59 protein-coding genes and 1 pseudogene (1 of these 60 only partly in view) are annotated in these 55,294 nt (G+C 75.5%); 32 read left to right on the top strand and 28 right to left on the bottom strand.

Annotated features, from left to right (window positions below; translation table 11 throughout):
- The first annotated feature begins 55 nt into the window (after nt 1–55).
- Genes G9H72_RS13165 through G9H72_RS13145 form a run of 5 tightly spaced genes read left to right on the top strand, consistent with a single transcriptional unit; the run spans nt 56 to nt 3,811 of the window.
- Nucleotides 56–649: a DUF5998 family protein gene (locus tag G9H72_RS13165; protein WP_407939588.1), complete on the top strand. Its 594-nt coding sequence runs from the start codon at nt 56–58 to the stop codon at nt 647–649.
- Between the two features lie 8 nt (nt 650–657).
- Nucleotides 658–1,836, top strand: a complete 1,179-nt coding sequence (locus G9H72_RS13160) for an alkaline phosphatase family protein (RefSeq protein ID WP_166171715.1) — start codon at nt 658–660, stop codon at nt 1,834–1,836.
- 6 nt (nt 1,837–1,842) lie between these two features.
- Nucleotides 1,843–2,526 (top strand): thymidine kinase, encoded by a 684-nt coding sequence (locus G9H72_RS13155; RefSeq protein WP_166171713.1) that lies wholly within the window; start codon nt 1,843–1,845, stop codon nt 2,524–2,526.
- Nucleotides 2,523–3,104, top strand: a complete 582-nt coding sequence (gene sigK / locus G9H72_RS13150; RefSeq protein ID WP_166171711.1) for an ECF RNA polymerase sigma factor SigK — start codon at nt 2,523–2,525, stop codon at nt 3,102–3,104. Before G9H72_RS13155 ends, sigK begins: the two co-directional genes overlap by 4 nt.
- Nucleotides 3,105–3,106: 2 nt before the next feature.
- Nucleotides 3,107–3,811: an anti-sigma factor gene (locus tag G9H72_RS13145; protein WP_166171709.1), complete on the top strand. Its 705-nt coding sequence runs from the start codon at nt 3,107–3,109 to the stop codon at nt 3,809–3,811.
- A 176-nt stretch (nt 3,812–3,987) separates the two neighbouring features.
- Here the strand turns inward: G9H72_RS13145 and G9H72_RS13140 are convergent, their stop codons facing one another.
- The 6 genes from G9H72_RS13140 to G9H72_RS13115 all read right to left on the bottom strand — a co-directional run bounded on the left by G9H72_RS13140 (nt 3,988) and on the right by G9H72_RS13115 (nt 11,227).
- Nucleotides 3,988–5,547: a methyl-accepting chemotaxis protein gene (locus G9H72_RS13140; RefSeq protein ID WP_166171707.1), complete on the bottom strand. Its 1,560-nt coding sequence runs from the start codon at nt 5,545–5,547 to the stop codon at nt 3,988–3,990.
- A gap of 359 nt (nt 5,548–5,906) precedes the next feature.
- Nucleotides 5,907–8,510, bottom strand: coding sequence for a CHAT domain-containing protein (locus G9H72_RS13135; protein WP_166171705.1), 2,604 nt, complete (start codon nt 8,508–8,510; stop codon nt 5,907–5,909).
- A 12-nt stretch (nt 8,511–8,522) separates the two neighbouring features.
- Complete coding sequence (locus G9H72_RS13130; RefSeq protein WP_166171703.1) at nt 8,523–8,987, bottom strand: hypothetical protein; 465 nt, start codon at nt 8,985–8,987, stop codon at nt 8,523–8,525.
- 2 nt (nt 8,988–8,989) lie between these two features.
- On the bottom strand, nt 8,990–9,562 hold the full coding sequence (locus G9H72_RS13125; protein ID WP_166171701.1) for an RNA polymerase sigma factor: 573 nt from the start codon (nt 9,560–9,562) through the stop codon (nt 8,990–8,992).
- Between the two features lie 107 nt (nt 9,563–9,669).
- On the bottom strand, nt 9,670–10,821 hold the full coding sequence (locus G9H72_RS13120; protein ID WP_166171699.1) for a S8 family peptidase: 1,152 nt from the start codon (nt 10,819–10,821) through the stop codon (nt 9,670–9,672).
- 217 nt (nt 10,822–11,038) lie between these two features.
- On the bottom strand, nt 11,039–11,227 hold the full coding sequence (locus G9H72_RS13115; protein WP_166171697.1) for a hypothetical protein: 189 nt from the start codon (nt 11,225–11,227) through the stop codon (nt 11,039–11,041).
- A 144-nt stretch (nt 11,228–11,371) separates the two neighbouring features.
- Here G9H72_RS13115 and G9H72_RS13110 point away from each other — a divergent pair, with 144 nt between their 5' ends.
- A complete protein-coding gene (locus tag G9H72_RS13110) occupies nt 11,372–11,671 on the top strand; it encodes a hypothetical protein (RefSeq protein ID WP_166171254.1) in 300 nt (99 codons plus the stop codon).
- A 16-nt stretch (nt 11,672–11,687) separates the two neighbouring features.
- On the opposite strand, the gene sepH is transcribed toward G9H72_RS13110, so the two are convergent.
- The 3 genes from sepH to G9H72_RS13095 all read right to left on the bottom strand — a co-directional run bounded on the left by sepH (nt 11,688) and on the right by G9H72_RS13095 (nt 15,482).
- On the bottom strand, nt 11,688–12,641 hold the full coding sequence (gene sepH, locus G9H72_RS13105) for a septation protein SepH (RefSeq protein WP_166171695.1): 954 nt from the start codon (nt 12,639–12,641) through the stop codon (nt 11,688–11,690).
- A 119-nt stretch (nt 12,642–12,760) separates the two neighbouring features.
- A complete protein-coding gene (gene murD, locus G9H72_RS13100) occupies nt 12,761–14,128 on the bottom strand; it encodes a UDP-N-acetylmuramoyl-L-alanine--D-glutamate ligase (RefSeq protein ID WP_166171693.1) in 1,368 nt (455 codons plus the stop codon).
- Nucleotides 14,118–15,482 (bottom strand): endonuclease domain-containing protein, encoded by a 1,365-nt coding sequence (locus tag G9H72_RS13095; protein WP_166171691.1) that lies wholly within the window; start codon nt 15,480–15,482, stop codon nt 14,118–14,120. Before G9H72_RS13095 ends, murD begins: the two co-directional genes overlap by 11 nt.
- A gap of 68 nt (nt 15,483–15,550) precedes the next feature.
- Between G9H72_RS13095 and pgeF the strand changes: the two genes are divergently transcribed.
- A complete protein-coding gene (pgeF, locus tag G9H72_RS13090) occupies nt 15,551–16,390 on the top strand; it encodes a peptidoglycan editing factor PgeF (RefSeq protein ID WP_166171689.1) in 840 nt (279 codons plus the stop codon).
- Nucleotides 16,391–16,431: 41 nt separating this feature from the next.
- Here pgeF and G9H72_RS13085 read toward each other — a convergent pair whose 3' ends face one another.
- Nucleotides 16,432–17,682 carry an MFS transporter gene (locus tag G9H72_RS13085; protein ID WP_166171687.1) on the bottom strand — a complete coding sequence of 417 codons (1,251 nt, stop codon included), beginning with the start codon at nt 17,680–17,682 and terminating at the stop codon, nt 16,432–16,434.
- A gap of 107 nt (nt 17,683–17,789) precedes the next feature.
- On the opposite strand from G9H72_RS13085, the gene G9H72_RS13080 reads away from it, so the two are divergent.
- Both G9H72_RS13080 and G9H72_RS13075 read left to right on the top strand, forming a co-directional pair.
- Nucleotides 17,790–18,863 carry a ferrochelatase gene (locus G9H72_RS13080; RefSeq protein WP_331272272.1) on the top strand — a complete coding sequence of 358 codons (1,074 nt, stop codon included), beginning with the start codon at nt 17,790–17,792 and terminating at the stop codon, nt 18,861–18,863.
- 4 nt (nt 18,864–18,867) lie between these two features.
- A complete protein-coding gene (locus G9H72_RS13075; RefSeq protein ID WP_331272271.1) occupies nt 18,868–19,695 on the top strand; it encodes an inositol monophosphatase family protein in 828 nt (275 codons plus the stop codon).
- 10 nt (nt 19,696–19,705) lie between these two features.
- Here G9H72_RS13075 and G9H72_RS13070 read toward each other — a convergent pair whose 3' ends face one another.
- Complete coding sequence (locus tag G9H72_RS13070) at nt 19,706–20,233, bottom strand: gamma carbonic anhydrase family protein (RefSeq protein ID WP_166171685.1); 528 nt, start codon at nt 20,231–20,233, stop codon at nt 19,706–19,708.
- A 295-nt stretch (nt 20,234–20,528) separates the two neighbouring features.
- On the opposite strand from G9H72_RS13070, the gene G9H72_RS23025 reads away from it, so the two are divergent.
- Together G9H72_RS23025 and G9H72_RS13060 are read left to right on the top strand one after the other, a co-directional pair.
- Nucleotides 20,529–20,828 carry a DUF4193 domain-containing protein gene (locus tag G9H72_RS23025; protein ID WP_166171683.1) on the top strand — a complete coding sequence of 100 codons (300 nt, stop codon included), beginning with the start codon at nt 20,529–20,531 and terminating at the stop codon, nt 20,826–20,828.
- The gene (locus G9H72_RS13060) at nt 20,816–21,628 is read left to right on the top strand and encodes a hypothetical protein (RefSeq protein ID WP_166171681.1); all 813 of its coding nucleotides are present in this window, start codon (nt 20,816–20,818) and stop codon (nt 21,626–21,628) included. The genes G9H72_RS23025 and G9H72_RS13060 overlap by 13 nt, the downstream gene beginning before the upstream one ends.
- 51 nt (nt 21,629–21,679) lie before the next feature.
- On the opposite strand, the gene G9H72_RS13055 is transcribed toward G9H72_RS13060, so the two are convergent.
- Nucleotides 21,680–22,135 carry a DUF3093 domain-containing protein gene (locus G9H72_RS13055; RefSeq protein WP_166171679.1) on the bottom strand — a complete coding sequence of 152 codons (456 nt, stop codon included), beginning with the start codon at nt 22,133–22,135 and terminating at the stop codon, nt 21,680–21,682.
- A gap of 89 nt (nt 22,136–22,224) precedes the next feature.
- Here G9H72_RS13055 and G9H72_RS13050 point away from each other — a divergent pair, with 89 nt between their 5' ends.
- The 6 genes from G9H72_RS13050 to G9H72_RS23020 all read left to right on the top strand — a co-directional run bounded on the left by G9H72_RS13050 (nt 22,225) and on the right by G9H72_RS23020 (nt 27,422).
- Nucleotides 22,225–23,886, top strand: coding sequence for a DUF885 domain-containing protein (locus G9H72_RS13050; RefSeq protein ID WP_166171677.1), 1,662 nt, complete (start codon nt 22,225–22,227; stop codon nt 23,884–23,886).
- Between the two features lie 36 nt (nt 23,887–23,922).
- Nucleotides 23,923–24,447, top strand: coding sequence for a dUTP diphosphatase (gene dut, locus G9H72_RS13045; protein ID WP_166171675.1), 525 nt, complete (start codon nt 23,923–23,925; stop codon nt 24,445–24,447).
- Nucleotides 24,448–24,452: 5 nt separating this feature from the next.
- Nucleotides 24,453–25,274 (top strand): DUF3710 domain-containing protein, encoded by an 822-nt coding sequence (locus tag G9H72_RS13040; RefSeq protein ID WP_166171673.1) that lies wholly within the window; start codon nt 24,453–24,455, stop codon nt 25,272–25,274.
- 53 nt (nt 25,275–25,327) lie between these two features.
- The gene (locus G9H72_RS13035; RefSeq protein WP_166171671.1) at nt 25,328–25,714 is read left to right on the top strand and encodes an OB-fold nucleic acid binding domain-containing protein; all 387 of its coding nucleotides are present in this window, start codon (nt 25,328–25,330) and stop codon (nt 25,712–25,714) included.
- Nucleotides 25,711–26,478 (top strand): DUF3159 domain-containing protein, encoded by a 768-nt coding sequence (locus G9H72_RS13030; RefSeq protein ID WP_166171669.1) that lies wholly within the window; start codon nt 25,711–25,713, stop codon nt 26,476–26,478. Before G9H72_RS13035 ends, G9H72_RS13030 begins: the two co-directional genes overlap by 4 nt.
- Nucleotides 26,479–26,621: 143 nt before the next feature.
- Entirely contained in the window at nt 26,622–27,422 is an 801-nt protein-coding gene (locus G9H72_RS23020) for an RDD family protein (RefSeq protein ID WP_166171667.1), read from the top strand.
- A gap of 226 nt (nt 27,423–27,648) precedes the next feature.
- Here G9H72_RS23020 and G9H72_RS22440 read toward each other — a convergent pair whose 3' ends face one another.
- From G9H72_RS22440 to G9H72_RS13010, 3 genes are all read right to left on the bottom strand, one after another.
- Nucleotides 27,649–27,981, bottom strand: coding sequence for a YnfA family protein (locus G9H72_RS22440; protein ID WP_166171665.1), 333 nt, complete (start codon nt 27,979–27,981; stop codon nt 27,649–27,651).
- Nucleotides 27,982–28,641: 660 nt separating this feature from the next.
- A complete protein-coding gene (locus G9H72_RS23015; RefSeq protein WP_166171663.1) occupies nt 28,642–29,313 on the bottom strand; it encodes a potassium channel family protein in 672 nt (223 codons plus the stop codon).
- Between the two features lie 3 nt (nt 29,314–29,316).
- Nucleotides 29,317–29,982, bottom strand: coding sequence for a potassium channel family protein (locus G9H72_RS13010; RefSeq protein WP_166171661.1), 666 nt, complete (start codon nt 29,980–29,982; stop codon nt 29,317–29,319).
- Nucleotides 29,983–30,107: 125 nt separating this feature from the next.
- On the opposite strand from G9H72_RS13010, the gene G9H72_RS13005 reads away from it, so the two are divergent.
- From G9H72_RS13005 to G9H72_RS12995, 3 genes are all read left to right on the top strand, one after another.
- A complete protein-coding gene (locus G9H72_RS13005; protein WP_166171659.1) occupies nt 30,108–32,156 on the top strand; it encodes an APC family permease in 2,049 nt (682 codons plus the stop codon).
- A complete protein-coding gene (locus tag G9H72_RS23010) occupies nt 32,153–33,472 on the top strand; it encodes a class I SAM-dependent RNA methyltransferase (protein ID WP_331272270.1) in 1,320 nt (439 codons plus the stop codon). The genes G9H72_RS13005 and G9H72_RS23010 overlap by 4 nt, the downstream gene beginning before the upstream one ends.
- A gap of 123 nt (nt 33,473–33,595) precedes the next feature.
- Nucleotides 33,596–34,342: a class I SAM-dependent methyltransferase gene (locus G9H72_RS12995; RefSeq protein WP_166171657.1), complete on the top strand. Its 747-nt coding sequence runs from the start codon at nt 33,596–33,598 to the stop codon at nt 34,340–34,342.
- 165 nt (nt 34,343–34,507) lie between these two features.
- On the opposite strand, the gene G9H72_RS12990 is transcribed toward G9H72_RS12995, so the two are convergent.
- A complete protein-coding gene (locus G9H72_RS12990; protein WP_166171655.1) occupies nt 34,508–34,714 on the bottom strand; it encodes a hypothetical protein in 207 nt (68 codons plus the stop codon).
- Between the two features lie 129 nt (nt 34,715–34,843).
- Here G9H72_RS12990 and G9H72_RS21635 point away from each other — a divergent pair, with 129 nt between their 5' ends.
- Nucleotides 34,844–35,662 carry an FkbM family methyltransferase gene (locus G9H72_RS21635; RefSeq protein ID WP_166171653.1) on the top strand — a complete coding sequence of 273 codons (819 nt, stop codon included), beginning with the start codon at nt 34,844–34,846 and terminating at the stop codon, nt 35,660–35,662.
- 24 nt (nt 35,663–35,686) lie between these two features.
- On the opposite strand, the gene G9H72_RS12980 is transcribed toward G9H72_RS21635, so the two are convergent.
- Nucleotides 35,687–36,496, bottom strand: a complete 810-nt coding sequence (locus G9H72_RS12980; protein ID WP_166171651.1) for an ABC transporter permease — start codon at nt 36,494–36,496, stop codon at nt 35,687–35,689.
- Nucleotides 36,493–37,458 (bottom strand): ATP-binding cassette domain-containing protein, encoded by a 966-nt coding sequence (locus G9H72_RS12975; protein WP_166171649.1) that lies wholly within the window; start codon nt 37,456–37,458, stop codon nt 36,493–36,495. The genes G9H72_RS12980 and G9H72_RS12975 overlap by 4 nt, the downstream gene beginning before the upstream one ends.
- Nucleotides 37,459–37,536: 78 nt before the next feature.
- Between G9H72_RS12975 and G9H72_RS12970 the strand changes: the two genes are divergently transcribed.
- Nucleotides 37,537–38,301 carry a TetR/AcrR family transcriptional regulator gene (locus G9H72_RS12970; RefSeq protein WP_166171647.1) on the top strand — a complete coding sequence of 255 codons (765 nt, stop codon included), beginning with the start codon at nt 37,537–37,539 and terminating at the stop codon, nt 38,299–38,301.
- Between the two features lie 101 nt (nt 38,302–38,402).
- Nucleotides 38,403–39,089, top strand: coding sequence for a cyclase family protein (locus G9H72_RS12965; protein WP_331272268.1), 687 nt, complete (start codon nt 38,403–38,405; stop codon nt 39,087–39,089).
- A gap of 10 nt (nt 39,090–39,099) precedes the next feature.
- On the opposite strand, the gene G9H72_RS23005 is transcribed toward G9H72_RS12965, so the two are convergent.
- Complete coding sequence (locus G9H72_RS23005; protein ID WP_166171645.1) at nt 39,100–39,543, bottom strand: winged helix-turn-helix transcriptional regulator; 444 nt, start codon at nt 39,541–39,543, stop codon at nt 39,100–39,102.
- 127 nt (nt 39,544–39,670) lie between these two features.
- Here G9H72_RS23005 and G9H72_RS12955 point away from each other — a divergent pair, with 127 nt between their 5' ends.
- Nucleotides 39,671–40,543, top strand: a complete 873-nt coding sequence (locus G9H72_RS12955) for an oxidoreductase (RefSeq protein WP_166171643.1) — start codon at nt 39,671–39,673, stop codon at nt 40,541–40,543.
- Here the strand turns inward: G9H72_RS12955 and G9H72_RS12950 are convergent.
- On the bottom strand, nt 40,540–41,697 hold the full coding sequence (locus G9H72_RS12950) for a glycoside hydrolase family 3 N-terminal domain-containing protein (protein ID WP_331272267.1): 1,158 nt from the start codon (nt 41,695–41,697) through the stop codon (nt 40,540–40,542). The two genes, G9H72_RS12955 and G9H72_RS12950, sit on opposite strands and share 4 nt — an antisense overlap.
- 94 nt (nt 41,698–41,791) lie before the next feature.
- On the opposite strand from G9H72_RS12950, the gene cobF reads away from it, so the two are divergent.
- From cobF to G9H72_RS12930, 4 genes are read left to right on the top strand one after another with little or no spacing between them, the layout of a single operon-like run.
- Complete coding sequence (cobF, locus tag G9H72_RS12945) at nt 41,792–42,544, top strand: precorrin-6A synthase (deacetylating) (protein WP_331272265.1); 753 nt, start codon at nt 41,792–41,794, stop codon at nt 42,542–42,544.
- An 8-nt stretch (nt 42,545–42,552) separates the two neighbouring features.
- The gene (locus G9H72_RS12940) at nt 42,553–43,299 is read left to right on the top strand and encodes a cobalt-precorrin-6A reductase (RefSeq protein WP_166171828.1); all 747 of its coding nucleotides are present in this window, start codon (nt 42,553–42,555) and stop codon (nt 43,297–43,299) included.
- 24 nt (nt 43,300–43,323) lie between these two features.
- Nucleotides 43,324–43,656: an ArsR/SmtB family transcription factor gene (locus tag G9H72_RS12935; protein WP_166171637.1), complete on the top strand. Its 333-nt coding sequence runs from the start codon at nt 43,324–43,326 to the stop codon at nt 43,654–43,656.
- Nucleotides 43,653–44,162 carry an SRPBCC family protein gene (locus tag G9H72_RS12930; RefSeq protein ID WP_166171635.1) on the top strand — a complete coding sequence of 170 codons (510 nt, stop codon included), beginning with the start codon at nt 43,653–43,655 and terminating at the stop codon, nt 44,160–44,162. The genes G9H72_RS12935 and G9H72_RS12930 overlap by 4 nt, the downstream gene beginning before the upstream one ends.
- Nucleotides 44,163–44,169: 7 nt before the next feature.
- On the opposite strand, the gene G9H72_RS12925 is transcribed toward G9H72_RS12930, so the two are convergent.
- Together G9H72_RS12925 and G9H72_RS12920 are read right to left on the bottom strand one after the other, a co-directional pair.
- Nucleotides 44,170–44,940 carry an SDR family NAD(P)-dependent oxidoreductase gene (locus tag G9H72_RS12925; protein ID WP_166171633.1) on the bottom strand — a complete coding sequence of 257 codons (771 nt, stop codon included), beginning with the start codon at nt 44,938–44,940 and terminating at the stop codon, nt 44,170–44,172.
- Nucleotides 44,941–45,038: 98 nt separating this feature from the next.
- Nucleotides 45,039–45,332, bottom strand: coding sequence for a hypothetical protein (locus G9H72_RS12920; RefSeq protein ID WP_166171631.1), 294 nt, complete (start codon nt 45,330–45,332; stop codon nt 45,039–45,041).
- A gap of 246 nt (nt 45,333–45,578) precedes the next feature.
- Between G9H72_RS12920 and G9H72_RS12915 the strand changes: the two genes are divergently transcribed.
- Entirely contained in the window at nt 45,579–46,433 is an 855-nt protein-coding gene (locus tag G9H72_RS12915) for an FRG domain-containing protein (protein WP_166171629.1), read from the top strand.
- 101 nt (nt 46,434–46,534) lie between these two features.
- Here G9H72_RS12915 and G9H72_RS12910 read toward each other — a convergent pair whose 3' ends face one another.
- The 5 genes from G9H72_RS12910 to G9H72_RS12890 form a co-directional block, all read right to left on the bottom strand.
- On the bottom strand, nt 46,535–47,488 hold the full coding sequence (locus G9H72_RS12910) for a VWA domain-containing protein (RefSeq protein ID WP_166171627.1): 954 nt from the start codon (nt 47,486–47,488) through the stop codon (nt 46,535–46,537).
- A complete protein-coding gene (locus tag G9H72_RS12905; protein WP_231126906.1) occupies nt 47,488–48,354 on the bottom strand; it encodes a DUF58 domain-containing protein in 867 nt (288 codons plus the stop codon). Before G9H72_RS12905 ends, G9H72_RS12910 begins: the two co-directional genes overlap by 1 nt.
- 53 nt (nt 48,355–48,407) lie before the next feature.
- Nucleotides 48,408–49,421, bottom strand: coding sequence for an AAA family ATPase (locus G9H72_RS12900; protein WP_166171623.1), 1,014 nt, complete (start codon nt 49,419–49,421; stop codon nt 48,408–48,410).
- A gap of 47 nt (nt 49,422–49,468) precedes the next feature.
- Nucleotides 49,469–50,443, bottom strand: a complete 975-nt coding sequence (locus G9H72_RS22435) for a VWA domain-containing protein (protein WP_166171621.1) — start codon at nt 50,441–50,443, stop codon at nt 49,469–49,471.
- Nucleotides 50,444–50,507: 64 nt separating this feature from the next.
- Nucleotides 50,508–52,091, bottom strand: coding sequence for an MFS transporter (locus G9H72_RS12890; protein ID WP_269205212.1), 1,584 nt, complete (start codon nt 52,089–52,091; stop codon nt 50,508–50,510).
- A 49-nt stretch (nt 52,092–52,140) separates the two neighbouring features.
- Here G9H72_RS12890 and G9H72_RS12885 point away from each other — a divergent pair, with 49 nt between their 5' ends.
- Entirely contained in the window at nt 52,141–52,713 is a 573-nt protein-coding gene (locus G9H72_RS12885; RefSeq protein ID WP_166171617.1) for a TetR/AcrR family transcriptional regulator, read from the top strand.
- Between the two features lie 437 nt (nt 52,714–53,150).
- Here G9H72_RS12885 and G9H72_RS12880 read toward each other — a convergent pair.
- Nucleotides 53,151–54,254 (bottom strand): annotated as a pseudogene (locus tag G9H72_RS12880) (NAD(P)/FAD-dependent oxidoreductase); the annotation flags it as partial.
- A 10-nt stretch (nt 54,255–54,264) separates the two neighbouring features.
- Here G9H72_RS12880 and G9H72_RS12875 point away from each other — a divergent pair.
- Entirely contained in the window at nt 54,265–55,017 is a 753-nt protein-coding gene (locus G9H72_RS12875; protein ID WP_166171826.1) for an SDR family oxidoreductase, read from the top strand.
- Nucleotides 55,014–55,294, top strand: partial view of an RNA polymerase sigma factor SigJ gene (gene sigJ, locus G9H72_RS12870; protein WP_331272261.1) — the 5' portion only. The gene runs 616 nt beyond the window's last position; 281 of the gene's 897 nt are visible here — the first part of the coding sequence; the start codon lies at nt 55,014–55,016; its stop codon lies beyond the right edge, outside the window. The genes G9H72_RS12875 and sigJ overlap by 4 nt, the downstream gene beginning before the upstream one ends.

Here is a 55,294-nt window from a genome sequence, read left to right as displayed (position 1 = left end):
CGGACGGGGGCCCGCGACCGGGCTGTGCAGGACGCGCGGGCGGGGCGGTGCGAGGATGAGCGTCATGGCGGACACCCGGTCCCTGGAGGGCCTGCGCGAGCGCATCGAGCGCGCCGGCTACTACCCCGACCTCGTGGCCGAGGCGGTCGAGACGTCGCTCGCGGGCGAGCCGATCGAGAGCTACCTCGTGCACCAGGAGACGACGTTCGACGGCGAGGAGGTACGCCGCCACGTCACGGTCCTCGTGCTCACCCCGACCCGGCTGCTCGTGGGCCACACCGACGACGCCACCGAGCCCGGCGGCGGCGCCCCCGTCGCCACGACGTCCACCGAGGCCGTGCCCGTCTCCTCCGTGCGCAGCGTCGTGGTCACCCGCGTCGTGCCCGACCCGGCCCGGCACGTGCCCGGCACCCCTCCCCAGGAGGTCACGCTGACCGTCGGGTGGGGCGCGGTGAGCCGGATCGACCTCGAGCCCGCGTCCTGCTCGGACCCGGACTGCGAGGCCGACCACGGCTACACCGGCACCTCGACCGCCGACGACCTGCCGCTGCGGGTGAGCGGCACGGCCGACGGCCCCGACGCCGTCGCCCAGGCGCTCGAGTTCGCCCGCGCGCTGTCGGCCGCGACCGCGGCCGCGGTGCGGCGCTGACGCCCGCGGTGACGTCCTCCGGGCCGGCCGGGGCACCGGCCCCCGGCCCCGGCTTCCCGCCTGCCCCGCCGTACGGCGCCGGCACGCTGTCCGACGTCCTGCCGTCGGTGCTCGCGGGGCTGGGCGTCCCCGGTGAGCACGACGCGCTCGGCCTCGGGCCGGTGCAGCGCGCCTGCGTGCTCCTCGTGGACGGGCTGGGCGACGAGCTGCTGGCCGGGGCATCCCGTCACGCGCCGTTCCTCAGCGCGCTGCGCGAGCAGGGCCGCACCCTGCACGCCGGGTTCCCCTCGACGACCGCGACGAGCGTCTCGTCGCTGGGGACCGGGCTGCCGCCCGGCGGCCACGGCCTGGTGGGCCTGCACGTCGCGATCCCCGACGCCGCGCGCGCGGGCGGCCGGCGGCTGCTCAGCCTGCTGCGCTGGCGCGACGAGGCCGACCCGCGGGCCTGGCAGCCGTCGCCGACGGCGTTCGAGCGCGCCGCCCGGAACGGGGTCGAGTGCTCGGTCGTGGTGTCCCGTACCTTCGCGGGCACCGGGCTGACGGAGGCCGCGCTGCGCGGGGCCCGGCTGCGCGCGGCGGAGACGGCGGGGGAGCGGGTCGTGGCGGCGGCAGCGGCGCTGGGGGCGGGCGAGCGCTCGCTGGTGTACGCGTACTACGGGGACCTCGACGCGACCGGGCACGCGGCCGGGGCGGCCTCCGAGGCCTGGCGGCTGCAGCTCGAGCACGTCGACCGCTTCGCCGAGCAGCTCGCGCAGCGGCTCCCGGCGGGCACCACCCTGCTCGTCACGGCCGACCACGGGATGGTGGACGTCGACCGCTCGCGCAGCGTCGACGTCGACGCGACGCCCGAGCTGCGGGACGGGGTCGCGCTGCTCGGGGGCGAGGCACGCGCCCGCCACGTCTACACCGAGCCCGGGGCGGCGTCGGACGTGTGCGCCGCCTGGTCCGAGCTCCTCGGGGACTCCGCCTGGGTGCTGACCGGCGAGGAGGCGGTCGCCCGTGGCTGGTTCGGCACGGTCGAGCCGCGGGTCCGCCCGCTCATCGGCGACGTGATCGCAGCAGCGAAGGGATCTTCGGCGATTCTGGCTTCGCAGCAGGATCCGATCGAGGCCCGGCTGGTCGGCCTGCACGGGTCGCTCACGCCCGCGGAGCAGAGCGTGCCCCTCCTCACCGTGCAGGGCGGGTGACCGGCAGTGCCAGAGCTCGTCTTCTTCACCGGCACGATGGACTGCGGCAAGTCCACCCTGGCCATGCAGATCGACCACAACCACCGGGCCCGTGGGCGGGCCGGGCGGGTGTTCACCTCCCACGACCGGGCGGGCGAGGGCAAGCTGTCCAGCCGGCTCGGGCTCAGCGTCGAGGCGACCGAGGTGACGCCTGACCTGGACTTCAGACGCCTGCTGGTGCAGGAGCTGTCCGGCGGCGCCCGCATCGACTACCTCATCTGCGACGAGGCCATGTTCTACTCCGGCGAGCAGGTCGAGCAGCTCGCCCGGGTCGTCGACGACCTCGCCCTCGACGTCTTCGCCTTCGGGCTCATGACCGACTTCCGGACGCGGCTCTTCCCGGGCTCCCAGCGGCTGCTCGAGCTCGCCGACCGGGTCGAGACCCTGCAGGTCGAGGCGCTCTGCTGGTGCGGCCGACGGGCGACGCACAATGCACGAACCGTGGGTGGGGTGATGGTCGTCGAGGGCGAGCAGGTCGTCGTGGGGGACACCGCGGTCCCCCCGACCGAGGCGGTGCCGGTCGTCGGCTACGAGGTGCTCTGCCGCCGCCACCACCTGCGCGGCATCACCGCGGCACGCGGCGGCGCGGCCGTGCTCTCGCCCGAGCCCCTCCCGTTCGCGTCCGCCCAGCCGGCGGGCAGGCAGGGATGACCGCCGACGGCCCCGGCGCGCTGGCCGAGACCCCGCTGACCCTCGAGGAGATCATCGACCGGGTCGCGCTCGGTGACGAGGCGGCGTTCGCCCGGCTGTACGACGCGGTCGCCCCCCGGGTCCTGGCCGTGACGACGCGCGTGCTGCGGGACGCGGCGCAGGCCGAGGAGATCGCGCAGGAGGCCCTGCTCGACGTCTGGCGCCACGCCCCGCGATACGACGCCACCCGCGGCGGGGTGCTCTCCTGGGTGCTCACCATCGCCCACCGCCGCGCCGTCGACCGGGTCCGCAGCGAGCAGGCGGCCGGCGAGCGCGAGGAGCGCGCCGGCGTACGCGACGCGATGACCCCGCACGACGAGGTCGCCGAGCAGGTCGAGACCCGGCTCGAGCACGCCGCGGTCCGCGACTGCCTCGGCTCGCTCACCGAGCTGCAGAACGAGGCCATCCAGCTGGCCTACTGGAAGGGCTACACCTACCGCCAGGTGGCCGAGGTCCTCGCGGCCCCGCTGGGAACGATCAAAGCCCGAATGAGGGACGGACTGATCCGGTTGCGCGACTGCCTCGAATCCAAGGTGTGACCGTGGCCGAAGACCAGCACAGCCTCGTCGGCGCCGCCGCGCTCGACGCGCTCGAGCCCGGCGAGCGCGCCGCGTTCGAAGCACATCTGCGCACGTGCGACGACTGCCGCCGCGAGCTGGCGTCACTGCAGGCGACGCTCGGGCAGCTCGCGCTGACGGCCGGCTCCGTGCCGCCGCCCGGCCGGCTGCGCGACGAGGTGCTCGCCCGCGTCGCCCGCACGCGGCAGCAGCCACCGGTCGTCACCCCGCTGCGGCGCAGCCGCCGAGCCGTGCAGTGGCTCGCGGCTGCGGCGGCGGCGGTGGTCTTCGTCGCGCTCGGCACCACGGTCGTGGTGCAACAGCAGCGGATCTCCGACCGGGACCAGCAGATCTCCGCGCAGGAGCGGCGGGCCGAGCAGGCCGCCGCCCTGCTGCGCGCCACCCCCGAGGTGGTCGCGCTGCCCGCCGGGGGAGAGCTCGCGTACGCCACCGCGGCCGGGGCCGCGCTCGTGGAGATCCGCGATACCGCCTCGCCCGGCGCGGGGCGCCAGTGGGAGCTCTGGGTCGTGCCCGACGGCGGCGTGCCCCGCCCGTCCGGGCTGGTCGAGGGGACCGACGGCCGCTTCGTCCTGACCGACATCGAGGACGCGGTCGCCATCGCGGTGTCCAACGAGCCGGCCGGCGGGTCGCAGCAGCCGACGACGACGCCGTTCGTGGTGGAGCTGTAGCGGCCGCTGGCCGACACCTACTGGCGGGCCGCGCTAGCCCGCCCCGGGAACGGGGCTCCGGGCCGGCCGCCCCCGTCCGCCGCCACGAGGCCCCGGCGGAGCCAGCGCTGGCCCGCCCTCCGTGGGGCGGGCCAGCGCGACCGCTGAGCACCGGCCGGGGCGCATCGGCCTCCTCGTCAGTAGCGGAAGCGCGCGACCAGCGTCGCCAGCTCCTCGGACATCCGGCCGAGCTGCGCGACCGCCTCCCGGGCCTCGACGACGCCCTCGGTCGTGACCTGCGCCGCCGCCGCCACCCCCGCGATGTTGCGCGCGATCTCGTCAGCGCCACCGCTGGCCTCGGAGACGCTGCGGTTCATCTCCCCGGTCGTGGCCGTCTGCTCCTCCACCGCGGAGGCGATCGTCGTCTGGAAGCTGTTGATCGAGCCGATGACGGCGCTGATCTCCCGGATCGCGGACACGGCGCCGGCGGTGTCGGCCTGGATCGCCTCCACCCGGCGGGCGATGTCCTCCGTCGCCCGCGCGGTCTCCTGGGCGAGCTCCTTGACCTCGCCCGCGACCACCGCGAACCCCTTGCCGGCCTCACCCGCGCGAGCCGCCTCGATCGTCGCGTTCAGCGCGAGCAGGTTCGTCTGCTCGGCGATGCCGGTAATCACCTTGATCACCGCTCCGACCTCCTGCGATGACGCCCCCAGCCGCGCCACCGTCCCACTGGTCGCCTCGGCGGTCCCGACCGCCTGCGCAGCGACGTGCGCGGCCGCGTTGGCGCTCTGGGCGATCTCGCCGATGGAGGCGCCCATCTCCTCCGAGCCGGTCGCGACGGAGCGGATGTTCTGCGACACCTGCTCGGACGCGGCGGCGACCTGGCCGGCCTGGGTGGCCGACTCGTCGGCCGACGCAGCGATGCGAGCCGCAGTGCCCGCGATGCCCTCGGCCGCCCGCGACAGGGTCTGGGCGCGCTCGGCGACGGTCGAGATCGTCGACGCCATCTGCGCGACGAAGGTGTTGAACCAGCGGGCGGACGAGGCGATCTCGTCCCCGCCGCTGTCGTCGAGCCGCGCTGTGAGGTCGCCGTCGCCCTCGGCGATGTCGCGGAGCCGGCCCTCGAGCGCCCGGAGCGGGCGGGTGATGGACCGGGAGATGGCGAACGCCGCGGCCAGCAGGACGACCAGCCCGAGCAGCGAGGCGAGCAACGTGCCCCGGCGGATGCCGGTCACGGCCGACGTCAGCTCGCCGTTGTCGCGCTGCACCTGCTGCTCGAGCGCGGCGGCGGCCTGCTCCAGCGCCGCGTCACTGGCGTCGTTAGCGGCCTCCAGCTCGCCGTAGTCCGCTCCCGACGAGGCCGCCGAGGTCACGAACGCGTCGAGCCGCTGAGCGTAGTCACGAGCAGCGGCCTGCACCGCACGGGCTTGCTCGCCCGCCGCGCCGCTGAGGCGCAGCGCCACGAGCTGCCCGGCCAGCTGCGCGGCGAGGTCCGCGTCCTCCTGCAGGTCCGCCCGGGCGTCGGCCGGGTCGTCGAGCAGCGTGGCCTTGTAGGCGTCGACCTTCATCTCGCTGGCGCGCGTGTCGAGCCGGAGGGCGAGCTCCCGCGCGACGGTCGTCGCATGCAGCCGCTCCTTGGCGTCCTGCACCTGGGCGGAGCCGGCCAGAGCGACGGCGCCCACGGCGGCCGTGGCGGTGAGGCCGGCTGTCGCGAGCAGGGTCAGCCGCCGGGCGACGGTGAACGTGGGACGTGGCATGTCGGTCCTTCCTCAACGGTGCTGGGACGAGGACGGAACTCGTCCCGCGCGGGAAGGGGAATCGACGGTTCGCCAGATCAACTAATCCCTCGGCGGGCAGTTCACCCGCTCGGCGCAGCGCGGGCCGTCCCCGCCCGGGAAGGCCGGACCGTCGGCGGCTCCACCCTCGGGGGCTTGCCGCCGGCCGGGCTGGACGGAGCCTCGGTTCCCGGCCGTCCCGCCTGCCCGGCCCGGCCCGGTGATCACGGGCAGCTCGGTGGCCCCCCTGCGTGTCGCGCTGATTTGCCCATGATCACCTCGCGCGCCAGGGAGGCAGGCAGGCAGGCAGCTGGCGGGCCATGGGCGCGCTCTCGGGCGGGTCAGCCCAGCCCGAAGCAGACGAACCCGTCGACCCCGGTGGCGGACGTGGCGTCCGCAAGCGCGCGGGCGGGGGAGTCGCCGGCGCAGAGCCGCTCGTGGAAGAACTCCATGAGCTTGCGCGTGCCCTCGTCGTCGACCAGGCAGGTCGCGGCGACGAGGGTCTGCGTGCCGAGCGCGAGGACCGCGCTGGCCAGGCCCATGAGCTCGTCCCCGGCGCGTACGTCCGCCAGGGCCGAGTCGCACGCGGACAGCACGAGCCGGCGTGGCGCCCGTCCCAGCCCCTCGAGGTCGTAGACGGTCAGCGGCCCGTCGGCCAGCTCGAGGCAGGAGAAGAGCGGGTTGTCCAGCCGGAACCGGCCGTGAGCCACGACGTGCGCGACATCGGCGCCGTCCATGCCCTGCAGCACCGCGTCCGCCGTCGCGTCCCGCCCGAGCAGGACGCGCGCGGACGGGTAGCCCGAGTGCAGCGCGTGCACCTCGTCGGCCGCGTGCTCCAGCCGCGGCCCGGCGGCCAGCAGGACCTGGGCGGGCGAGTCCGGGGGCGGGGCGGCAGTGGCGGCGCTGAGCCAGACCCGGGCGGACGGCGCGACGGTCACCGGGCGGTGCGCGCAGCTCGGCAGCACTGCCCAGGGCAGCGCGTGCAGCATGCCGGTGGGGACGACGACCAGCTCGCGGTCGCCGACCTGCTCGCGCAGCGGCTCCAGCAGCAGCGCCTCGAGCACGTCCGCCGCGTAGCGCCGGGTGTCGGCTGCGGTCTCCAGCAGGATCGGGGAGCCGGTGCCGCGGGCGAGCCGGTTGAGCGCGAAGCGCAGGGACTCCAGCTCCCTGGTCGTATCGACGTAGTGCCCCAGCCGGTGCAGCCGCGCCTCTCCGTCCACCAGCGAGACGGCCAGCAGGTCGTCGCCGTCGCGGAGGTACTCGACCAGCGCGCGCTCGCCGAGCGCCGCGGTCAGCTCGTGCAGGTCGAAGGGGGGCGGGGCGGCGTACGAGCCGCGGGCGTGCCGGCTGCGGTCGCGCACGGCCCGCTCCAGGCGCTCCCGCTCGGCGAAGAGCTCCTCGGTGTCCTGGTCGGCGAGGCCGAGGTCGTGGATCTCGCCGACGACCCGGCGCAGCGCGGCGAGGTCGGCGGCCAGCTCCTCGTCGCTGGGCGGGCGGACCGGCCGCTGGCGCAGCGCCCCGGCGCGCCAGGACTCCGACCACTCCAGGACGCCCTCGGCGGACCCGTCCTCGGCGCAGAGCTGGACGCCGAGCCGCGCGAGCTCGGTGCCGCGGGTGGCGGCCGAGGCCCGCAGGTCGGTCGCGCCGTACGCCGCGATGTCCTCCGAGAGCGCGTTCAGCCCCTCACGGAGCGCCTCGAACGTGCCTTCCCGGTCGCCGCGCATGTGCCGGCGGAACGCCTCGGCGTGCCAGCCGTTCACCCGGATCGTCGCGGCGCCCTTGTCGCGGCGGGCCGCCACCTGGGCAAGGGTCTCGTCGGCCTCGTCGAGGCGGCCCAGCGCCAGGCCGACCCGGCCCGCCACCAGCCGCGCCTCCGTGGCGGCGACGTGCCAGCCGGACTCGACCGCCGCGTCGCCCGCGGCCCGCGCCGACTCCATGAGCTCGCGCGTCCGCTCGCCCGCCTCCCAGCGCGAGCGCACCTCCATGACCTGGGCCAGCCGCGACCAGGGCTTGCGGCCCTGCTCGTCGAACTCCTGCCACGCCTCGGTCGCGTGCCGGCGCGCGCCCTCGGCGTCCCCGGCGACCAGCAGCGCTCGCGCGAGCATGAGCCGGGCCTCGGGCACGTCCACGCTGAACCCGCGGGCGAGGATGTCGGTGAGCGCCTCGCGCGCGGCGGCGACGGCCTCCTCGGAGAGCCCGGCGAGCAGCAGGGCGTCGGCCCGGTCGAGCTCCTCGCCCGCGCTCGCCAGCCCGAAGCGGTCGCGGATGGTGGAGGACTCGTCGTACAGCTGCAGCGCGCGGGGCAGGTCGCCGGCGCGCATGGCGGCGAAGCCGAGGTTCTGCAGGGAGCCCTGCAGCTGCATGAAGAGCCCGTGGCGGCGAGCGAGCGTGATCGAGCGCTCGAGGTCGGCGCGGGCCTCGTCGAAGCGGCCGTGGTAGGCGAAGAGGGCGCCTCGGTTGCCCAGCATCCGGGCCTCCCAGACGACGTCACCGGCGGCCCGGATCGCCGGCAGGGCACGCGCGTACGCCTCCAGGGCCTCGGTGCTGCGCCCGGCCCGCTGCAGGACCAGGCCACGCTGAGCCTCCAGCCGGCTCGCGTCGATCCCGTCCAGGTGCTGGGCGGCGGCATCCGCCTCGGCCAACGCGCCCTCGAGGCTGCCGACCTCCGCGAGCAGCACGACCAGGCTCATGCGCGCCTCGGCGGCCCGTCGAGCGGCCCCCAGCTCGACGGCGAGGGCGACCGCGCCGCGCAGCGTGTCCAGCGCGCTCGTCAGGTCCCCGACGGCGCGCAGGGCGAGCGCGCGCACGCGCAGCGCGACCGGCGCGGCCTCGTCGTCGCGCCGCTCGGCCACGAGCTCATCCGCCGCTGCCAGCGCACCTCGCGGGTCCGCCATGACGTCGGTGAGCAGTCGCTCCGCCCGGGAGAGGCGATCGGCGGCATGCACCGAGTCAGACTGTCAGACGGTCACCCAGCTCGTCACGAGGTCACGCGACTCTTCCGCGAATCGGCAGAGCAGGCTGAGCCTCCCGGCCGGCACGCTGTCGATCGCGAAGCGCCCCTGGGCGTCGGCCTGGACGTCGGTCCGACCGCCGACGTGCCGGACCTCGACCTGCGCCGCGCGAGGCAGGACGATCTGGCCGGTCAGGCGCCGCGAGCCGTTGCGCGGCTCGACCTCGACCACGACCGTCGCGACCGGGGACTCGAAGACGAGCGAGCGCGGCCCGCTGCTGCGTACGCTCGCCGTGGTCAGCGCGCTGTCCTCGATGAGCTCGGCGAGCTCGGCGTCGACGGTCCGCCAGGTGAAGCTCGCCTTGGCCGCCGCGAGGACGTTCGCCGGGACCGGGTCGTGCTCCTCGATGGCCGCGCGGACCTGCGCGAGCAGCGCGAGGTCGTCCAACGAGACCTTGTCTTTGTCAGCCATGGTCAGTCCTCGAGAAGGGCACCGGTCGGGGCGAGCTCCCGGCGCAGATGCTGGAGACAACGGCCCCGGGTGGGGCCGATGCTGCCGATGGGCATGTCGAGTGCAGCGGCGATCTCGGTGTAGCTGGCGTCCGGCGACGTCGCCAGTGCCCGCAGCAGGGTGCGGCAGCGCAGCGACAGGCGGTTGAGCGCCTCCCAGACGATCGCGCGGCGCTCGGCGCCCACGACCGTCGCCTCGGGCCCCGGGCCGGTGTCGGGCCGCTCGGGCCCGGTGCCCCCGGTGAGATCCTCGTCGGGCAGCTCGCGCCCCGAGGCGCGCAGCGTGCGCAGGCACTCGTGGCGGGTCGTGGTCGCGATCCAGCCGGCGAGCGCCTCCGGCTCGCGCAGCCGGCCGAGGTGCTCGACCAGGCGGAGCCAGACCGTCTGGGAGACGTCCGAGGCGTCGGCCGGGCTGAGCCGGTGCGAGCGGGCGACCCCCCACACCAGTCCCGTGAAGCGCTCGACGATCTCGTCCCACGCCGCCTGGTCCCCGTCTGCGGCGGCCCGGACGAGCTCGGCGACGGCACGTGCAGCCACGTCCGACCCTCCTTGTCGCTCGGCGCTCCGCAGCGGCCTGCGGCGGAGCTTCGGCCCCGAGCATCCTCCCGTCAGCGTAGTGCCGCCGACCTCCGGCGCCACCGCGCTCACGGCTGCGGCTCGCCGAACCGTGCGAGGGCCTCGGCCCGCGCCTGGGCGGGGGAGCGGCCGGCCTGCCGAGCCACCGCGATGTGCGCGGCCACGTGCGGCGCGGCGAACGACGTGCCGCTCCACTCGACGTAGCCGTCCAGGCACTTCTCGTCGATGTCGAGGCGCGGCAGCTCGCTGTCGTCGCGTCGGGTGACGAAGGTGGTGGGGACCCGCGTCCCCGGAGCCCAGGCGTCCACCCAGGGGCCGGAGTTGGAGAAGGGGGCCGGGCGGTCGCCGTCGAGGGCGCCGACGCCGAGGACGTCGTCGAGCGCGGCCGGGAAAGCGGGCCGGGTCGACGCCGCGTTGCCCGCCGCGGCGACGACCACGGTGTCGGGGCCGAAGGCCGCGATCTCGCGGGCGATGCTGGGCGGGGCCGCGTTGTCGTGGGTGTAGCAGGACAGGCTCAGGTTGACGACGTCGACGGCGCGGCCGCTGCGCGCGGCGTGGGCGCGCAGCCTGCTCAACGCCTCGGCCACCGCCACCTCGTCGCTCACCCCCGCCGAGTCCAGCACCCGCCCGACCAGCAGGTGGGCGTCAGGGGCGACGCTGCGCACCACACCGGCGACCGCGGTGCCGTGCCCGGCCTGGGCGTCGAGGTCGTAGTCGTTGTCGACGTCCAGCTCGTCCCAGGCATCGAGCCCGTCGACCTGCTCCCAGCTGCCGGCCGGGAACCAGGGGTGGCCGTGCGAGATGCCCGTGTCGAGGACCGCGACCGTGCTGCCCGCCGTCGCAGTGGCGCGGGACGGGCCCGGTGCAGCGAGCGCCGGTACCGGGCGCGGCTTGTCCGCCGGCCCGCCGCTGTAGAACGGCGCGCCGAGCACGAGGTGCACCGGGCGTACGGGCAGCTGCTGCTCGCGGACGAACTCGCTGATCTGGTCGCCGCGGTCGAAGCCCCGCACCCGTACGCGGGCCAGGCCGAGGTGGCCCAGGTCCTCGACGCCGCCGGCGTAGCGACCGCGCAGCGCCGAGGCCAGCTGGCCCGCGGCGGCCGGAGGGACGACGAGGGCGTCGCGCCGGACCACGGCGGCGTTCTCGCTCGCCTCGCCCACGACGACGAACTCGTCGTGCGTGCGCAGGATGCGCTCGAGGCGGAGTGCCTGGTCGACCATCTCGTCGGCCCCTTTCGACCGTTCGGTGCTGCAGTTGCCAGCGGTGCCTCGCGGGCTGCAGCCCGCCTCTGCAGCAAAGGAGCCTGCCGGGGTGGTGCTGATACACCCCCGCGGCGGGGAAGTTGGCCACACCCGGAGGCGGCCGTACCGACACGACGGCCCGCGAGCGGAACCCCCGTTCCCGCTCGCGGGCCGTCCTCGGCTCGAGGTGGGCCGGTCACGCCCCCCAGCGAACGAGCAGCCGCTGCCTGCGGCGAGCCCGTGCGGCCACACCCCGACGGATCGCGTCCCGCCGCAGCTCCGCCTCCAGGTCGTCGTCCAGCGGGGCACGCCCGCCGACCGCACGACGGCCGACTGCGAGCCCGTCGCCGGCACCGCTGCCGTCCGGCGCTGTACGCAGTGCCACCGGCTCCCCTCCTGGTCGCGGCGCGGCGGAGCTGCCGGCGCCATCCGGAGAGGGAGAGCGGGCAGGGGCGTGGCGTGATACGCCCCTGCCCGGGGCTCCGTGGACAGGACGCGTAGCCCGCGGCCGACCGGGCAGAGTCCGGGCATGTCGATGATGGAGCCGTTCACGCCGCGTACCGGGACCGAGCGCGAGGGCCGACCTGCCGCGGCGGACGTGGGCACGGGGGCCGGGCCCGCCGAGGGGCACGGCGTGCGCGCGGAGGAGCCGGACGTGACGGGACCGGAGCGGGCCGTGCCGGCCGCGGACGAGCCGGCCCTCGAGCAGCGGCTGGAGGAGGAGCGCGGCCACGAGCCCCTGTTCCGCCCGCCGGCGGACGCGGCGAGCGCGACCGGTGAGGAGCTGCACCAGGCGGTGGAGAACGCCGCCCGCGCCGCCGGCCGGTAGCCGGCGGAGGCGCGGATCAGTCCTTGGGGCGGGTGCCGAACAGGATCTCGTCCCAGCTCGGCACGGAGGCGCGCGAGCCCGGCTTGACGCCGTCGGCCAGAGCCTGGCGGTCGGTGCTGCCGGTCAGCCGGTCGCCCTGGGCGGACGCCCGCCGGGCGCGACGGCCGGCCCGGCGGTCCCGGCGGGGCAGCGGCTCGTCCCGGGCCTCGGCGTCCGCCTCGCCCGCGACGGGCTGGGGCTCGTCGCGCACGGCCGCGGCCGCCTCGTCGTCCAGGTCGTCGGCGGCCGGGAGCAGGCCCGCGTCGAGAGCGGCCTCGCCGTCGAACACGTCCTCCACCGGGTCGGTGCCGGCGATCCGCGGCACGAACGGCCGGCGGACGGGCTCCTCGCCCAGCAGCCACCGGGCCTGGTCGTCGTCGGGCACGACGCTGCGGGTGGCCGGGTCGAAGGTGAAGTGGCCCCGCGAGGGGCCGGCCCCGGCCGCGAGCGCGACGGCGTGCGCGGTCGCATGGGCGGCCTCGACGGTCCAGCGGCCGTCCTCGCGCCGCCAGGCGTCCCAGCGCAGCGTGCGCAGGTCGACGCCGGCGGCCTCGAGCCGCGCGGTCACCACGTCCACGAGCACCGATGCCTCCGGTGCGCCGGCGCGCCGGGCCGCGGCGCCCTGGGCCATCTCGGCGACGTGCTGGCGCTCGGCGAGCACCGGGCCGGCGTAGCGGCGGACCCGCTCCAGCGACACCCCGGTCTCGGTGGAGAGGGCCTCGGGCGACTCGCCGGCGCGTACGCGGGTCTGGATCTCGCGTGGGCGCAGCTCACCGGTCTCGATCTGCAGCTGTCCCAGCCGGGAACGGTCGCCCCGGACCGCGGCCGTCAAGGCCTCGTCGACGGGCAGGGAGTACTGCTCGCCCTTCTCGTCGGCGAGGACCAGGAAGGCCCCGTCGTCGCTGACGGTGACGAGCCGAAGGTCGAGCATCCGGTCCCTCCGGGGGTGCTGGGGCAGCGGCGGCCGGACGGCGCCACGAGCCGGGGGCGCCGCAGGCCGAGTGGGGCAAGCCTGCCACGAGGGGCGGGCGAGTTCGTGTTGCGACGCGGCTATCGCCCGGCATCCGGGCGCGCGGCGGCTCCCGGCGCGGGCACGGCGGCCGCGAAGGCGGCCGCGCGCTCGCGGTAGTCCCGGAACCTGTCGAAGCTCGGGGCGGCCGGCGAGAGCAGCACGACGCCGCCCGGGCCGGCCCAGCGCGCGCCCTCCGCCACTGCCGCCGCGAGACCGTCGCACGAGCGCACCTCGAGCCGGCCGGGCGTGGCGCGGCCCGCGGCCGCGGCAGCGATGCGCGGGCCGGTCTCGTAGACCGCGAGCACGAGCGTCGGGGCCTCCCGCTGGGCCAGCCCGGCGGCCAAGGGCTCGTAGTCGATGCCGCGGTCCTGACCGCCGGCGACGAGCGCGACCCGTCGCCCGGGAAAGGCCTCGACCGCCGCGAGGGTGGGCAGCACGTTGGTCGAGAGACTGTCGTCGACGAAGTCCACCCCGTCGACGCTCGCGATCACACGCAGCCGGCTCTCCAGTTGCTCGAACCCCTCCGCGGCCCGGCGCAGCGCCCCGTCGTCCTCGGCGCCGGCCACCCCCAGCGCCCGCAGGCAGGCGCGCGCGATCAGCGCGTTGCGCCGGTTGTGCGCCCCGAGCAGGCCCAGTGGCTCCATCCAGGTGGCGCCGGGGTCGTCGTCGGCCCCGACCCACTGCACCCGCGGCCCGAGCAGGGCGCGCCGCTCGCGCAGCAGGTCGCTGTCGCCGTTCGCCACGGTCAGGTCCGCGCCGGGCTGCGAGCACGCCGACAGCTTGTCGCGGTAGTAGCCCTCGACCCCGCCGTGCCACGGCAGGTGGTCCGGGTGCAGCGAGGTGACGGCGACGACGGGGGGCGTCACCGCCAGGTCGGTGGCCTGGTAGCTCGACACCTCGAGGACCCAGGTGTCGAAGCCCTCCACGACGGTCGGGTCGTACGGCGGCTGCCCGATGTTGCCCGCGACCAGGCAGCGGCGGCCCAGGCCGCGCAGCAGGTGCCCCAGGACGGCGCTCGTCGTGCTCTTGCCCTTGGTGCCCGTGACGAGGACGACGCGCGACCGGTCCGCCTCGGCGAGCCACATCCCCAGGCCGCCCACGAGCGTGACCCCGTCGCGGACGAGCTGCTCGGCGGCGGCGCTTCGCCGGCTGATGCCGGGGCTCTTGACGACCACGTCGCACCCGCGCAGGGCGTCCAGCCCGCCGTCCGCCGTCCCCAGCACCGGTACGCCGTCCACGGCGCCGCTCGGACGGTCGTCCACCAGCGCGACCGGCTCGACCCCTAGCGATGCGAGCCGGCGCAGCGTGGCGACGCCCTCGACCCCCAGCCCCCACACCCCGACCCGGCGGCCGGGCAGGTCCTGCCACCCGAGGGCCGGGCGCCCGGCCGGGAAGTCAGCGGCCATAGGGCGAGGGGACCGGCGTGGAGCCCAGCGGCCGGAGCAGGGCGGCGTCGTCCGGCCGGCCCGGCAGCGCGGCGACCTCGGCCGCGAGCGCCTGCAGCAGCGGGGTCCCCGCGCGGTCGGGGCGCTCCGCGGCGAGCAGCAGCGCAGCGCGCGACTCGTTGACGTCGCCGACGCACTCCCACGGCTTCGCGTCGGGCAGCGTGGCGACCAGCGCCCGGAAGCGGTCGGCCAGGCGGTCGTCCGCAAGCGGCTCGCGCCCCCCGAAGACCGCGGCCAGGGCTGCCGGCGGCACGAAGGGCGCCAGGACCAGGTCGATGAAGGCGCACTTGTCGCACTCGCCGCACCAGGTCTCCCAGCGCCGGGAGCGGTCGATGGCGAAGGCGCGGTTGCAGCTGCGGAACGTGGAGTGGTAGGCCGTCAGCTCGGCGAAGCGCCGGGCGATCCACAGCTCGCTGTAGTCCCGCAGCGCGGAGAAGTAGGCGAAGCCCGGCCCGACCGCGTCGGCGAGCACGCCCTGGAACGCCTGCTCGAACTCGGCGCTCTTGGACCACTGGTGGTTGACGGCCCGGCCGTGGACCTCGAGCGTCGGCACGGAGGCGGACCACTCGTTCGACATCACCACCGCGTCGCGGCCGTGGAGCACCGCGCAGAGCACCGCGACCGCGGACAGCACGCCCGTCACCGGCACGTGGCCGTTGAGGAAGCCGAGCTCGCGCGAGCGCAGCACGTCGGGGTCGATCTCCCGCTCGGCGCGCAGCACCGGCAGGCCGGTGACGGCGGCGGGCTGCTCGATGGCGTCGAAGCGGTCGCCCGGCCGGTTGAGCACGAAGAGCGCCGCACCCGGGAACCGCGGCGTGAGCATCTCGACGGTGACGATGGAGTCGATGCCACCGCCGAAGGGGATCAGCGGGCGGCCGGCCGCGGGGGAGTACGCCGCAGGGGCCGGCTGCTCGAGGCGAGGCCCCTCGAAGCTCAGCCCGCTCAGGTCCAGCCCGTTGCGGTAGGCGAACTCACCGAGCCCCTCGACGTAGAACGCGCGCAGGAAGTCGCGCTCGCGGTCGGTGAGCGCGGTGTCCCCCAGGTCGACGACGGGAGGCGCGCCGGTCTTGTAGTACGAGACCGCGGCGAGCAGGAAGACGAGCCGGGCCGCGGCCGCCACCTCCGGCCGGTCCCAGCCGGTGGCGCCCGGCACGGCCACCCGCTCGGTGAACGCCCGCCCGTCGAGGGAGTAGCGGCAGACGACGGCGCCGGCCGCGGCGTCGATCTCGAAGCCCTCGTAGCGGAAGCGGGCACCGCGCACGGGCGTGCCCTGCGGGGAGGCTGCGGCGGGAGCGGGTGCGGCGGGTGTGGACATCGCGCCCGAGGCTACCCGCGGGCCGCGCCCGGCGGCTGCAGCCGTGCACAGGCCCGTAGCCTCGCGCAGTGAGCACAGCGGGCACGGCGGGCACGGCGGGCATGGAGCGGCGCGACCCGGGCGGGCTGCCGGCGTACGCCTGGCCGGCGCTCGACGGCACCGGCGTGGAGGCGTACGTGAGCACCCGCGCGGGCGGGGTGTCGACCGGCTCCTACGCCTCGCTCAACCTCGGGCTCCATGTCGGCGACGACCCGGTGGCCGTGGTCGAGAACCGGTCCCGGCTCGCCCGTGCGCTCGGGGTCGGGCTGGGCGACCTGGTGTTCAGCGACCAGGTGCACCAGCCCCACGTGGCGGTGGTCACCGAGGCCGAGCGGGGGCGCGGTGCGCGCGACACGGCCGACGCGCTGCCGGCGACCGACGCGGTCGTCACCGCCGTGACCGGCTTGGTGCTCGTCATCCAGGTCGCCGACTGCGTCCCGCTGGTGCTCGTCGACCCGGTACGCCGGCTGCTGGCCTGCGTGCACGCCGGCTGGGGCGGCACGGTCCGTGGCGTCACCCCGGCCGCGGTCGCCCGCCTGGTGGAGCTGGGCAGCGACCCGGGCGACGTCGTCGCCGCGATCGGGCCCTCGATCGCCCCTGAGGCCTACCAGGTCGGCGCGGACGTCGTCGCGGCCGCCGAGGCGGCGCTCGGCGCGCACGCGGGCGAGGTGGTGCGGCCGGACGGCACGGGGCGCTGGAGCTTCGACCTGTGGGCGGCCAACCGGCTGCAGCTGGTGGCGGCCGGCGTCCCGGCGCGCAACATCGCCCTCGCCGGCCTCGACACCGGCCCGGGCACGCCGTTCTTCAGCCACCGCCGCGAGGGCCCGACCGGCCGGTTCGCCGTGGCCGCCCGGCTCACGACGGCCTGACGGGCCGGCGGGGGGCTGAAGCCCGCGTCGGGTCGGCGGGCTCAGGGCGGGCTGACCGGTGCCCCGCCCGCCACGGCGCGCACCGCCGCCGGCCGGGCAGCGGCGGCGGCCCGGGTGAGCATCGGCGCGCAGACCAGCGCGAGCAGCGCGCTGCTCGCGCCCGCCCCCGAGCAGACCCACAGCGCGGCCTGCGCGCCGTGGGCGTCGATGAGCGGCCCGGCGACCGCGCCGGCGGCGGCCGCGCCGAACGTGATGCCGGTCGTCACCCAGGTCAGGGCCTCGGTGCCCTTGCCCACGGGCGCGAGCTCGCCGGCGAGCGCCAGGCCGCTGATGATGCTCGGCGAGATGGCGAAGCCCGACGCGCAGAGCAGCGCGGCGAGCACCCAGCTCTCGGAGGCGAACGGGAAGGTCAGGCTGGCCGCCCCGAAGGCGACGGCGGCCACGAGGAACCTGCGCACGAGCGAGGACCGCCAGTGCAGCACGCCCCAGACCAGCCCCGACACCATGCTGCTCACCGCGAAGGCGCCGAGCACCCATCCGGCCGCCGACGGCTGCCCCCGCTCCTCGGTGAAGGCGACCGCGATGACCTCGGCCGCCCCGAAGACGCCGCCCATGAGCAGGAACACGACGGTCAGCAGCGCGAGCGGCGGGCGTCCGATGACGGTGCCGGCCGGCTGGTCGGCGGTCGCGGGGTGCGGCGGGGGCTCGGTGGCCCGCTGCCGGGCGAGCGCCGAGGTGCCGAGGAGCAGGGCGGCGACCGGCAGCAGCACGCCCGCCACCGGGTCGACCTGGGTCGCGAGCAGCGTGACGCCGACCGGCCCGAGCACGAAGATCAGCTCGTCGAGCGCCGACTCCAGCGAGTACGCCGTATGCAGCAGCGCCGGCCGGCCGGCCAGGACGTGGGACCAGCGCGAGCGCACCAGGCTGCCCGGCTGGGCCGTGGCCGACCCCGCGAGGGCGGCCAGCAGCAGCAGCACCGGCAGCGGCAGGTCGGCGAGGGCCGCGGACACCAGCCCCACGAGCGCGGCCGCGCGTACGAACGGTGCCCGCCGCAGCACCCAGCCCTGCCCGCGCCGGTCCGCGGCGCGGCCGATGAACGGCGCGCTGGCCCCGGTGCAGACGGCGAGCACGGCGGACACGGCGGCGGCCGAGGCGTACCGGCCGGTCGTGGACTCGACGAGGAACAGGACCGCCAGCGCCTCCATCGAGATCGGGAGACGGGCCAGGAACGCCGCGGCGGAGAACCCGCGGGCGCCGGGCACGGCGAGGACGTCGCGGTACGGGCCGAGCATTTCGCTCACGTTACGTCCGGGCGCCGACAGCGGGCGAACGAGTTCCCGCCGGACCCGGGCACCGCCTCGGCGCGCGGCCGTCGGCGGCGGCTGCGAGGATTCCGGACGTGCATGGACCGTACGACGCCCTCCTTCTCGTCTCCTTCGGCGGCCCCGAGGGGCCCGACGACGTCATGCCGTTCCTCGAGAACGTCACCCGCGGGCGCGGCATCCCGCGCGAGCGGCTGCTCGGGGTGGCCGAGCACTACCAGCACTTCGGGGGTGTGTCCCCGATCAACGAGCAGAACCGCGCGCTGCTGGCCGCGCTGCGCGACGAGCTGGACCGTCAGCACGTCGAGCTGCCCGTCTACTGGGGCAACCGGAACTGGGGCCCCTACCTCACGGACACGATGGCCGAGATGGCCGACAAGGGCCACCGGCGCGTGCTCGCGCTCGTGACCAGCGCCTACTCCTCCTACAGCGGCTGCCGGCAGTACCGCGAGGACCTCTACGCCGCACGCGAGCCGCTCGGCGACCGGGCGCCGCAGGTCGACAAGGTGCGTCACTACTTCGACCACCCGGGCTTCATCGGGGCCACGGCCCGCGCGGTCGTGGACGCGCTGGAGCAGGTGCCCGCGGGCTCTCCGGTCGCCTTCGTCACCCACTCGGTGCCCGACGCGATGGACGAGGTGAGCGGGGCGCCCTTCGGCGGCCACATGTACGTCCGGCAGCACGAGGCCGTGGCCGCGATCGTCGCCGACCGGGTGCAGGCGCAGACCGGCCGGCGCATCGCGCACGAGCTCGTCTACTGCTCGCGCTCCGGCCCGCCGACCCAGCCCTGGCTCGAGCCGGACGTCAACGACCACCTGCGCGCGCTCAAGGAGGCCGGCGCCCCCGGCGTCGTCGTGGCCCCGATCGGGTTCGTCAGCGACCACATGGAGGTCAAGTTCGACCTCGACACCGAGGCCGCGGAGACCGCCGAGGAGATCGGCCTGCCGTTCGCCCGCGCCGCGACCGTCGGCACGGACCCCGAGTTCGTCTCCGGGCTCGTCGACCTGATCAAGGAGCGGGCCGCGACGGAGTCGGGCGCGGCGGTCGACCGGGTCGCGCTGTCGCCGGTCGGGCCGTGGCCGGACGTCTGCCCGGCCGGCTGCTGCGCCAACCTGCGCGCCTACAAGCCGACCTGCTGCGGGGAGGACTGAGCACGTGAGCGACCAGCCCGCCGAGCTGCTGGACCTGCAGGAGCTCCTCGCCGTCGCCACCGAGGCCGCGGCCCGCGCGTCCCGGCTGCTCGTGGACGAGCGGCCCGCCGACCTCGGGGTCGCCGCCACCAAGTCCAGCCCCACCGACCCGGTCACCGAGATGGACCGGGCCTCCGAGCGGCTGGTCGTGCAGACCGTCCTGGCCCGGCGCCCCGGCGACGGGTTCTTCGGGGAGGAAGGCGCCGACCGGCCCGGCACCAGCGGCGTCGTCTGGGTGATCGACCCCATCGACGGGACCGTCAACTACCTCTACGACCACCCCTTCTGGGCGGTGAGCGTGGCCGCCGAGCACGCCGGGGAGGCCGTCGTCGGCGTGGTGGCCGTGCCCGCCCTGGGGGAGACCTTCTGGGCCGTCCGCGGCGGCGGGGCCTTCCTGTCCTCGGCGGCCGGTGACCGCCCGCTGCGCGTCAACCCGGCGGTCGGGCTGGACCGGGCGCTCGTCGGCACCGGCTTCGGCTACGCCGCCGAGCGACGCGCGCGGCAGGGGGCGATCGTCGGGCAGCTGCTGCCGCAGGTGCGCGACGTGCGACGCGGCGGGTCGGCGGCCTTCGACCTGTGCTGCCTGGCCGCCGGGCGGCTGGACGCCTACTACGAGCGTGGCGTGCAGCGCTGGGACACGGCCGCCGGCGCGCTGGTGGCCCGTGAGGCCGGGGCCGTCGTCGGGGGCGTGCGGGGTGCCCCCGCCTCCTCGGAGCTGACCGTGGCCGCCGCGCCCGGCCTGTTCGACGAGCTGGCGGCGCTGCTCGCCGAGCTCGGCGCGGACAGCGACTGAGGGAGCGGGCTCAGCGCTCGGGGTCGAGCCGGCGCAGGCCCCGGGCGTACCTGCGCCCGTTGGCGACGTAGCGCGCGACGTTGTCGGCGAAGGCGCCCTCCGCGACGGCGTCCGGGCGGACGCGCGCGGGGACCCCGAGCGCCATGGCGCGGGCCGGGACCTCGAGCCCGCCGGGGACGACCGCGCCGGCGGCGACGAGCGCGCCGCGGCGTACCACCGCGCCGGGGAGCACGACCGAGCCGGAGCCGACGAGGCACTCGTCCTCCACGAGGCATCCCTCCAGGTGGGCGACGTGGCCGATGACGCAGTCGCTGCCGATGCGCGTGGGGTGCTCCCCGGTGACGTGCACGACCGCGCCGTCCTGCACCGAGGTGCGCTCGCCCACGGTGATCCGGCCGTAGTCTCCGCGCAGCACCGCGCCGGGCCAGACCGTCGTGCCGGCCCCGATGCGCACGGCGCCGATGACGACGGCCTCCGGGGCCACGAAGGCCTCGGGCGACACGTCGGGGACCAGGTCGTCAAGGGCGTACACGGCCACGGCTACTCCTCCTTGTTCGGGGCATATCGGGGGTTCTTCCGCAATTTCCGGCAACCAACGGTTGAACGCTTCTCGAGCCGGGGACCGGACGGAGCGATCTGACTGCGCGTGCTCGCCCGGTCACGGTTCGGCGAAATCCACATGTGTAACCCGACTGTGGCACCATCCCTCACCGACAACGGCGGAGGGGCGGGCACAAACCGCGCCCGACGAGCGTTGCTGGGGACCGCGACGGCAGGAGCGTCCACGTCGCGCAAGACACGAGGGCGGGAAGCCGCCCGGAGGGGCGAGGACAGTGGCGACCGACTACGACACCCCACGCAAGACCGACGACGAGGTCGGCGAGGACAGCATCGAGGAGCTGAAGGCCCGCCGGCAGGACAAGGGCGCGAGCACGGTCGACGTGGACGAGGCCGACCTGGCCGAGTCGCTCGAGCTGCCCGGGGCCGACCTGTCCAACGAGGAGCTCAGCGTCCGGGTCCTGCCGCGGCAGGCCGACGAGTTCACCTGCTCGCGCTGCTTCCTCGTGCACCACCGCAGCCAGCTGGCCAAGGACGACGGCGTCCAGCTGGTCTGCAAGGAGTGCGCGGCCTGACCCAGCGCATGCAGGACAGCGGGGCGCCGGAGGCGGCGCGCGGGAACTCCGACGGCACCGAGCAGCGGCCCTCCGTCGGAGCCGAGCTCGTGCGCGTCGTCGTGGCGGCGCAGCAGGACGAGCAGCAGGACCGGGGCGAGCGGGCCCGGCAGGTGGGGCGCCTCGCGGCCGCCCTGGCCACTTCGGCCCGCGCGGCGGGCGCTCGTGCGGTGCTCGGCGGGCGTTGGCTGGTCGACCAGCTGCTCGAGGCCGCGCCGCGCATCCCCGTGCGGGACCGGGAGACGCTGCGCGCCCACCACCCCGGGCTGGCCGACGACCGGATCGCCGAGATCCTCATCCGCACGGCCGCCCGCTCGACCGCAGCCATCGGCGCGACCGGGGGCGCGGTCATGGCCGGCTCGTGGGCGCTGCCGCCGTCGGTGCTGCTCTCCGCGCCGGTCGAGGTGGCGACGGAGGCGCTCGCGGTCGCGGCGGTCGAGGTCAAGCTCGTCGCGGAGCTGCACTCCCTCTACCTGGTCAGCCCCCCGGGCGCGGGGGCGCAGCGGGCCGCCGGCTTCGTGATGGCATGGGCCGCCGGCCGCGGCATCGACCCCCGCGACCCGCGCTGGATGAGCTCGGCGGTGAGCAGTGCGGCGAAGGCGCAGATCCGGCGCCGGATGGCCGGGCGTGCCGCCCGCGGCGCGACGACTCTCGGCCCGCTCCTCACCGGCGCCGTTGCCGGCGCCACCGTCAACAGCCGGGCCACCCGCTCGCTCGGCTCGCGGGTCCACGCGGACCTGCGCCGCCAGGCCGGGCGCTGACCGGGCGCTGCCAGCCCCCGTCGGTCGCGCTGGACGGCACGGCAGCCGCGGTCAGGCCGGGCGCGCCCCCGCCCGGGCCGCGTCGATCGCGGCCGCCAGCTTGGCCGGGTGGCGGGTCGCGACATACCAGTAGGGCGTCGGGTCCTCGGGGTCCAGCACCTCGACCCGCACCGCGCCGCGCACCCACGGCCGGATCAGGTGGTACGCCCGCGGCTCGATCCCCGGGCCGCGCAGGTGGGCGGCCGCCTCGTCGTCGAGGGCCTCGGCCGGCCCCAGCAGCGCGGCCGGGATGTGGGCGCGCCCCGCGCGCAGCTCGCCGTCGCGTACGGACACCGGCGCGGCCCAGGACCGGATCAGCAGCCCGACGGCGAGCGCGACGACCAGCACGACGAGCACGACGCCCCAGGACGGCAGCACGACCGCGGTCACCGGCGCGGTGCTCGCCGCCAGCAGCAGCCCCACCAGCCAGACGCCGGGAGGGGCGGAGAGACGCTCGTCGTGAACCACGCGCCCATCCTCCCAGGCCCCCCGGCCGGGTGGGCCGCGTCACCCGCCCGCGCCCGCTGCGCCTCCCGTCCGCTGGGTACGGTTCCCCGGTGCCCGTGCCGACCGGTCCGCGTCCCTTCGACGCCCTCGCCGCCCAGCTCGTCGCCGACACGCTCGAGGCCGCGCCCACGCTCGGGACCGCGGTGGGGCTGACCGAGTACGACGAGAATCTGCCGGACCTGTCCGCGGAGGCCGTGGCCGCGCGCGAGCGCCGCGAGGACTCCTGGCTCGACCGCCTCGACGCGCTGGCCGCGCCGGCGGCGGACGCCGAGCTGCTGCCCGAGGAGCGCGTCGACCGCGACCTCGCCCGGATGCGGCTGCGCGGCGCGCGGGTCATGCGCGACTGGGCCGAGTGGCGTCGCAACCCCGATCAGTACGCCGGCACCGCCCTGCAGGGCGTCTTCGGGCTGCTGCTGCACCGGCTCCGCCCCGAGGCCGAGCTGGCCGACGCCGTCGCCGCCCGGCTGCGGGCCGTCCCGCGCCTGCTCGAGCAGGGCGCCGCGAACCTCGACCCCGGCCTGGCGGCCCCGCAGCTGCTGCGCCGGTCCCTCGGCATGGTGGCCGCGGGCGTGACGTACGCCAGGGCCGTGGCCGGCGAGCTGCCGGAGGCGTACCGGCCGGCGGTCGCGGAGGCGGGCGAGGCGGCCGCGGTGGCGTTCGAGCGGTTCGGCGCGGTGGTGGAGGACCTCGCCGGCCGGGCGACGGGCGGCTGGGCGATCGGCGAGGAGCGCTACGACGCGCTGCTGCGGCAGGCCGAGGGGCTCGGCTACGGCGCCCGCGAGATGCGCGACAAGGGGCAGGCCGCGTACGACGAGATCGCCGCGGACATGCGCGCGATCACCCGCGGGCTGCGCGGCGACGACGACTGGCGCGCCGCGGTAGAGCAGATCAACGAGGACGCCCCGGCGACCCCCGAGGAGATGCTCGAGCGCTACCGGGAGGCGACGGCCGCGGCGCGCGCCTTCTGCGTCGAGCGCGGCCTGGTCACCATGCCGGCGGGCGAGCGGTGCGAGGTCGTGCCGAGCGCGCCGTTCAACCGGGCGTCGCTGGCGGTGGCGCACTACGTCGCGCCGCCGCCGTTCGCCGGCCGGGGCGTCGGCCACTTCTTCGTGCCGTACCCGCCGGACGGGGCCCCGGCCGAGCAGGTCCGGCAGCGGCTGATGACCAACAGCCGCGAGGGGCTGTGGGCGATCGCGGTCCACGAGGCCTACCCGGGCCACCACTGGCACTTCGCCACCGTCGCGGCCAGCCGGCTGCGCCCGCTGCGTGGCGTGCTGGGCTCCACCTACTTCGTCGAGGGGTGGGGCTTGTACACGGAGGAGCTCATGCGCGAGCAGGGGTTCTACGCCACGCCGCAGCAGGAGCTCGCCCAGCGGGACATGCGGCTCTTCCGCGCCTCGCGCATCGTGGTGGACACCTCCCTGCATCTGGGCGAGATGACCGTCGAGCAGGCGGTCGAGCACATGTCGACCAAGTCCTCGCTCTCGCTTGAGACCGCGCGGGCCGAGGTGCTGCGCTACTGCGCCTGGCCGACGCAGGCGTCGTCCTACCTCACCGGTGCGCTGGAGATCCGCCGCATGCGCGACCGCTGGCTCGCGGAGGGCCGCGGAACGCTGCGCGAGTTCCACGACGGGGTGGCGGCGTCGGGGCGGATGCCGATCAGCCTCGTCGAGCGGACCGTGTTCGACGAGGCCGCGGAGGCGGCCGCGTGACGGCCCGTCCGACGCGGGGCAGGTAGGGTCCGGCCGATGCGTGCGAACGAGGAGCTCGGGGCCGGGCCGGTCGACGTGCTCGTCCAGCGGCTGGACGAGGCGCTGCCGCTGCCCTCGTACGCCCATCCCGGCGACGCCGGCGCCGACCTCGTCACCGCGGTGGACGCCGTGCTGGCCCCGGGGGAGCGCGCCGTGCTGCCGACCGGTGTCGCGATCGCGCTGCCCGACGGGTTCGCCGCCTTCGTCCACCCGCGCAGCGGCCTCGCGGCCCGCCTGGGCGTCGGGCTGGTCAATGCGCCGGGCACCATCGACGCCGGCTACCGCGGGCAGGTCGCCGTGGTCGTCGTCAACCACGACCCGCGCGAGACCGTGCACCTGCGCCGCGGTGACCGGATCGCGCAGCTCGTGGTGCAGCGGGTCGAGCGCGCGGTCTTCCACGAGGTGCGGGCGCTGCCGGGGGCGGCTCGCGGCACCGGCGGCTTCGGCTCCACCGGCGGCTTCTCCGCATCCGGCGGCGACGCCGGGGCGGACACGTCAAGCGGACAGATTTCGGAAGGGTGAGTCGAGTGTTCGGTCGAGGCAAGCGCTCCCGTCGCGGAGCCGGCGTTGACGCGGCCGACGGGCTGGCGGACGACGTCCAGGCGATCGACGAGGAGGCCTCCGCGCAGGACGTCGCCGAGGCGGACTCGTTGGACGAGAGCGTCCCCGGCGAGCGGTCCCAGCAGGGCGCCGGTGCGGGGGGCTGGCGGGTCGACGGCCCGTGGGACGAGTCCGAGGTGGGTGACCCGGCCGACGGTGGCCGGCGGGTCGACCTGGGCGGCATGTGGCTTGCCGGCCGCCCGGGCGTCGACCTGCAGGTCCAGGTCGACCAGAACTCCGGGTCGGTCGAGGGCGTGACGCTCGTGACGGGGGAGAGCGGGCTGGAGATCCGGCCGTTCGCCGCCCCCCGCACGCTCGGCATCTGGGAGGAGGTCCGTGAGGAGCTGACCCAGAGCCTGCAGCAGCAGGGCGCCCAGGTGCAGCCCGGGGACGGGCCGTTCGGGCCCGAGGTGCGCGCGCTGCTGCCCGTGCAGCTGCCCGACGGTCAGCAGGGCGTCCAGCCGCTGCGCTTCCTGGGCATCGACGGCCCGCGCTGGTTCCTCCGCGGAGTCGTCTCCGGCCGCGCGGCCGTCGAGCCGGGCGCGGCCGCGGACCTGGAGGAGATCTTCCGCGACGTGGTGGTCGTGCGGGGCAAGGACCCGATGGCTCCTCGCGAGCCGCTCCCGCTGCGGCTGCCGCCGCAGGCCGCCGCCCCGGAGGCGGTCGAGGAGGGCGCGCAGGACGAGGAGCAGGCGCGCGAGCTGCCACAGCTGCCCGAGCGCGGCCCGGAGATCACCGAGACGCGGTGACCGGTCCCGACGAGCGGCGCCGTACCGGGTCATCGCGCGGTTAACCTGACGGCATGGCGACAACCGGTCGAGGGGGGCTCTTCCGCCGCGCTCTCGAGCGTCTCACCTCCAGTGACGACGAGATCGAGGCGCAGCAGCTGCGCCACGGCGCGCAGGAGGAGGGCGCCCAGCACATCGCGTCCTGCCGCGACCGCGACCAGGTGACGGTCAGCGGGACGCTTCGGACGGTGACGCTGCGCCCGCGGGCCGGCGTGCCGGCCCTCGAGGCCGAGCTGTACGACGGCTCCGGCACCCTTGCGGTCGTCTGGCTGGGCCGGCGCCGCATCCCCGGCATCGACCCGGGGCGCACCATCCGCGCGACCGGACGGGTCGCCAACGACGACGGGCGGCGGGTCATGTTCAACCCCCGGTACGAGCTGCGCCCGGCGGGGCGCGAGTGAGCGCCGCCGAGGGCAGGGCGCCCGTACCGGCCGCGCTGGGCGGCGGCGACCTCGCCGCCGCCGTCGGAGGCCCACGCGGGCTGGTCGAGAACGCGCTGCCCGGCGCGCTCTTCGTCGTCGTCTACACGATCACCCAGGAGCTCACCCCCTCGCTGTGGGCGGGTGTCGGCAGCGCCGTCGTGCTGGCCGTCCTCCGGCTGCTGCGCCGCGAGACCGTGCAGCACGCGCTCGGCGGGCTCGTCGGCATCGCCATCGGGGCCTGGTTCGCGCACCGGTCCGGCCGGGCCGAGGCGTTCTACCTGCCCAGCCTGATCAAGAACGCCGGGTTCGGAGCGGCGTACGCGCTGTCGGCGATCGTGCGGTGGCCGATCCTGGGAGTCGCGCTCGGGCCGCTGCTCGGGGAGGGGCTCACCGGCTGGCGTGCCGTGCCCGCCCGCATGCGCGCGTACACGCTCGCGACGTGGGTCTGGGCCGGGCTGTTCGCCGTCCGTCTCGCCGTCCAGGTGCCGCTCTACGCCGCCGGGGCGGTCACCACGCTGGGGACCGCCAACATCTTCCTCGGCCTGCCGCTCTACGGGCTCACCGTCTGGATCACCTGGCGCCTGCTCCGCGTGCCCAAGGCCGAGGCCGACCACCCGGAGGCCGACCACCCGGTGGCCGAGGCGCAGGCGAGCCCTGCACCGTCGGCCGCAGCACCGCAGGCCGTTGCACCGCCGGCCGCTGCGCCAACCGCTGCGGTCCCGCTCGCCAAGCCGGAGGGCTGACCCGCCGCCGGCACGTATCAGCCGGGGCGACCCGTGGTTCCGACGGGAGCGCGACATGCCGAGCCGCGGCCTTTGCGCCACCTCGACCGTCTCGGCTTGGATGATCGGCTGCGGCTAGACAGCCCTGACTGGAAGGTAGGCCGGTGTCCGATCCGTTCGCGAAGCCCCCGCAGAACCCCGAGCAGCCGCCGTCCGGCGGCCAGCCGCAGTACGGGCAACCGCAGTACGGCCAGCCCCAGTACGGCCAGCCGCAGCAGGGCGGCCAGCAGTACGGCCAGCCTCCGTACGGTGAGCAGCAGTACGGCCAGCAGCAGTACGGCCAGCAGCAGTACGGCCAGCAGCAGTGGGGCCAGCAGCAGTACGGCCAGCCCCAGCCCGGCCAGCAGTACGGCTACCCCTCGGCGCCGGCCTACCCCGGCGGCTACGGCCAGGGCGGTTACGGCAAGGACGGCTACGTCGGGACGCCGGCGTCCATGGGCAAGCGCCTGGGCGCACGCATCCTCGACGCCCTGATCATCGGCATCCCCGCCGTGGTCGTGCTGACCGTGCTCTGGGTGCTGGCCTTCGCCGCCGGCGACTCGACCGATGTGGTCGACGCGAACGGCGAGGTGACGACCAACCTCGACCCGAACATCCCGCTGCTGCTGCTCGCGATCCTCGCCACGGTCGTCGTCGCCGTCATCGCCTTCCTCTACGAGCCGGTGCTCACGGCGAAGCGGGGTGCGACGTACGGCAAGAGCATCCTCGGCATCAAGGTCACGATGCTCGACGGGTCGCCCATCACCTCCGGGGCCTCATGGGCCCGGTGGGCGGTCTTCCAGCTGCCCGGCATCGTGGTGCCGTTCTGGCAGCTCGTGTTCGCGATCAGCCCGTTCTTCGACGGCGACCGCAGGCAGGGCTTCCACGACAAGCTGGCCAAGACCCTGGTCGTCGAGGCCCGCTGACCGCCCGGTCCGGCCGCAGGACGACGCCCCGCCCGCTGCCGCGGGCGGGGCGTCGTCATCCCCGCTGCCAGGCTCGGGCCCGCGCAGCGCGAGGCCAGCGCCCGGAGCACGCAGCAGGCGAAGAGCGCCAGTGGCTCCCGCGGCGGGCGTCCGGAGCGGGCGTCGTCGCAGCGGGCTGCACCGGCCCGGTGCCCGGGAGCGCGTCGGGTGGGCCGGGTCGCCCCCCTCAGCCGCGCGGGGCGTACATGATCAGCCCGACCCCGCCCAGGCAGACGAGCGCGCCCAGGACGTCGTACCGGTCCGGCCGGTAGCCGTCGAAGGCCATGGCCCAGGCCAGCGACCCGGCCACGAAGACGCCGCCGTACGCCGCGAGCACCCGCCCGAACGAGGCGTCCTCCTGCAGGGTGGCGACGAAGCCGTAGAGCCCGAGCGCGATCACCCCCGCGCCGGCCCACAACAGGCCCCGGTGCTCGCGGACGCCCTGCCACACCATCCAGCAGCCGCCGATCTCGGCGACGGCGGCGAGGGCGAAGAGCGCGACGGAGCGGGCGAAGGTCACCGCGTCACGGTAGACGGCACGAGAGTCGTCGGCCGGGCGGTCAACGGGAACGGCGGTCCCCGGCGTATCCCTGCCGGAGGGGGGCGCATGGGCGAGGCGTGAGCGCGGCGCGTCGGGCAGGCGGCGCGGTTCGTGGTCGTCGCCGTCCGGGGAGGGATACCGGCTCCTGCCGGGAAGCGTCTCGTCCGACGGGCGCGGCGTGCCCGTCGTCGACGGGGTGGGCCGGGCCCTGCGCCCTCGCCGGACGGAACCGGGCGTCGTGCAGGAGGCGGTGGACGGTGGCTCTGCGGGTGCTGACGCCGGCGGCCGGTGCCTCCCGGACGCACACGGACGTGACGGCCAGGGTCCTCGGCCGGCGCTCCGGGGGCCCGACGGCAGCCGGCTGGCGTACACGGTCACGACGAGCGGGGTCTGGCGGCAGGAACGGCTGCAGGCCTGCTCGAAGGACGGCGGCTTCACGGACGGTGGACGTCGCCTCGGGGGAAGCGGTCGAGGTCGCCGCCCTCGCGGACACGATCGGTGTCGCGGCGATCGTGCCCTCGGCCGACGGGCGCACCCTGTACGGCGTCGCGTCGCGGTGGAACGGCCCGGGCGCGCCGCTGCAGGAGTGCTGCTCCCGCTTCCTCGTGGCGATGCCGCTGGACGCCGTACCCCCTGCGCTCAGCCCCGGTCGATCCCGGGGGCGAGCAGTTCCTCGAGCGCCGGTGCGGCCTCGGACACGGCGACGAAGAGCAGCTCGTCGCCGCTCTCGAGCGGGTCGTCGGGGCTCGGCGGGATGGGCCGGCCACCGCGCAGGATCGCGACCAGGGCGGTGTCCGGGGGCCACGGCACGTCGCCGACCCGCGTGCCCACGATGGGGGAGTCGGTCGGCAGCGTGAGCTCGACCAGGTCGCTGCCGGACTGCTGGAACGTCATGATCCGGACGATGTCGCCGACGCTGACGGCCTCCTCGACGAGGGCCGTCATCAGGCGCGGGGTCGAGACCGCGACGTCGACGCCCCACGCCTCGTCGAACATCCACTCGTTCTTCGGGTTGTTGACCCGGGCGACGGTGCGGGGGACGGCGTACTCGGTCTTGGCGATCAGGGAGATGACGAGGTTGGCCTTGTCGTCGCCGGTGGCGGCGACGACCACGTTGCAGTGGCTGAGGCTGGCCTCGTCGAGCGAGGACATCTCGCACGCGTCGGCGAGCAGCCACTCGGCGTCGGGGACCGTGTCGGCGCGCACGGCGCGCGGGTCGCGGTCGATGAGGAGCACCTCGTGGCCGTTCTGCAGGAGCTCGTTCGCGATGGAGCGGCCGACGCTGCCGGCGCCGGCGATGGCGACGCGCACCCCTCAGCCCTCCGCTTCCGGGCCGCGGGCGAAGACCGAGGTCACCCGAGCTGTGTCGGTCTCGCGCATCACGACGTGGACGAGGTCGCCGTCCTGCACGATCGTCTCCTCATCGGGCAGGACGCCCTCGCCGAAGCGGGTCAGGAAGGCCACCCGGGCCCCGGACTGCTCCTCGAGCCGTCGGACCGAGGAGCCGATCCACGCGGGGGCGACGGCGACCTCGGCGAGACGGACCGTGCCGGTCTCGTCGTGCCACTCGGCCTGGGCGCCCTCGGGCAGCAGCCGGCGGAGCACCTGGTCGGCGGTCCAGCGCACGGTGGCGACGGTCGGGATGCCCAGCCGCTGGTAGACGGCCGCGCGGCCGGGGTCGTAGATGCGGGCCACCACGTGGTCGACGCCGAACGTCTCCCGGGCCACCCGGGCGGCCAGGATGTTGGAGTTGTCGCCGCTGCTCACCGCGGCCAGGGCCGCGGCGCCCTCGATGCCCGCCTCGAGCAGGGTGTCGCGGTCGTAGCCCTCGCCCTCGACCCGCTTGCCGGCGAAGCCCGCGCCCAGCCGGCGGAACGAGTCCGCGCGACGGTCGATGATGGCCACGCTGTGGCCCATCTCCTCCAGGCTGTGCGCCAGGGTCGAGCCGACCCGGCCGCAGCCCATGATCACGAAGTGCACGCCCGTCCTCCCGCGGCGGTGCCGACCGGTGCCGCGCTGGCGCCGGGCGAACGCTCGGGAACGCTACACGCCACAGGTGCGGCGCGGTGCGCCCGTCCACATGCCCGCCCACCTAGCATCGGCGCGTGGCCCTCCTTTCGGACCTGTCGAAGCGCCTGCTCGTGGGGCGGGCGCTGCGTAGCGACCGCCTCGGCGAGACGCTCCTTCCCAAGCGGATCGCGCTGCCGGTGTTCGCCAGCGACATGCTCTCCTCCGTCACCTACGCGACGCAGGAGATCATCCTCTTCCTGACGCTGGGAGGGCTCGCCTACCTCTACCTGACCCCTTGGCTCGCCGGCGGGGTCGTCCTCCTGCTGGCCGTGGTCGTCGCGTCGTACCGGCAGCTGGTGCGGGCCTACCCGACCGGCGGCGGCGACTACGAGGTGGCGAGCAAGAACCTCGGGCGCAGCGCGGGGATCACCGTCGCCAGCGCCCTGCTCGTGGACTACTGCCTGACGGTCGCGGTGTCGATCTCCGCCGGCGTCGACAACATCCTCTCCGCGGTCCCGGGGCTGGCCGACTACCGCGTCCCGCTGGCCGTCTTCTTCGTCCTCCTGCTGACGACCATCAACCTGCGCGGGCTCAAGGAGTCGGGCACGGCGTTCGCCATCCCGACGTACGCCTTCATCGCGGTGGTGCTGCTGCTCATCGGCACCGGCCTGCTGCGGATGCTGTTCGGCGACACGCCGACGTCGGAGAGCGCCGGCTACACGATCCACCCGGAGGTGGAGAACCTCGCCGGGTTCGCGCTGGTCTTCTTCGTGCTGCGCGCGTTCACCTCCGGCTGCACCGCGCTCACCGGCATCGAGGCGATCGCGAACGGCGTCCCGGCGTTCCGCAAGCCGAAGGTCCGCAACGCCCGGCTGACCCTGCTGATGATGGCCGCCCTCTCGACGGTCATGTTCAGCGGCATCACGACGCTCGCGATCGTCACGGACGTGCACTACGTCGAGAACTCCTGCGACCTGGTCGGCTTCGACTGCGAGAACGAGGTCCAGCGCACGGTCATCGCCCAGGTCGGCGCGGCGGTGTTCGGCGAGAACGTGCTCTTCTTCGCGCTGCAGGCCGTCGCGGCGCTGATCCTGGTCCTCGCCGCCAACACCGCCTTCAACGGCTTCCCGCTGCTGGGCTCGATCCTCGCCCAGGACCGGTTCCTGCCCCGCCAGTTGCACACCCGCGGTGACCGCCTCGTCTTCAGCAACGGGATCCTGCTGCTCTCCGGCTTCGCGGTCCTGCTGATCGTGGCGTTCGAGGCGTCGGTCACGCGCCTCATCCAGCTCTACATCGTGGGCGTGTTCACCAGCTTCACGCTCGGCCAGATCGGGCTGATCCGGCACTGGAACCGCGAGCTCGCGACCGAGCAGGACCCGGCCGTGCGCCGGCGCATCCGCAACTCCCGCGTCATCAACACCGTCGGCGCGGCCTCCACCGGCACGGTCCTCGTGATCGTCCTGCTGACCAAGTTCCTGGCCGGGGCGTGGATCGTCTGCCTCGCGATGCCGGTCATCTTCCTGCTGATGCGGGGGATCAACTCCCACTACGAGGCTGTCGCACGCGAGCTCGCGGTCGAGGAGGGCGAGGAGACGACGCTGCCGTCGCGGACGCATGCGATCGTGCTCGTCTCGAAGATCCACAAGCCGATGCTGCGGGCGCTGAACTACGCGCGCGCGTCCCGGCCGCACTCGCTCGAGGCCGTCACGGTGAACGTCGACCCGGTCGAGACGGCGGCGCTGCAGGCCGAGTGGGACCGGCGTGACCTCCCGGTCCCGCTGAAGGTCCTGGACTCGCCGTACCGCGAGATCACGATGCCGATCGTGAAGTACGTGCGCAGCGTGCGCCGCGCCAGCCCGCGCGACATCGTCATGGTCTACATCCCCGAGTACGTCGTGGGCCACTGGTGGGAGCAGCTGCTCCACAACCAGAGCGCGCTCCGGCTCAAGACCCGGCTCCTCTTCACGCCCGGTGTCATGGTGACGAGCGTCCCGTGGCAGCTGCGCTCGTCGATCTACGCGGAGATCCGCCCCGAGGTCCGCCCCGGCAGCCCCGTGGTGAACGACGCCCGACGCGGCATGACCAAGCCCTCGGACCATCCCCCCGCGGCCGTCAGCGCCGAGGGCGACAGGAGCCACCCGTGACGACCCAGCCCACCGGCCCGGCCCCGGCCCAGCTCACCAAGGGCTCGGAGGTCGAGCTGACGGTCGGCCCGGTCGCCCACGGCGGCCACTGCGTCGCACGCCACGAGGGACGGGTGCTCTTCGTCCGGCACGCGATCCCGGGCGAGCGGGTGCTCGCGCGCGTGACCGACGGCGGCGAGGGCTCCCGCTTCCTGCGCGCCGACGCCGTCCGGGTGATCGAGGCGTCGCCCGACCGCGTCGAGCAGCCCTGCCCCTACGCCAAGCCGGGCCGCTGCGGAGGCTGCGACTGGCAGCACGTGGCGCTGCCCGCCCAGCGCCGGCTCAAGGCGGACGTCGTGCGGGAGCAGCTGCGGCGGCTCGCCGGGCTCGACGTCCCGGTCGAGGTGGAGGCGGTGCCCGGGGACAGCGACGGCCTCGGCTGGCGCACACGCGTGCGGTTCGCGGTGGACGGGGAGGCCAGGCTCGCGCTGCGCAAGCACCGGTCGCACGAGCTGGTGCAGATCGACCGCTGCCGCATCGCCTCGCCGGGAGTGGACGAGGTCGGCGCCACCGCCCGGACGTGGCGGGGCGCGGCGGAGGTCGAGGTCGTGGCGTCCGGGGCGGGCGACCGTGCCGTGCTCGTCGCACCGGCCGGCCGGGCGCGGCCACGCCTGCCCGGGCCGGGTGACCTGGCCGAGGGCACGTCGGTGGCCGTGGAGACGCCGGAGGGGGCCGAGCGCGTCCGCGGCCGCACCTGGCTGCGCGAGCGGGCTGCCGGCCGCGAGTGGCGCGTCGGCGCCGGCGGCTTCTGGCAGGTGCACCCGGGCGCGGCAGACACGCTGGTCGGCGCGGTGATGCAGGGCCTGCGGCCGCAGCCGGGGGAGACCGTCCTCGACCTGTACGCCGGGGTCGGGCTCTTCGCCGGCGCGCTCGCCGAGCGGGTCGGGCCCGACGGGCAGGTGATCGCGGTCGAGGGGGACCGGCGCGCCGTCGCCGACGCACGCCGCAACCTGCACGAGCTGCCGCAGGCGCGCATCCTCGACGGCGCGGTCGACCGGGTGCTGGCGGTGCCCGCCCGGCTCGGCGCCGACCGCGCGGACGTCGTCGTCCTCGACCCGCCGCGGGTGGGCGCCCGGGCGAAGGTGGTCGGCCAGATCGCCGCCCTCGCGCCCCGCGCGGTCGCGTACGTCGCCTGCGACCCCGCGGCGCTGGCGCGTGACCTCGCGTTGTTCGCCGAGCGCGGCTACGTGCTCGAGTCGCTGCGCGCGTTCGACATGTTCCCCATGACCCAGCACGTGGAGTGCGTCGCGGTGCTGGGCCGCCAGGCCTCGTCCTGAGCCGCCCTCGCGGGGCGACGCAGGCTGCTGACCGCCGAGCGGGTGAACCCACCCCTTGAAGCGGGGCTCCGGGAGGAGTAAGCCCTCTACCGTCCGGAGCACATCAGCTTTGGGGGGACATCGATGGTGCAGCTCGCGCACGCCCTGCCCGCTCCGGCCGTCGCCGGGGCCCGCCGGATCCGCCACACGGCCCAGGCGGTCGCGCTGTCCGGCAACAGCCACGAGTGCCCGGCCTGCCTGGGCCGCTTCCGGCACTTCCTGCCCTGGGACCGGCCGGACGTCGTCTGCCCGCGCTGCGGGAGCCTGGAGCGGCACCGCAGGGCGATCCTCTTCCTGCGCCGCCACACCGACATCCACACCGCACCCTTGCGCGTGCTGCACGTGGCGCCGGAGGAGGCGCTGCGCCGCGAGATCGAGCCGCTGCCGAGCCTGGACTACGTCGCGGGGGACCTCTTCCCGGACGCGCGCTCGGTCCGGCTGGACGTGACGGCGATCGACGCCGCCGACGCCTCGTTCGACGTGGTGCTCTGCTCCCATGTCCTGGAGCACGTGCCGGACGACGCGAAGGCGCTGTCCGAGATCCGGCGGGTGCTTCGCCCCGACGGCTGGGCCCTGCTCGGCGTGCCGGTGAACCCGACCCTGGACGCCGTCTACGAGGACGCCACGATCACCGACGAGGCCGGCCGGCTGACCCACTTCGGCCAGGCCGACCACGTGCGCTGGTACACCGACGACGGCTTCCAGGAGCGGGTGCGGGCCGCCGGGCTCGACGTCACGGCGGAGCCCGTCGCGTTCTCGGCCTGGGAGCGCGACCGCTATCTGCTCGGCACCGCCGAGTGGGACCGGGTCTACCTCTGCCGTCCGGTCTGACGCGCGGCCCGGGTCTCGACGGGCGGGCCCGGGGGTAGGACCCAAGCGTGTTGAAGCTGATCCTGGTCCTGGCCGTCGTCGCGATCGTGGTGGGCGTGGTCTACCTGCGCAGCGGGGCCCACCGCCGCTGACCTTCGCCGGGCCGGGCCGGGTTGGGCGCTGGGCTCAGGCGGCGGGGACGGCCGTGCGGCGCGCGGCCGCGACGTACTCGGCTGCGGTCCGGCGCGGGTGCGCCTGCGGGTCGGTGAACGACTGCTCCACCAGGTCGTAGGCGCCCTCGCGCAGGGCCTGCTCGTGGGTCGAGCGGGCGACGTCGCAGCGGGTGGCGATGAACCAGTCGAGGTCCTGGCAGCTGATCGTGTCCGGTCGCATGGGACGTAGATCGGCGGCCCGTCGTCCGACTGGAGTGTTCTGGCGGGGAGCCGTGCGATCCACCACCGAGGGAGACCGCGGCTGGCTACGCTGCGGCGACCGTCCTGACCGTCGCCGGGAGGTACGCCCGTGGCCGCGCCGCTCTCCTACTACCCGCGGCTGCTGCGCGCGTACTGGAAGGAGACCGGCTCGCCGGCGTCCTTCGCCCGGCTGCTGCGGGTACGGCTGGCGAGGTCGAAGGGCATCGGCAGGCTCGCCTTCCCCCGCCCCGGGGTCGCCGAGGTGCAGGTGCGGTCGCTGGGCGGCCGGGTCGCCCTGCGCAGCCACAGCACCGACGTCAGCGTCCTCGGCGAGCTCGTCGTGTCCGACGGCTACGAGCCCGTCGTCCGCCTCCTCCCGCCGCCGTCCACCATCGTCGACCTCGGGGCCAACACCGGCCTCGCCGCCCGCTGGCTGCTCGGGGCGTACGCGCGCGCCGGCGGCCGCCCGCGGCTGCTCGCGGTCGAGCCCGAGCCCGGGAACCTCGAGGTCCTGCGCCGCAACGTGGCCGGGCTTCCCGAGGTCGCGGTCGCGCCGGTCGCGGTCGCCGCGGACGCGCGCGAGGTGACGCTGCGCACGACGAGCGGCGAGCACGGCTTCACCATGCTCGGTGACGGGCCGGGCGGCGTGCGGGTGCCCGCCCGCCCTCTCGCCGACCTGCTCGAGGAGCACGGCTTCGCCGAGGTCGGCCTGCTCAAGGTCGACATCGAGGGCGGCGAGCGCGAGGTGTTCGCCGACTGCTCGCCGTGGATCGGCCGGGTGCGCTCGATGGTCGTCGAGTGCCACGCCGGCTACACCGTCGAGGCGCTGCTGGCCGACCTCGAGCGCGGGGGCGGCGCGTTCGAGGTCCTCGACGTCGACCGCAAGCCGGCGTGGGGCTTCGAGGTCGCGGTCCTCCGAGCAGTCTGACCGCTACTTCGCCGAAGCACGCTTCTAGGAGCTGAGCTTCCGGAACCGCAGGACCGACAAGGGCAAGAACACCGCGACGAGCAGCAGCGGCCAGGCCAGCGCGATCTCCAGGGCGTGCTCCGCGGCGAAGGACGTGCCGCCGAAGCCGGGGTTGCCGAAGAGCTCGCGCGTCGCGGCCGCGGTCGCCGAGAGCGGGTTCCACTCGGCCACCGCCCCCAGCCAGCCGGGCATGGTCGACGGGTCGACGAGCGCGCTGGACAGGAACCCGACGGGCCACACCAGGATCTGCACCGCCACGACGGACTCCGGGCCCTTGACGAGCAGCCCGAGCCAGACGCCCACCCACACCAGCGACCAGCGCAGCAGCAGGAGCAGCCCGACCGCGGCGAGCGCCCGGGGCATCCCGCGGTGCGGCTCCCAGCCGACCAGCAGCCCGCAGGCGAGCATGACGGCCAGCCCGAGCGCCGCGCTGATCATGTCCGCGGCGCTGCGCCCCACCACCACGGCGGCGGGGTGCATGGGGATGGAGCGGAACCGGTCGGTCACCCCGCGGGCGGCGTCGGTGGCCACGGCGATCATGGTGACCTCCAGGCCGAACGCCATCGTGAGGGCGAAGAGGCCGGGCAGCAGGAACTCCCGGTAGCTCCCGCCGGCCGGCGACTCCATCGCGCCGCCGAACAGGTAGCCGAACATCAGCACCATGAGCACGGGGAAGAGCAGGCCCACCACGAAGGGGGCGGGCTGGTTGACCCAGTGCTGCACGTCGCGGCGGGTGATGACGTACGCGTCGGCGGCCGCCCAGCGGGCGCGCCCGGCGAGGGTCGCGGTGCTCATGCGGCCACCTCCGCACCGGCCGCCGGCCCGGTGAGGTGCAGGAAGACCTCGTCCAGCGTCGGGCGGCGCAGCCCCACGTCCTCGACCTCGATCCCCGCTCGCTCGAGCGCGTCGAGCACGGCCGCCAGCGTGCGTACCCCCTCCGGCGCGGGGGCCTGCACCCGCCGTGTCGCCTGGTCGGCCTGGGCCCCGGCGCCCGTGGCGCGGGCCACCAGAGCGGCGGCCGGCTCCAGGTCCCGCGCGTGCCGCACGACGGCCTCGACCCGGTCGGCGCCGAGCCGGGCCTTGAGCTCCTGCGGCGTCCCCTCGGCGACGACGGTGCCGCCGGCCACGACGCAGACCCGGCTCGCGAGCTGGTCGGCCTCCTCGAGGTACTGCGTCGTCAGCAGGACGGTCGTGCCCGCCGCGACGAGCCGCCGGATCGCCTGCCAGACGTCGGCGCGAGCGGCGGGGTCCAGCCCCGTGGTCGGCTCGTCGAGGAAGAGGACGGCGGGCCCGACGACCAGCCCGGCGGCGAGGTCGAGCCGGCGCCGCATGCCGCCGGAGTAGCCCGACACCTGCCGACCGCCCGCGTCGTCGAGGCCGAAGGCGGCGAGCAGCTCGTCGGCACGGGCCCGGGCCGTGCGGGGGCGCAGGTGGTGCAGGCGCGCGAACATCTCCAGGTTCTGCCGGCCGGTGAGGGCCTCGTCGAGGGCCGCGTGCTGGCCCACGAGCCCGATCGACGCGCGCACCCGCCCGGGGTCGCGCTCGACGTCGGCGCCGGCGACCCGCGCGGTGCCGGCGTCCGGGCGCAGCAGCGTCGAGAGGACCCGCACCGCGGTGGTCTTGCCGGCGCCGTTCGGGCCCAGCAGCCCGCAGACCGACCCGGCGGGAACCGCCAGGTCGAACCGCTCGAGGGCACGGACCGGGCCGAAGGACTTGCCCAGCCCCTCGGCGAGCACGGCGGGCTCCGTCGGTGACATCGCGGCCTCCTGACTGGGTACGGCGTACCCGGTAGCAGTTTCTGCGTACTGCATACCCAGTTCTAGGATGACTGACAAATGAGCGAGTACACCGGCCGCGGCGACCCGACGCTCGGCATGCAGCTGCTGTGGGGAGTGCGGGGCGCGCCCAGCCGGGGGCCGAAGCCGAAGCTGGACGTCGAGGCGGTCGTCCGTGGCGCGATCGCGGTCGCGGATACGGAGGGGCTGCCGGCGCTGTCGATGCGCAGGGTCGCCGACGAGCTCGGCGTCGGGGTGATGTCGCTCTACCGCTACGTGCCGAACAAGGCCCAGCTGATCGACGTCATGCTCGACCGTGTCTGCGCCGAGACCGCCCGGCCCGAGCAGGTCGAGGGGGGCTGGCGCGCCCGGCTGGAGCTCATCGCCCGCGAGGAGTGGAAGCTCTGCCTGCGCCACCCCTGGGTCCTGCAGGTGGCGGCGTCCCGGCCGCCGCTGGGCCCGAACGTCATCGCCAAGTACGACTACGAGCTGCGCGCCGTCGACGGCATCGGGCTCTCCGACCTCGAGATGGACGCCGTCGTCACGCTCGTGTCCGTGTTCGTGCACGGGGTCGCGCGGGGCGCGGTCGACGCGGCGGCCGCCCCGGTACGCACCGGGATGAGCGACCTGGAGTGGTGGGAGGCGCACGCCCCGCTGCTCGGGCAGGTCCTCGACGCCGACAAGTACCCGCTGGCCGTACGTGTCGGCGCGGCCGCGGGGGAGGAGTACCAGGCGGCCACCGCGCCGGAGCGGACGTTCGAGTTCGGGCTCGAGCGGCTGCTCGACGGGGTGGCGGCACTGGTGGACGCCAGGGGGCGCGCGTAGCCGTCTGCCCGCACGGGGCGATCGAGCACGTGGCCGGTTCTCGGGGGAAGCTGGCGGGATCCCGCTGGCCCACCGGCGACACGACGCGGCACAGTGCCCCGGTGACCACCCGACACCTGCTCGACCTCAGCCACCCGATCACCGACGGCATGGTGACCTACCCCGGGCTCGACGCCCCGGTGGTGCGCACCGTCGTCGACCGGCAGGACTCGGCGCGGCGGCTCGCTCCCGGCGTCTCGTTCGAGATCCTCGGCGTCGACCTGGTCGCCAACACCGGCACCTACCTCGACGCCCCGCGCCACTTCCACGCAGCAGGCGCCGACATCGCGTCCCTGCCGCTCGAGCGCCTGGTCGACGTCCCGGTGACGTTGGTCGACGTGCGCGGCGACGGACCGGTCGACGCCGCACGCCTCGCGCACGTGACGTGGGAACGTGGACGCGCGATTCTGCTGTGGACCGGCTGGTCGCGGCACTGGGGCTCCCCGGCGTACGTCACCGGCGGGCCGTTCGTGACGGCGGACGCCGTGCAGGTGCTGCTGGCCGCGGAGCCTGCTCTCGTCGGGATCGACGCGCTCAACATCGACTCGCCGGCGGACCCGGCCCGGCCCGCGCACTGCGGCCTGCTGCACGCCGGCGTCCCGATCGTCGAGCACCTCACCGGGCTGGACGAGCTGCACCGGGCGACCGGCGGCGAGGCGGGGCGGGCCCGGCTCACGGCCCTGCCCGCGCCGTTCGCGCAGCTCGGGACGTTCCCGGTGCGGGCCGTCGCGAGCGTGTCGGGGACGTAGGCCGGCGCGGTCAGGCGCCGGCGCCCTCCTGTGCGGCGCGATGGGCGAGGACGTCGTCCATGTGCGTCTCGGCCCACGCCTTGAGCGCGCCCACGACCAGTTGCAGCGACCGGCCGAGGTCGGTCAGCTCGTAGGTCACCGTGACCGGCACGGTGGGCGTCACCGTGCGCGTGACGAGGCCGTCGCGCTCCAACGAGCGCAGGGTCTGCGTCAGCATCTTCTGGCTGACCCCCGCCAACGCGCGGGCGAGCTCGGAGTAGCGCAGCGGGCGGGGCCCGGCTGCCCGGCCGCGCGCGCGGACCGGCCCACCGGTGCCGGCGAGCGCGCAGAGGGTCAGGGTCGTCCACTTGTCCGACACCCGGTCGAGCAGCTGCCGGCTCGGGCAGGCCGCGAGGAAGGCGTCGTACTCGGCCTTCGCCTGCGCCCGCTTCTGCGCCGCGGTCGTCGTCGCCACCCGTGGACCTCCTAACTCTCAGGACCCTAACGCACTTTGAGGTGCCTACTTCCCGTTGGAGAGTAGCGCCGGGCACGCTGAGCGGGTCCTCGGACAGGAACTCGTGACCAGCTGCGAAAGGCCCTCCATGAGCACGACCACCACCACGCTTCCCGGCGGCACCTGGCGCCTCGGCGACCTGGCCGTCACCCGCTTCGGCTACGGCGCCATGCAGCTCGCGGGCCCCGGCGTCATGGGGCCTCCGGCCGACCCTGACGGCGCTCGCACGGTCCTGCGGGAGGCCGTCGAGCTGGGCATCACGCACATCGACACCGCCCACGCGTACGGGCCCGGTGTCACCAACGAGCTGCTCCGGGAGGCGCTGCACCCCTACCCGGCGTCGCTGCGGATCGCGACCAAGGTCGGCGCGGTCCGCGACGAGCAGGGCGGCTGGCCGCCCGCCCGGAAGCCCGACGACCTGCGGCGCGCGGTCGAGGCGAACCTCACCACCCTCGGGGTGGATGTGCTCGACGTGGTCAACCTCAGGCTCGGCGACGCGAGCGGCCCGCGGCCCGAGCCGGTCGCGGAGTCGTTCGGGACGCTCGCCGAGCTGCAGCAGCAGGGCCTCATCCGGCACCTCGGGGTCAGCAACGCGACCGCCGAGCAGGTGGCCGAGGCGCGGGCCATCGCGCCGGTCGTGTGCGTGCAGAACATGTACAACCTCGCGGTGCGGCACGACGACGAGCTGATCGACGCCCTCGCCGCGGACGGCATCGCGTACGTGCCGTTCTTCCCGCTGGGCGGCTTCAGCCCGCTGCAGTCGGCAGCGCTGTCCGGCGTCGCCGCCCGGGTGGGCGCGGCGCCGATGGCGGTGGCCCTGAGCTGGCTGCTCCAGCGCTCACCCAACATCCTGCTCATCCCCGGGACGAGATCGGTCGATCACCTGCGGGAGAACGTCGCCGGGGCGGGGCTCGCCCTCTCCGCGTCCGACGTCGCGGAGCTGGACGGCATCGGCGGCTAGCGCCCTCCCGCCGACGGCAGCAGCCCCATCCGCTCCTTCGCCCGCAGCACCCGCAGCGCGGCGGCGTCGACCCGCTTGGCGAATCCCGAATCGGCCTTCACCTTCGCGAGGACGGCGGAGACCATCTCGGGGACGACGGACGGGTTGACGGTGAGCACCATGTCGCCGCCCGCCGCGAGGAACCGCACCGCCCGCTCGGCGGGTGACCACTCGGACAGCTGCACCGCGTTGCCGATGTCGTCGCTGATGACGACCCCGTGGAAGCCGAGGTCGTGGCGGAGCATGCCGTCGATCACGGTGGACGAGAAGGCGGCGGGCCTCGATGGGTCGATGCGCCGGTAGTAGGCGCTCGACACCATGACGAAGGGCGAGCCCGCCTTGACGGCCGCCGCGAAGGGCCGGAGGTACGCGTCCGTGCGGGTCGTCACCCGGTCCACGACGTTGCGGGCGGTGTCGGTGTTGGCGGTGACGCGCCCGAGCCCGGGGAAGTGCTTCACCGCCGTGCCGACGCCCGCCGCGAGCATGCCCCTGGTGACCGCGACCCCTGCTGCGGCGACCGACGTGGGGGTGTAGCCGTACTGGCGCTCCCAGTGGCCGATGGGGGCGTTCGACGCGGCCGCGGCCGGGCTGGGGACGGTGTCCACGACGGGGGCGAGGTTGAGGTTGACCCCCGCTCCCTGCAGTTGCCGGCCCCAGCTCCGGGCGCGGGCCATGAGGGTCGCCGTCGGCAGGCGGCCCTGGGCGAGCGCGCTCGGCATCGCCGAGAAGCCGGGGCCGCGCAGCACCTGGACCGCCCCGCCCTCCTGGTCGGTGGCGACGAAGAGCCCGGGGGCGGTGCGGCGTACCGCTGCCTGCAGCCGGTGGGCGACCAGGGCCGTCGGCCGGGACCCGGCGGTGCTCCGCCCGGTCAGCATCACGTTGCCGACCGCGTAGCGCGTGACGAGCTCGACCCCGGCGGCCGCGTCCGTAGCGGGCGTGCCGGCCATGAACAGCTGCCCGACCCGCTGGGCGGGGGTCATCGCCGCCAGCAGGGCGGTGGCCCGGTCCCGCGCGGGCGGGGGAGCGGCGTGCCCCTGCGACGGGACCGCCGCGGCCAGGACGCCGGCGGCCAGGGCCGCTCCGGCCAGCCGGAGGAGGGGGTGGCGCGCACGCACGGCGGCTCCTTTCTGCCGGCGGCCATCCTGCCCTGCCCGGCTCCCGCCGGTCCGCGGATCGGCCGAGCCGGGCGGACAGGGCATGCTGGGCTGCGTGCGGCAGCTTCTGGTCATCGGCATCGGCGCGGGCGACCCCGACTACGTCACCATTCAGGCGGTGAAGGCGCTCAACCGGGTGGACGTCTTCTTCGTGCTGGACAAGGGCGAGGCCAAGCAGGACCTGGTGGCGCTGCGCGAGGAGATCCTGCGGCGGCACGTCGAGCGCGACCATCGGGTCGTCTCGGCCCGCGACCCCGAGCGCGACGTCTCCGCGGGGCCGTACGCCGAGGCCGTCGAGGACTGGCGGCGGCGCCGGGCCGACGTCTGCGAGCGGATGATCCTGGACGAGCTACCCGACGGCGGGACCGGCGCCTTCCTCGTGTGGGGCGACCCCTCGCTGTACGACAGCACGCTGGGGATCGTCGAGGACATCGCGGCCCGCGGGAACGTCGAGCTCGACTACGAGGTCGTGCCCGGGATCAGCAGCGTGTCGGCGCTGGCCGCCCGGCACCGCACGGTGCTCAACCGGGTCGGCGGCGGCGTGCAGGTCACGACCGGCCGGCGCATGTCCGCGGGCTTCCCCGCCGACGTCGACGACGTGGCGGTCATGCTCGACGTGCGCCCGATGACCCGGCTTCCCGCCGAGGGCGTCGACGTCTACTGGGGGGCCTACGTCGGCACCCCCGACGAGATCCTGCTCGCGGGCCCGCTCGAGAAGGTCGCGCCGCGCATCGACGCGGCCCGCGAGGAGGCCCGTGCCCGCAAGGGCTGGATCATGGACACCTACCTGCTGCGCCGCCGCTCCTGACCGGCGTGCTGACGGTCCTGCTGCTCGGCGGCACCGCCGAGGCGCGCGATCTGGCCGAGCGGCTCGGCCGGGCCGAGGGGGTGCGCGTCGTGAGCTCGCTGGCCGGGCGCACCGCTGCCCCGCACCTGCCCGCCGGGGACGTACGCGTCGGCGGGCTCGGCGGGGCCGACGGGCTGCGCGCCTGGGTCGCCGCGCACTCCCCGGCCGCGGTCGTCGACGCCACGCACCCCTTCGCGGAGGCGGTGAGCCGGGCCGCGGCCACGGCCGCCGACGGCGACGCTTTTCCCCTGCTCCGGCTGGAGCGCCCGGGCTGGACGCAGGAGCCGGGCGACCGTTGGCACCGCGTGCCGTCGCTCGCCGCCGCCGCCGACCTGGCGCCGTCCCTGGGGCGACGCCCGTTCCTCACCACCGGCCGGCAGGGGCTCGAGACGTTCATCGGGCACCCGTCCTGGGGGGGGCTCGACGTGCTCGTCCGCACCGTGGACCCGCCGGCGGTGCCGCTGCCGGCGAGGTTCCGGCTGCGTCGGGACCGTGGCCCCTACGCGCTCGACGGCGAGCTGGGCCTGCTGCGGTCCGAGGCGGTCGACGTGGTCGTCACGAAGGACAGCGGCGGCACCTCCACCGCCGCCAAGCTCGCCGCTGCCCGGGCGCTCGCGCTGCCCGTGGTGATGGTCGAACGGCCGGTGCTGCCGCCCGTCGCTCGGGCGGAGTCGGTGGACGCGGCGGCCGCTTGGGTTTCGGCCTTGCTTATATAAGCGAACGCTACTACCTTTGCCCGCGTGCACGCGTTCGAGGTACTCGGCGACCCGGTCCGCCGCCGGATCGTGGAGCTGCTCGCCGACGGCGAGCTCTCCTCCGGCGACATCACCGCCGTGGTGCAGGAGGAGTTCGGCATCTCCCAGCCCGCTGTGTCGCAGCACCTGCGCGTGCTGCGCGACAACGGGTTCGCCAGCGTCCGGCCCCAGGGGGCCCGCCGGCTGTACGCCCTCGACGCGGGCCCGCTCGCACAGATCGACGAATGGCTCGGGCGCTACCGCCGCTTCTGGGCGCAGCGCCTCGACGCCCTCGACACCGAGATCCGGCGGGGACGCCGGGACAGGAGGACCCCATGACCACAGCGACCACCCCGCTCGGCCGCGTCCTGCGCGACCGCGACGGCGTGCGCCTCCAGTTCGTCCGCACCTTCGACGCGCCGGTCGAGGACGTGTGGTCCGCGCTCACCGAGCCCGACCGGATGGAGCGCTGGATCGGCACCTGGACCGGCGACCCCGCGTCCGGGAACGTGCTGTTCGCCATGACGAGCGAGGGCGACGTGCAGCCCGAGCCGGTGCGCATCGTGCGCTGCGAGCCGCCGCACGTGCTGCAGCTGGAGATGGCGACGGGCGACGGCCCGTGGCCCGTGACGGCGACGCTGCGCGAGCAGAGCGGGCGCACCGAGCTGACGTTCGTCCACGAGCTGGCCGAGCCCTACGACGCGAGCGCGATCGGCCCGGGCTGGCAGTACTACCTCGACCGGCTCGACGCCACGGTCCGCGGGGCCGAGCCGGCGGCCGACTTCGAGCCGTACTACCCGGCGCTGAAGGACGCGTACCCGGTGCCGGAGGCAGCAACGCCCTGACGAGCCGTCACGGAGCCGGCAGCTCGACCCCCGTCAGCTGCGCGCAGCGGGCGAGCAGCTCCTCCTGCACGCGCTCGTCGGACGCCGCGGGGTGCGGCTGCTGCCGGCGCTGGTGGTGCAGGTACGCCCCGGTGAGCTCGCCGGAGCCGCCCGCGGCCAGCCAGGCCTGCGTCACGGCGCCGAGCCGCAGGTCGTCGGGGGCGCCCCGCCCGCCCATGCGGGTCGGCACCCAGCCGGGGTCGACCGCGTTCGACCGCACCTGCGGCCAGCGCCGCGCCACCGCGAGCGCGAGGACGACGTCGAGCAGCTTGCTGTCGGCGTACGCCTGGGAGCCGTTCCAGCGCTTGCGCTCCCACTGCAGGTCCGACAGGTCGGGGTCGCCGCCGCGGTGCATCCCGGACCCGAGGTAGACCAGGCGGTCGGGGCGCTGGACCAGCGCGGTGAGCAGGTACGCCGACAGCACGTTGACCGCGAACACCTGGGCCAGCCCGTCCTCCGTCTGGGCCCGGCGCTGCTCCTGGTAGCCGACCGCGGCGTTGTGGATCACCGCGTCGTACCGGCCCAGGCCGTTCGCCTGGGCCGCGACGTCGCGGGTCTCGGCGAGGCTGGACAGATCACCGACTACGACCGCCTCGGCCTCGGGGAGCGCACGCTCCGCGTCGTCCCGGCGTCGGTCGTTGCGGGCGTGGAGCGTGACCCGGTGGCCCTGCTCGGCGAGGAGGCGGGCCGCCAGCAGGCCGAGGCCGTCGCTGGAGCCGGTGACGAGGACGCGTGCCATGCGCCGGTCCTTCCCCGCGGCCGCCGTCCCGCCACCTGCAGGCACGGGCGGAGCGCTGCGCACGCCGTGCCGTGCGCAGCGCTCCCCGAGGTGTGGGCTCAGACGGCCGAGGACTCCGCCGGCTCCGCGCCCTCGGGCGCCGTCGTGCCGCCGCCCGTCCCGCCGCCGCCCGTCGCCGCGTCCTCCGGGCAGTCAGCGCGCCGGCCGTCGGCGACGCCGCGCGCCGCCCCTCCGGGCGACACGTCCGCCGAGTAGCCCGACGACGGCGTGGGCGTCGTCGTCGCCGCGCTGGCGCTGAGCGTGCCGGTGAGCACACCGCCGGCCACGACGCCTGCGGCCAACAGGCCGAGGCCTGCGGCGTACCTCCTGCCGTTCGCGATCCTCGTACCCATGACGTCTCCTCTCCTCCAGGCCCCCGGTCGGGGCCGCTTCTTCGAGGCTGCGCCCGTCGGATGTGCGCCGAGTGAGCCGCGGCTGTGCGGTTCTTGGCAGGAGGGACCTGCAGTTCCTGAACGTGACATCAGCGAAGCTCGCACCCCGAGCCGGAGCGACGCCCGCGTCGATCACCTTCCGCCGGTGTGCCGGGGGCGTCGAGGGGTATCGAGAGCCGGCGTGGGACGGGCGCGAGGGGACCGGGGATGGCCGACGTCGAGGTGAGCAGCTGGGTGGAGCTGATCGACGCGCTCTACGACATCCCGCAGACCAGCCTGGGCAGGTACCGGTCGAGCCTGCTCTACCGTGGCGTGTGCGACAGCTCCTGGAGCCTGGAGACGAGCCTGGTGCGCATGGGGCCGCACCACCGGGACGTCGAGGAGCCGCTGCTGCGCAGCTTCCGCAAGTACGCCGAGCCGGGATCGCTCGCCGCCGACTCGCTCTGGATGACGCTCTCCCTGGCCCAGCACCACGGGGTGCCCACCCGGCTGCTCGACTGGACGCTCGCCCCGCGGGTCGCCGCGCACTTCGCGACCTCGGACGAGCAGAAGTACGACTGCGACGGGGCGATCTGGTGCGTCGACGTCGTCCGCGCGCGCGAGCTGCTGCCGGGAAGGCTGCGCGACATCCTCGACCGCGAGAGCGCGTTCTACTTCTCGGTGGAGATGCTGTCGGGGATCCGGTCGCTGCAGGAGCTTGACGCCTATGCGGAGGAGGGGGAGTTCGCCCTCTTCTTCGAGCCGCCCTCGCTCGACGCGCGCATCATCAACCAAGCCGCGGCGATGTCGGTGATGCCGGGCGCGAGCCTGTCGATCGCACGCTTCCTCGAGGCCCACCCCGACCTGTGGTCGCGCGTCATCATCCCGGCCACGCTCAAGTGGGAGGTCCGGGACAAGCTCGACCAGGACAACGTGACCGAGCGGATGCTCTTCCCCGGGCTGGACGGGCTCGCGCGCTGGCTCAAGCGCTACTACGGCCTCGGCCCGGCCGACCGGGTCGTCGCGGGCGAGGGGGGAGACGTCCCAGGCGAGGCGAGCCCGGGGCAGGCGGAGCCGCGCTGACCTGCCCCATGTCCCGGAGGGGGCGCTCTGCGTCCTGTGGCACCGCCTCGCACCTCCGGTCGGGGGTGCGAAGCGGTGCCGGCACGTGGCAGCGGCGGCCGTCAGACCGGGCGCGGCGACCAGGCGAGCGCGCTGCCCGCGGCGGCGACGGCGGCCAGCAGCCCCAGCCCCGCGACACCCGCGGCGACCCCGCGCCGCTCCGTCGTGTAGCCGACCTGGCTGCCGATGTCCGCGTAGACGCCCTGCAGCTCGCTGCCGCTGGCCGCCTCGTAGGCCTGGCCGCCGGTCTCCTGCGCGAGAGCCGCCAGGGACGGCGCGTCCACCGGGACGTTGACCACGCCCTGCGCCGTGCTGACGACCCCGCTCTCGGTGCCGTAGGCGATCGTCGACACCGGCACCCCCGCGGCCTTGGCCTGCTCGGCGGCCTCGACCAGCGAGCGCCCGGTCGTGTTGGCGCCGTCCGACAGCAGCACCAGCCGTGCCGGAGCGGCGGACTGCCCGGCCGCGCCGGGCACGCCCGCGACGGCGTCGAGGCCGGAGAAGACCGCCTCGCCGATCGCGGTGCCGTTGCCGAGCTGCAGCGTGTCGATCGCCGCCTCGACCGCCGCGTGGTCCTGCGTCGCCTCGACCACGGTCGCCGCCGAGCCGGAGAACGCGACCAGCCCGACGTTGAACTTCTCCGGCAGGCCCGCGACGAACTCCCGGGCCGCCGCCTTCGCCTCGGTGATGCGGTCGGGGCTCACGTCCTCGGCCGCCATGGACAGCGACACGTCCAGGGCCACGATGACCGTGGCGCGCTCACGTGCGACCTGCACTTCGGCCGTCGGCGCCGCGAACGCCGCCGTCGTCGTGCCGAGCGCGAGGAGCATGAACGCCGCCGCCACGTGCTTGCGCCACCCGAGCCGGGGCAGCGATGCCGCGACCAGGCCCAGGCCCGGCAGCGGGACGGCCTCCGCCGAGCGGCGGCGCTGCAGGAGGACGTACGCCACGGCGAGCGCGGCGACGCCGGCCAGCAGCCACAGGCGGACGGGCTCGTCGAACCCGAGTCCGGTCATCAGGCCCTCCCGGCGGCGACGACGGCGCGGGTACGCCGGCGGCGGGTCAGGTAACGGGCGACCTGGGGGAGCCAGTCGTCCTCGGTGCGCACCACCACGTGGTCGGCGCCGGCCGCGCGCACAGCCAGGCGCTGCTCCTCGGCGCGGGCCGCCGCCGCCTCGGCGTACCGCTCGCGGGCCCGCGGCGTCGTGCGGACGTCGACCTCGCGTCCGGTGTCCGGGTCGACCAGGCGCAGCACGCCGACGGCGGGCAGCTCGCGCTCGCGCCGGTCGACGATCTGGGCCACGACGACGTCGTGCCGGGCAGCGAGCAGGCGCAGCGGGCGCTGCCACTGCTCCACGGGCTCGAGCAGGTCGCTGACCACCGCGACCAGCCCGCGGCGCCGCTGGCGGGCGGCCACGGCCCGGAGCCCGGCGGCCAGCCGGTCATCGGACGGCCCCGTCTGCCGCGGTTGCCGGAGCATCGCGCTCAGCGTCGCGTACGCCCCGGCGGAGCCGGACCGCGGCGGCAGCGCGCGGATGCCGTCGTTCCCGAGCAGCAGCGCGCCCACCCGGTCGCCGGGCCCCTTGGCCATGTGGAGGAACGCGGCGGCGACGGCGATGCCCACGTCGCGCTTCTCCGCGGTCGCCGTGCCGAACGACATCGAGGACGACAGGTCCAGCAGCAGCGTCGTCTCCAGCTCGCGCTCGGCGACCGTGGTGCGGATGTGCGTCTCGCCGGTGCGGGCGGTGATCGCCCAGTCGATGCGGCGGACGTCGTCCCCGGCCGCGTACGCCCGGGCGTCGGCCGCCTCGCCGCCGGGGCCGGGCAGGAAGCCGAGGTGGTCGCCCTGCAGCAGCCCGTCGAGGCGGCGGGTCACCGTCATCGACAGCCGGCGGACGGTACCCGGCGGCACCAGTGGCGGGGGAGGGAGCTCGGTCACGCGGCGCTCGCGTCGGCGACGGCCCCCTGGGCCGGGGCGACCATCGGCGGGGGGACGACCGCGAGCGCCTTCTCGACGATCGAGCGGGCCGGCACGGCGTCGGCCAGCGCGTCGTACGTCAGCACGATGCGGTGCGCGAGCACGTCGACCGCCAGGTCCGAGACGTCCGCGGGCAGCACGTATCGGCGGCCGCGCAGCAGGGCCAGCGCTCGCGCGCCCTGCACGAGCCCCAGCGAGCCGCGGGGCGAGGCGCCGCTCGCGATGAGCGGGGCCAGCTCGGGCGCCTGCCACGCCGCCGGGTCGCGGGTGACCATGACGAGGCGGACGGCGTACTCGGACACCGCGTGGTGCACGAAGACCTCGTCCACCTCGGCCTGGGCGGCCAGCAGCTGGTCGGTGTCGAGCACCTGCTCCGCACGCGGCGGGCGGACCGACATGCGGCGGACGATCTCCAGCTCGTCGCCCATGCTCGGGTGCGGCACGTCGACCTTGAGCAGGAACCGGTCGCGTTGCGCCTCCGGCAGCAGGTAGACGCCCTCGCTCTCGATCGGGTTCTGGGTGGCCAGCACGAGGAACGGCTTGGGCAGCGGGTACGTCAGGCCGCCGATCGACACCTGACGCTCGGCCATGACCTCGAGCAGTGCGGACTGCACCTTCGCGGGGGCGCGGTTGATCTCGTCGGCGAGGACGAGGTTGGCGAAGACCGGCCCGAGCTCGACGTCGAAGCGCTCGCTGGACGGGCGGTAGACGCGGGTCCCGACGATGTCCGACGGAACGAGGTCGGGGGTGAACTGCAGGCGGGCCGAGGTGCCGCCCACGACGGTGCCGAGGGTCTCGACGGCGAGCGTCTTGGCGACGCCTGGGACGCCCTCGAGCAGGACGTGGCCGCGGGCCAGCAGCGCGACGAGCATCCGCTCGATCATCCGGTCCTGCCCGACGATGACCTTCTTCATCTCCATCAGCACCTGCTCGAGCAGGTGGCTGGTCTCTGTCGGCTCGGTGGGGTGCATGAATACTCCTGAATCTCTCTGCGGGTGTTGAGAAGTGCGCGCCGCCGTCAGGCGAGACGGCCGAACCAGAGGAGGGACGGGACGGCCGTCCCGAGGAGGAGGACCAGGCCCACGCCGGCGACCTCGTCGGAGACGTCCCTGCGCTCGGTCCGCGGGATGATCTGCTCGCCGATGTCGGTGTAGACGTCCTGCAGCTCGGCGGCGCCCGCGGCGCGGTAGGCGGTGCCGCCCGTCCCGTCGGCGATCTGCTGCAGCAGGGCGAAGTTGACCGGCGCCGTGACCTGCCGGCCGTCGAACACCTGCCCGGCGCCTGACTCCGTGCCGAGGCCGATGGTCGAGACCGGGATCTGTGCGTCGGCCACCGCCTGCACCGCCTGCTCGACGGGCGTCCCGGTCGTGCTGTCACCGTCCGAGAGCAGGACGAGCCGGGCGGCGGGCGGGCTCCCCGCCGCGGCGGTGGCAGACGTCAGGTCCAGGGACCGCAGAGCGGCGTCGAGCGAGAGCTGCAGCGCGCTGCCCATCGCGGTGCCGCCGTCCATCGTGAGGGTGTCGACAGCGGCGGCGACCGACTCGTGGTCGGCGGTGGGAGCCGCGACGAGGCGGGCGCCGGCGCTGTACGCCACCAGCCCCACGTCGATGTCGTCGGGCAGCTCGCGGACGAACTGCTGGGCGGTCTGCTTCGCGACCGTGAAGCGGTTCGGCGCGACGTCGTTCACCTGCATCGAGGTGGACACGTCGAGGGCGATGACGACGACCGCGCGCTGGTCCTTCGTCGTCGCGACGACGGACGGGCGGGCGAACGCCGTCGTGAGCGCCACGATGCCGAGGGCCAGCCCGGCCGCGGCGACCCGTCGGCGCCAGCCGGTGCGCGCGGCGCCCAGCGACGGGCGGAGAGCGGCGTCGGCGTACTGCTCGGCGGTGCGGCGCCGCCGGAGGACTAGGCCGGCTGCCAGCGCCGCCAGCGCGAGGCCGGCGAACGCCCACAGCCGGGCGGGGGACTCGAAGGCGAGGTCGGAGGGCACGAGTTCACTGTTCGTGGCCTGCCTGCCGCCTGACTGGGCGCTACCTGGACGTTCGCTGTGATTCTCAGGTGTCCGGTGCAACGGCGCGAGCGGTGGCCGGGACGACCTTCCACGCGACCACCGCCGCCGCCACGAGGAGCAGGGCGGCGACCGCCGAGCTCAGCTGCATCGCCTCGGCGAAGGCGTGCCGGGCCGCGTCGAGCAGGCCGGCGCCGCCCTCACCGGTCGCGGCGGCCTGCTGCGCGCCCATGGCGAGCGACTCGGTGACGGCCTCGCGCGTGCCGGCCGAGACGCCGGACAGGTCGGGCAGCGCGGAGCGGTAGAGCAGGGTGTGCAGCGTCCCGAGCAGCGCGATGCCGAGCGCCACCCCCAGCTCGTAGGACATCTCGGAGATGGCCGAGGCCGCCCCCGCCCGCTCACGTGGCACGGCGCTGAGGATCGCGTCGGTCGACGCGGTGAAGGCGACGCCGACCCCGAGCCCGATGACGACCAGCCCGACGGCCATCCCGGCGTACCCCGGACGGCCCTCCATGACGGCCAGGACGGCGAGCCCGGCAGCGGCGACCAGCAGCGACGCGGCCAGTGCGCGCCCGACGCCCAGCCGGCCGATGAGCCCGGCCGCGACGGCCGCGACCGCGATGGAGGCCAGGGTGATGGGCAGCTCACGGAGGCCGGCCTGGAGCGGGGAGTAGCCACGGACCAGCTGGAGGTACTGCGAGAAGAAGAAGAGCAGGCCGCTGAAGGCGAAGATGGCGATGAGCGATGCCATGACGGTCCCGCTGAACGACCGGTTGCGGAACAGCGTCACGTCGACGAGCGGGGCCGCCAGGCTCCGCTGGCGGCGTACGAATCCCGCGCCCGCCGCCGTGCCGACCACCGCGGCCAGCACGCCGGCGGGGTCGAGGCCCTCCTTCGCGGTGTGCTTGACCGCCCACACCAGCGGCACGATCGCGGCGATCGAGAGAGCTGCGCTCGGCAGGTCGAACCGGCCCGGCCGGGGGTCCCGCGACTCCGGCACCAGCGCGGCAACCGCGACGAGCACGACCAGCATGACCGGCACGTTGACCAGGAAGACCGAGCCCCACCAGAAGTGCTCGAGCAGGACCCCGCCGACCAGTGGCCCGAGCGCGGCGCCGCCGGAGGCGCCGGCCGACCAGATCGCGACCGCCCGGGTGCGCTGGGAGGGGTCCGGGAAGACGTTGCGCACGATCGACAGGGTCGACGGCATGAGCGTGGCGCCGGCGACGCCGAGCAGCACGCGGGCCGCGAGAAGCCACTCGGGGCTGGTCGCGAAGGCCGCGAGGACCGATGCGCCGCCGAAGCCGGCCACCCCGAGCAGGAGCAATCGTCTGCGGCCGATCCGGTCGGCCAGCGTGCCCATGCTGAGCAGCAGCCCGGCGAGCACGAACGAGTACGCGTCGCCGATCCAGAGCAGCTGGTTGGTGGTCGGCGCGAGGTCCGCGGTGAGCGCCGGGACGGCCAGGGCCAGCACGGTCCCGTCGACCGCGAGCAGCGTCACCGCGAGCGTCAGCGCTGCGAGCGCGCCCCACTGGCGCGCTGTCACTCGCTGCTGCTCCGGGTGTGCGTCAGTGACCGTGGAGAGCTCCGCCATGCTCGCACCGTACCGACCATTCGGTCGGCACTGCAAACCATCTGGTCGGCTATGCTGGAGCCAACTCGGTGCACGGGAGGGCGCGGTGCCACCACGCGAGCGGGACACGGCGAGGACCCGACGTGCGGTGCTGGACGCCGCTGCGCGCGCGGTCGTCGCCCACGGGGCAGGGGTGAGCCTCGACGTCGTGGCCCGGCACGCCGGCGTCTCCAAGGGCGGCCTGCTGCACCACTTCGGCTCCCGCGACGCCCTGCTGCTCGAGGTCGCGAACGACCAGGCCGACCAGTTCTTCCAGGCCGTGCAGAGCGCCGTCGACCCGGCCGACCGTGCTCCGGGCCGGCTGGCCCGGGCGTACGTGCGCGTGACGTTCGACGCCCTCATCGAGGACACGCTCGACGTGGACTACGTCCTGCTCGTCGCCGCGCTGTCCTCCGTCCCCGGCGTGACCGAGGCGATGCGCCGGGACCAGCAGCGGTGGGACGCCGCCCTGTCGGCCGACGGGCTGGACCCCCAGCGCACCTTCCTCGTCGTGCGGGCGGCCGACGGCACCGCGGTCGCCGGGCTGTACGAGGGCGGGTACGACGTCGACCAGCTGCGCCGCGCCCGCGAGCTGCTGCTCGCCCTGACCAGGGACACCGGCCCCCTCGTCCGGCTGTAGCGGCTGAAGGCCCGGTGCCCGGGCCGCCTCGTCCGCCGCCCGGCGTGCGCCGGCGGCCCGTAGATCCCGGTCCCCTGGGCGACCGCCAGCCGCGCGTCCTCCGACCGGACGACCCACAGCTGCGTCGACTCCGGCGGGAGCACGCTCTGCCACAGCCAGTCGGCAGCGACGCGCAGCCGGTTCGCCATGGCCGGGAGGGCGTACAGGTGGTAGGCCCGCGTGACCACCTTGGCGAGCGGCCCGGTGAGCGGCACGCCGAGCGGCTTGGCCACGGCGTCCCAGCCGCCGAGGTCCGTGACGAGGCCGAGGTCCTTGTGCTTGTACGCCCGGGGCGTGCCGACCCCGAGGCTCGCCGCGATGTTCCGGCCGAGCGCGGTGCCCTGGCGCTGCGCGTGCTGGGCGGTGGGCGGGGTCGCCGGACGCTCCCCGTCGAGCTTCGCGGCGGTCAGGTCGGGGACCGCGGCCGCGTCGCCCGCGGCCCAGACACCGGCCAGGCCTGGGACCGACAGGTCCGGCTCGACGACGAGGCGCCCGCGGCGGGTGGGCAGGCCGAGGCTCTCGATCAACGGGCTGGGGGCGACGCCGGCTCCCCAGAGCAGGGTGCGCGTGGCGACCGCGGTGCCGTCGGTCAGCCGCACGGCCCGCTCGTCGCCCGCGGCGACCGAGACGCCCAGCCGCACCTCGACGCCGCGCTTCTCCAGCAGGCGCAGCGCCCGCCGGCCCAGGCTCGGTCCGAGCTCGGGCAGGACCGTCGGCGAGACGTCCACGAGCACCCACCGCACGTCGCGCGCGTTCGTCCGGCTCCACCGCCGCTCGATCCGGCGCAGCCAGCGCTGGGTCCGCGCGACGACCTCGGTGCCGGTGTAGCCGGCGCCGACCGCCACCACCGTGAGCAGTGCGGCCCGCTCGGCGCGGCCCTCGGCCGTGTCGGGCAGCGCATCGGCCAGGTCGAGCTGGCGCAGCAGGTGGTCACGCAGGTAGACCGCCTCGACGAGCGTCTTGAGCCCGCGGGCGTGGTCCGGCGCGCCGGGGATCGCGAACTGCCGGGTGACCGACCCGGGCGTGAGTGCCAGTCGGTCCCAGTGCAGGGCCTCGTCCCGCTCCTCGCCGTTCGCGTCGATCGAGCGGACCGTGACGGTCCGGCCGGACAGGTCCCCGGCGGACACGCGGCCGAGGACGAGCCGGGCCTTCGGCAGCGCGCGGCGCAGCGAGACAGCGATGTGCCGTGCCTCGACGACCCGGTGGCCACCTCCGGTAGGAGCGGGCTGTAGAGCAGGTAGTCCGTCGGGTTGACGAGGACCAGCTCGGCCCGCCCGCGCGGCAGGTGCCGCTGCAGGTGGCGCAGGGCGTAGAACCCCGCGAACCCTCCGCCGACGATGACGATGCGCCTCCGACCGTTGCTCATGGTGCCCTCCTGGCGGGCTTCCGGCGTCCCTGATGGGCGCCTTCACCACGAGGACGGGACACTGCCGCGGCGTGTGACATGGCCGCCTCGCCCTCCTGATGTCACACCTGCGCGCCCTCGCCCGTCCATCCGGCATGACGAACGGGATGACGATCGCGGTGGCGGGCGGGACGGGCCTCATGGGACGACTCGTGATTCAGGAACTACGCAGCAGTGGTTGCACGCCTGTCGTGCTCTCCCGGTCGCACGGGGTCGACCTGACGACGGGGCGCGGCCTGGACGCGGCGCTGGACGGGGCAGACGCCGTGGTCGACGTGGGCAACGTGACGACGACGAGCCGGGCCCGGTCGCTGGGCTACTTCGGGACGGCGACCAGCCACCTGCTCGACGCGTCGGCCCGCGCCGGCGTCCGCCACCTCGTCGCGCTCTCGGTGGTGGGCGTCGACCGGGTCGGCCTCGGCTACTACGCCGGCAAGCTCCGGCAGGAGGAGCTGCTCGCGGCCGGCGGGGGCCCCTGGACCGTGCTGCGTGCCACGCAGTTCCACGAGTTCGCCGGGCAGTTGCTCAGCGGGGTGCGCGGGCCGCTCGTCCCCGTGCCCCGGATGCTCAGCCGACCGGTCGCCGCCCGCGAGGTCGCCGCCGAGCTCGTCCGGCTCGTGCAGCGGGAGCCGCAGGGGATGGCGACGCCCATCGCCGGGCCGGAGCAGCTGATGATGCCGGAGATGGTGCGCCGGCTGCTGAGTGCGCAGGGCTCGCGCCGGCTCGTCATCCCCGTCCCCGTCCCCGGTGCCACCGGGAGGGCCTTGTCGGGCGGTGGCCTGTTGCCCGAAGGTGACTTCGTGCACGCGAAGCAGACGTACGACGAGTACCTCCTCGCCACGAGCGGTGGCCGCCCGTGACGAGGCCCGAGGAGCTGGCCGCGGACTACACGCGCATCCGCTCCCGGCTGGTCGGCATCGCGTACGCCGTCGTCGGCACGGTGGCGGAGGCCGAGGACGTCGTCTCGGACTGCTGGCTGAGGCTCGTGGCCGCCGATGCCGACGAGGCGGTGCGCGACGTCGAGGCGTGGTCGGTGGTGGCCGTGTCGCGCCGGGCGCTCGACGTGCTGCGGTCGGCGCGGGTCCAGCGCGAGGCGTACGTCGGGCCGTGGCTGCCCGAGCCCCTGTTCGACGCGCC

This window comes from Motilibacter aurantiacus, assembly GCF_011250645.1.
In the GTDB taxonomy this organism is placed as follows: domain Bacteria; phylum Actinomycetota; class Actinomycetes; order Motilibacterales; family Motilibacteraceae; genus Motilibacter_A; species Motilibacter_A aurantiacus.
This window is presented reverse-complemented; position numbering and strand designations above follow the sequence as displayed.

Excerpts from the sequence above, each read along its gene's own strand:
- G9H72_RS13165 (WP_407939588.1), top strand. The coding sequence starts at position 56 with ATGAGCGTCATGGCGGACACCCGGTCCCTGGAGGGCCTGCGCGAGCGC.
- sigK (WP_166171711.1), top strand. The coding sequence starts at position 2,523 with ATGACCGCCGACGGCCCCGGCGCGCTGGCCGAGACCCCGCTGACCCTC.
- G9H72_RS13140 (WP_166171707.1), bottom strand. The coding sequence starts at position 5,547 with ATGCCACGTCCCACGTTCACCGTCGCCCGGCGGCTGACCCTGCTCGCG.
- G9H72_RS13130 (WP_166171703.1), bottom strand. The coding sequence starts at position 8,987 with ATGGCTGACAAAGACAAGGTCTCGTTGGACGACCTCGCGCTGCTCGCG.
- G9H72_RS13120 (WP_166171699.1), bottom strand. The coding sequence starts at position 10,821 with ATGGTCGACCAGGCACTCCGCCTCGAGCGCATCCTGCGCACGCACGAC.
- G9H72_RS13110 (WP_166171254.1), top strand. The coding sequence starts at position 11,372 with ATGTCGATGATGGAGCCGTTCACGCCGCGTACCGGGACCGAGCGCGAG.
- sepH (WP_166171695.1), bottom strand. The coding sequence starts at position 12,641 with ATGCTCGACCTTCGGCTCGTCACCGTCAGCGACGACGGGGCCTTCCTG.
- murD (WP_166171693.1), bottom strand. The coding sequence starts at position 14,128 with ATGGCCGCTGACTTCCCGGCCGGGCGCCCGGCCCTCGGGTGGCAGGAC.
- G9H72_RS13095 (WP_166171691.1), bottom strand. The coding sequence starts at position 15,482 with ATGTCCACACCCGCCGCACCCGCTCCCGCCGCAGCCTCCCCGCAGGGC.
- G9H72_RS13085 (WP_166171687.1), bottom strand. The coding sequence starts at position 17,682 with ATGCTCGGCCCGTACCGCGACGTCCTCGCCGTGCCCGGCGCCCGCGGG.
- dut (WP_166171675.1), top strand. The coding sequence starts at position 23,923 with ATGCGTGCGAACGAGGAGCTCGGGGCCGGGCCGGTCGACGTGCTCGTC.
- G9H72_RS13035 (WP_166171671.1), top strand. The coding sequence starts at position 25,328 with ATGGCGACAACCGGTCGAGGGGGGCTCTTCCGCCGCGCTCTCGAGCGT.
- G9H72_RS12995 (WP_166171657.1), top strand. The coding sequence starts at position 33,596 with ATGGTGCAGCTCGCGCACGCCCTGCCCGCTCCGGCCGTCGCCGGGGCC.
- G9H72_RS12990 (WP_166171655.1), bottom strand. The coding sequence starts at position 34,714 with ATGCGACCGGACACGATCAGCTGCCAGGACCTCGACTGGTTCATCGCC.
- G9H72_RS12980 (WP_166171651.1), bottom strand. The coding sequence starts at position 36,496 with ATGAGCACCGCGACCCTCGCCGGGCGCGCCCGCTGGGCGGCCGCCGAC.
- G9H72_RS12975 (WP_166171649.1), bottom strand. The coding sequence starts at position 37,458 with ATGTCACCGACGGAGCCCGCCGTGCTCGCCGAGGGGCTGGGCAAGTCC.
- G9H72_RS12970 (WP_166171647.1), top strand. The coding sequence starts at position 37,537 with ATGAGCGAGTACACCGGCCGCGGCGACCCGACGCTCGGCATGCAGCTG.
- G9H72_RS12955 (WP_166171643.1), top strand. The coding sequence starts at position 39,671 with ATGAGCACGACCACCACCACGCTTCCCGGCGGCACCTGGCGCCTCGGC.
- G9H72_RS12930 (WP_166171635.1), top strand. The coding sequence starts at position 43,653 with ATGACCACAGCGACCACCCCGCTCGGCCGCGTCCTGCGCGACCGCGAC.
- G9H72_RS12925 (WP_166171633.1), bottom strand. The coding sequence starts at position 44,940 with ATGGCACGCGTCCTCGTCACCGGCTCCAGCGACGGCCTCGGCCTGCTG.
- G9H72_RS12920 (WP_166171631.1), bottom strand. The coding sequence starts at position 45,332 with ATGGGTACGAGGATCGCGAACGGCAGGAGGTACGCCGCAGGCCTCGGC.
- G9H72_RS12915 (WP_166171629.1), top strand. The coding sequence starts at position 45,579 with ATGGCCGACGTCGAGGTGAGCAGCTGGGTGGAGCTGATCGACGCGCTC.
- G9H72_RS12910 (WP_166171627.1), bottom strand. The coding sequence starts at position 47,488 with ATGACCGGACTCGGGTTCGACGAGCCCGTCCGCCTGTGGCTGCTGGCC.
- G9H72_RS12905 (WP_231126906.1), bottom strand. The coding sequence starts at position 48,354 with ATGACGGTGACCCGCCGCCTCGACGGGCTGCTGCAGGGCGACCACCTC.
- G9H72_RS12900 (WP_166171623.1), bottom strand. The coding sequence starts at position 49,421 with ATGCACCCCACCGAGCCGACAGAGACCAGCCACCTGCTCGAGCAGGTG.
- G9H72_RS12875 (WP_166171826.1), top strand. The coding sequence starts at position 54,265 with ATGACGATCGCGGTGGCGGGCGGGACGGGCCTCATGGGACGACTCGTG.